This is a genomic window from Leisingera daeponensis DSM 23529 (genome assembly GCF_000473145.1).
GTDB lineage: Bacteria > Pseudomonadota > Alphaproteobacteria > Rhodobacterales > Rhodobacteraceae > Leisingera > Leisingera daeponensis.
This window is the reverse complement of record NZ_KI421500.1, coordinates 3,610,225-3,667,027: the sequence shown is the minus strand read 5'-3', so window position 1 is coordinate 3,667,027 and position 56,803 is coordinate 3,610,225. Positions and strand designations below refer to the sequence as shown.

General features: G+C 60.1%; 50 protein-coding genes, 1 tRNA gene, 2 rRNA genes and 1 pseudogene (2 of these 54 running past the window's edge). 25 read left to right on the top strand and 29 right to left on the bottom strand.

Translation table 11 applies throughout. The features are described 5' to 3' along the window. The 7 genes from DAEP_RS0118355 to DAEP_RS0118325 all read right to left on the bottom strand — a co-directional run. Positions 1-6, bottom strand: the beginning of a protein-coding gene (locus DAEP_RS0118355; protein ID WP_084204462.1) for an MATE family efflux transporter. Its footprint begins 1,365 nt before the window's first position; only the first 6 of its 1,371 coding nucleotides appear in the window; the start codon lies at positions 4-6; its stop codon lies beyond the left edge, outside the window. Positions 7-68: 62 nt separating this feature from the next. After that, positions 69-1,271: a flavin-containing monooxygenase gene (locus DAEP_RS22910; protein ID WP_036760849.1), complete on the bottom strand. Its 1,203-nt coding sequence runs from the start codon at positions 1,269-1,271 to the stop codon at positions 69-71. Between the two features lie 79 nt (positions 1,272-1,350). Then, positions 1,351-2,094, bottom strand: a complete 744-nt coding sequence (locus DAEP_RS0118345; RefSeq protein ID WP_027245696.1) for a methyltransferase family protein — start codon at positions 2,092-2,094, stop codon at positions 1,351-1,353. 77 nt (positions 2,095-2,171) lie between these two features. Further along, positions 2,172-3,710: a cytochrome-c peroxidase gene (locus DAEP_RS0118340; protein ID WP_027245695.1), complete on the bottom strand. Its 1,539-nt coding sequence runs from the start codon at positions 3,708-3,710 to the stop codon at positions 2,172-2,174. Between the two features lie 72 nt (positions 3,711-3,782). Further along, a complete protein-coding gene (locus DAEP_RS0118335; RefSeq protein ID WP_008555569.1) occupies positions 3,783-4,364 on the bottom strand; it encodes a hypothetical protein in 582 nt (193 codons plus the stop codon). Positions 4,365-4,461: 97 nt separating this feature from the next. After that, a complete protein-coding gene (locus tag DAEP_RS0118330; protein ID WP_027245694.1) occupies positions 4,462-4,677 on the bottom strand; it encodes a hypothetical protein in 216 nt (71 codons plus the stop codon). A gap of 123 nt (positions 4,678-4,800) precedes the next feature. Next, on the bottom strand, positions 4,801-5,778 hold the full coding sequence (locus tag DAEP_RS0118325; RefSeq protein WP_051337436.1) for a homocysteine S-methyltransferase family protein: 978 nt from the start codon (positions 5,776-5,778) through the stop codon (positions 4,801-4,803). Positions 5,779-5,919: 141 nt separating this feature from the next. On the opposite strand from DAEP_RS0118325, the gene DAEP_RS0118320 reads away from it, so the two are divergent. After that, entirely contained in the window at positions 5,920-6,930 is a 1,011-nt protein-coding gene (locus DAEP_RS0118320; RefSeq protein WP_008556928.1) for a GlxA family transcriptional regulator, read from the top strand. A 685-nt stretch (positions 6,931-7,615) separates the two neighbouring features. Here DAEP_RS0118320 and DAEP_RS0118315 read toward each other — a convergent pair. Beyond that, entirely contained in the window at positions 7,616-9,229 is a 1,614-nt protein-coding gene (locus tag DAEP_RS0118315; protein WP_027245692.1) for a plasmid recombination protein, read from the bottom strand. A 781-nt stretch (positions 9,230-10,010) separates the two neighbouring features. Here DAEP_RS0118315 and DAEP_RS0118310 point away from each other — a divergent pair. The 4 genes from DAEP_RS0118310 to DAEP_RS0118290 all read left to right on the top strand — a co-directional run bounded on the left by DAEP_RS0118310 (position 10,011) and on the right by DAEP_RS0118290 (position 16,032). After that, positions 10,011-10,505 (top strand): hypothetical protein, encoded by a 495-nt coding sequence (locus DAEP_RS0118310; RefSeq protein WP_084204461.1) that lies wholly within the window; start codon positions 10,011-10,013, stop codon positions 10,503-10,505. 145 nt (positions 10,506-10,650) lie between these two features. Then, positions 10,651-11,556, top strand: a complete 906-nt coding sequence (locus DAEP_RS0118305) for a hypothetical protein (RefSeq protein ID WP_027245690.1) — start codon at positions 10,651-10,653, stop codon at positions 11,554-11,556. A 94-nt stretch (positions 11,557-11,650) separates the two neighbouring features. After that, positions 11,651-13,876: an AAA family ATPase gene (locus DAEP_RS23395; RefSeq protein ID WP_051337435.1), complete on the top strand. Its 2,226-nt coding sequence runs from the start codon at positions 11,651-11,653 to the stop codon at positions 13,874-13,876. A gap of 452 nt (positions 13,877-14,328) precedes the next feature. After that, a complete protein-coding gene (locus DAEP_RS0118290) occupies positions 14,329-16,032 on the top strand; it encodes a recombinase family protein (RefSeq protein WP_027245688.1) in 1,704 nt (567 codons plus the stop codon). Between the two features lie 516 nt (positions 16,033-16,548). On the opposite strand, the gene DAEP_RS0118285 is transcribed toward DAEP_RS0118290, so the two are convergent. Next, positions 16,549-17,247: a winged helix-turn-helix transcriptional regulator gene (locus tag DAEP_RS0118285; protein ID WP_027245687.1), complete on the bottom strand. Its 699-nt coding sequence runs from the start codon at positions 17,245-17,247 to the stop codon at positions 16,549-16,551. A gap of 124 nt (positions 17,248-17,371) precedes the next feature. Between DAEP_RS0118285 and DAEP_RS0118280 the strand changes: the two genes are divergently transcribed. Both DAEP_RS0118280 and DAEP_RS0118275 read left to right on the top strand, forming a co-directional pair. Continuing rightward, complete coding sequence (locus DAEP_RS0118280; protein ID WP_027245686.1) at positions 17,372-18,172, top strand: class I SAM-dependent methyltransferase; 801 nt, start codon at positions 17,372-17,374, stop codon at positions 18,170-18,172. Between the two features lie 261 nt (positions 18,173-18,433). Continuing rightward, positions 18,434-18,694 (top strand): hypothetical protein, encoded by a 261-nt coding sequence (locus DAEP_RS0118275; protein WP_154665078.1) that lies wholly within the window; start codon positions 18,434-18,436, stop codon positions 18,692-18,694. A gap of 451 nt (positions 18,695-19,145) precedes the next feature. On the opposite strand, the gene DAEP_RS0118270 is transcribed toward DAEP_RS0118275, so the two are convergent. Next, positions 19,146-19,562 carry an RrF2 family transcriptional regulator gene (locus DAEP_RS0118270; RefSeq protein WP_027245684.1) on the bottom strand — a complete coding sequence of 139 codons (417 nt, stop codon included), beginning with the start codon at positions 19,560-19,562 and terminating at the stop codon, positions 19,146-19,148. 237 nt (positions 19,563-19,799) lie between these two features. Here DAEP_RS0118270 and DAEP_RS22900 point away from each other — a divergent pair, with 237 nt between their 5' ends. The 4 genes and pseudogenes from DAEP_RS22900 to DAEP_RS24555 all read left to right on the top strand — a co-directional run. Further along, entirely contained in the window at positions 19,800-20,840 is a 1,041-nt protein-coding gene (locus DAEP_RS22900) for an NAD(P)H-dependent flavin oxidoreductase (protein ID WP_036760847.1), read from the top strand. 53 nt (positions 20,841-20,893) lie between these two features. Next, on the top strand, positions 20,894-21,538 hold the full coding sequence (locus tag DAEP_RS0118255; protein WP_084204460.1) for a 5-formyltetrahydrofolate cyclo-ligase: 645 nt from the start codon (positions 20,894-20,896) through the stop codon (positions 21,536-21,538). 214 nt (positions 21,539-21,752) lie between these two features. Next, positions 21,753-22,055 (top strand): hypothetical protein, encoded by a 303-nt coding sequence (locus DAEP_RS0118250; RefSeq protein WP_027245680.1) that lies wholly within the window; start codon positions 21,753-21,755, stop codon positions 22,053-22,055. A 294-nt stretch (positions 22,056-22,349) separates the two neighbouring features. Next, positions 22,350-22,520, top strand: a pseudogene (locus DAEP_RS24555) (zinc ribbon domain-containing protein); the annotation flags it as partial. A gap of 257 nt (positions 22,521-22,777) precedes the next feature. Here the strand turns inward: DAEP_RS24555 and DAEP_RS22895 are convergent. The 3 genes from DAEP_RS22895 to DAEP_RS0118230 form a co-directional block, all read right to left on the bottom strand. Continuing rightward, entirely contained in the window at positions 22,778-23,833 is a 1,056-nt protein-coding gene (locus DAEP_RS22895) for an HPP family protein (protein ID WP_154665077.1), read from the bottom strand. 80 nt (positions 23,834-23,913) lie between these two features. Next, positions 23,914-24,195: a hypothetical protein gene (locus tag DAEP_RS24020; protein ID WP_154665076.1), complete on the bottom strand. Its 282-nt coding sequence runs from the start codon at positions 24,193-24,195 to the stop codon at positions 23,914-23,916. Positions 24,196-24,246: 51 nt separating this feature from the next. Continuing rightward, positions 24,247-24,684 (bottom strand): Rrf2 family transcriptional regulator, encoded by a 438-nt coding sequence (locus DAEP_RS0118230; protein WP_027245678.1) that lies wholly within the window; start codon positions 24,682-24,684, stop codon positions 24,247-24,249. 145 nt (positions 24,685-24,829) lie between these two features. Here DAEP_RS0118230 and hmpA point away from each other — a divergent pair, with 145 nt between their 5' ends. After that, positions 24,830-26,020: an NO-inducible flavohemoprotein gene (gene hmpA, locus DAEP_RS0118225; protein ID WP_027245677.1), complete on the top strand. Its 1,191-nt coding sequence runs from the start codon at positions 24,830-24,832 to the stop codon at positions 26,018-26,020. A gap of 528 nt (positions 26,021-26,548) precedes the next feature. Here hmpA and DAEP_RS22890 read toward each other — a convergent pair. From DAEP_RS22890 to DAEP_RS22885, 6 genes are all read right to left on the bottom strand, one after another. Beyond that, a complete protein-coding gene (locus DAEP_RS22890; RefSeq protein WP_051337434.1) occupies positions 26,549-28,279 on the bottom strand; it encodes a hypothetical protein in 1,731 nt (576 codons plus the stop codon). After that, the gene (locus tag DAEP_RS0118215; protein ID WP_027245676.1) at positions 28,276-29,994 is read right to left on the bottom strand and encodes a hypothetical protein; all 1,719 of its coding nucleotides are present in this window, start codon (positions 29,992-29,994) and stop codon (positions 28,276-28,278) included. The genes DAEP_RS22890 and DAEP_RS0118215 overlap by 4 nt, the downstream gene beginning before the upstream one ends. Before the next feature lie 752 nt (positions 29,995-30,746). Continuing rightward, positions 30,747-31,490, bottom strand: a complete 744-nt coding sequence (phnE, locus tag DAEP_RS0118210) for a phosphonate ABC transporter, permease protein PhnE (RefSeq protein ID WP_036760842.1) — start codon at positions 31,488-31,490, stop codon at positions 30,747-30,749. After that, the gene (locus DAEP_RS0118205; protein ID WP_027245674.1) at positions 31,490-32,260 is read right to left on the bottom strand and encodes a phosphonate ABC transporter ATP-binding protein; all 771 of its coding nucleotides are present in this window, start codon (positions 32,258-32,260) and stop codon (positions 31,490-31,492) included. Before DAEP_RS0118205 ends, phnE begins: the two co-directional genes overlap by 1 nt. Further along, positions 32,257-33,117: a phosphate/phosphite/phosphonate ABC transporter substrate-binding protein gene (locus tag DAEP_RS0118200; protein WP_027245673.1), complete on the bottom strand. Its 861-nt coding sequence runs from the start codon at positions 33,115-33,117 to the stop codon at positions 32,257-32,259. The genes DAEP_RS0118205 and DAEP_RS0118200 overlap by 4 nt, the downstream gene beginning before the upstream one ends. Then, positions 33,117-34,970 carry a cytochrome c peroxidase gene (locus tag DAEP_RS22885; RefSeq protein WP_036760840.1) on the bottom strand — a complete coding sequence of 618 codons (1,854 nt, stop codon included), beginning with the start codon at positions 34,968-34,970 and terminating at the stop codon, positions 33,117-33,119. Before DAEP_RS22885 ends, DAEP_RS0118200 begins: the two co-directional genes overlap by 1 nt. A gap of 118 nt (positions 34,971-35,088) precedes the next feature. Between DAEP_RS22885 and mntR the strand changes: the two genes are divergently transcribed. After that, a complete protein-coding gene (mntR, locus tag DAEP_RS0118190) occupies positions 35,089-35,538 on the top strand; it encodes a manganese-binding transcriptional regulator MntR (protein ID WP_036761252.1) in 450 nt (149 codons plus the stop codon). Positions 35,539-35,746: 208 nt separating this feature from the next. On the opposite strand, the gene DAEP_RS22880 is transcribed toward mntR, so the two are convergent. Beyond that, complete coding sequence (locus DAEP_RS22880; RefSeq protein WP_036760837.1) at positions 35,747-36,517, bottom strand: transglutaminase-like domain-containing protein; 771 nt, start codon at positions 36,515-36,517, stop codon at positions 35,747-35,749. 236 nt (positions 36,518-36,753) lie between these two features. Further along, entirely contained in the window at positions 36,754-37,182 is a 429-nt protein-coding gene (locus tag DAEP_RS0118175) for a MerR family transcriptional regulator (RefSeq protein WP_027245671.1), read from the bottom strand. Positions 37,183-37,433: 251 nt separating this feature from the next. On the opposite strand from DAEP_RS0118175, the gene DAEP_RS0118170 reads away from it, so the two are divergent. Genes DAEP_RS0118170 through DAEP_RS0118140 form a run of 7 tightly spaced genes read left to right on the top strand, consistent with a single transcriptional unit; the run spans position 37,434 to position 41,992 of the window. Continuing rightward, on the top strand, positions 37,434-37,967 hold the full coding sequence (locus DAEP_RS0118170; protein ID WP_161787074.1) for an SCO family protein: 534 nt from the start codon (positions 37,434-37,436) through the stop codon (positions 37,965-37,967). Further along, a complete protein-coding gene (locus DAEP_RS0118165) occupies positions 37,964-38,389 on the top strand; it encodes a disulfide bond formation protein B (RefSeq protein ID WP_027245669.1) in 426 nt (141 codons plus the stop codon). The genes DAEP_RS0118170 and DAEP_RS0118165 overlap by 4 nt, the downstream gene beginning before the upstream one ends. After that, positions 38,386-39,045 (top strand): DsbA family protein, encoded by a 660-nt coding sequence (locus DAEP_RS0118160; protein ID WP_027245668.1) that lies wholly within the window; start codon positions 38,386-38,388, stop codon positions 39,043-39,045. Before DAEP_RS0118165 ends, DAEP_RS0118160 begins: the two co-directional genes overlap by 4 nt. A 28-nt stretch (positions 39,046-39,073) precedes the next feature. After that, a complete protein-coding gene (locus DAEP_RS0118155) occupies positions 39,074-39,538 on the top strand; it encodes a copper chaperone PCu(A)C (RefSeq protein ID WP_027245667.1) in 465 nt (154 codons plus the stop codon). Further along, on the top strand, positions 39,538-40,164 hold the full coding sequence (locus DAEP_RS0118150; protein ID WP_027245666.1) for an SCO family protein: 627 nt from the start codon (positions 39,538-39,540) through the stop codon (positions 40,162-40,164). Before DAEP_RS0118155 ends, DAEP_RS0118150 begins: the two co-directional genes overlap by 1 nt. Beyond that, positions 40,161-41,534 carry a M23 family metallopeptidase gene (locus DAEP_RS0118145; protein WP_027245665.1) on the top strand — a complete coding sequence of 458 codons (1,374 nt, stop codon included), beginning with the start codon at positions 40,161-40,163 and terminating at the stop codon, positions 41,532-41,534. Before DAEP_RS0118150 ends, DAEP_RS0118145 begins: the two co-directional genes overlap by 4 nt. Positions 41,535-41,536: 2 nt before the next feature. Then, the gene (locus DAEP_RS0118140) at positions 41,537-41,992 is read left to right on the top strand and encodes a DUF411 domain-containing protein (protein ID WP_027245664.1); all 456 of its coding nucleotides are present in this window, start codon (positions 41,537-41,539) and stop codon (positions 41,990-41,992) included. 222 nt (positions 41,993-42,214) lie between these two features. Here DAEP_RS0118140 and DAEP_RS0118135 read toward each other — a convergent pair whose 3' ends face one another. The 5 genes from DAEP_RS0118135 to DAEP_RS24500 all read right to left on the bottom strand — a co-directional run bounded on the left by DAEP_RS0118135 (position 42,215) and on the right by DAEP_RS24500 (position 48,878). Beyond that, entirely contained in the window at positions 42,215-42,724 is a 510-nt protein-coding gene (locus DAEP_RS0118135) for a L,D-transpeptidase family protein (RefSeq protein ID WP_036760835.1), read from the bottom strand. Between the two features lie 62 nt (positions 42,725-42,786). Beyond that, positions 42,787-44,895 (bottom strand): heavy metal translocating P-type ATPase, encoded by a 2,109-nt coding sequence (locus DAEP_RS0118130; protein ID WP_483804845.1) that lies wholly within the window; start codon positions 44,893-44,895, stop codon positions 42,787-42,789. A gap of 734 nt (positions 44,896-45,629) precedes the next feature. Further along, positions 45,630-46,295, bottom strand: coding sequence for a L,D-transpeptidase (locus DAEP_RS22875; RefSeq protein WP_036760834.1), 666 nt, complete (start codon positions 46,293-46,295; stop codon positions 45,630-45,632). A 399-nt stretch (positions 46,296-46,694) separates the two neighbouring features. Then, the gene (locus DAEP_RS0118120; RefSeq protein WP_154665075.1) at positions 46,695-48,518 is read right to left on the bottom strand and encodes a plasmid recombination protein; all 1,824 of its coding nucleotides are present in this window, start codon (positions 48,516-48,518) and stop codon (positions 46,695-46,697) included. Positions 48,519-48,755: 237 nt separating this feature from the next. Continuing rightward, positions 48,756-48,878, bottom strand: coding sequence for a hypothetical protein (locus DAEP_RS24500; protein WP_275041408.1), 123 nt, complete (start codon positions 48,876-48,878; stop codon positions 48,756-48,758). 172 nt (positions 48,879-49,050) lie between these two features. Here DAEP_RS24500 and DAEP_RS0118110 point away from each other — a divergent pair, with 172 nt between their 5' ends. From DAEP_RS0118110 to DAEP_RS23685, 5 genes are all read left to right on the top strand, one after another. Continuing rightward, the gene (locus DAEP_RS0118110; RefSeq protein ID WP_027245659.1) at positions 49,051-49,536 is read left to right on the top strand and encodes a hypothetical protein; all 486 of its coding nucleotides are present in this window, start codon (positions 49,051-49,053) and stop codon (positions 49,534-49,536) included. A gap of 153 nt (positions 49,537-49,689) precedes the next feature. After that, positions 49,690-50,604, top strand: coding sequence for a hypothetical protein (locus DAEP_RS0118105; RefSeq protein ID WP_027245658.1), 915 nt, complete (start codon positions 49,690-49,692; stop codon positions 50,602-50,604). An 86-nt stretch (positions 50,605-50,690) separates the two neighbouring features. After that, positions 50,691-52,922, top strand: a complete 2,232-nt coding sequence (locus DAEP_RS0118100; RefSeq protein WP_084204456.1) for an AAA family ATPase — start codon at positions 50,691-50,693, stop codon at positions 52,920-52,922. 328 nt (positions 52,923-53,250) lie between these two features. Beyond that, positions 53,251-53,430 carry a hypothetical protein gene (locus DAEP_RS24015; protein WP_154665074.1) on the top strand — a complete coding sequence of 60 codons (180 nt, stop codon included), beginning with the start codon at positions 53,251-53,253 and terminating at the stop codon, positions 53,428-53,430. A 25-nt stretch (positions 53,431-53,455) separates the two neighbouring features. Further along, positions 53,456-55,144, top strand: coding sequence for a recombinase family protein (locus DAEP_RS23685; protein WP_084204491.1), 1,689 nt, complete (start codon positions 53,456-53,458; stop codon positions 55,142-55,144). On the opposite strand, the gene DAEP_RS0118085 is transcribed toward DAEP_RS23685, so the two are convergent. From DAEP_RS0118085 to DAEP_RS0118075, 3 genes are all read right to left on the bottom strand, one after another. Continuing rightward, a tRNA-Met gene (locus DAEP_RS0118085) sits at positions 55,101-55,177 on the bottom strand. The genes DAEP_RS23685 and DAEP_RS0118085 overlap by 44 nt on opposite strands. 44 nt (positions 55,178-55,221) lie before the next feature. Beyond that, positions 55,222-55,336 (bottom strand): 5S ribosomal RNA (rrf, locus tag DAEP_RS0118080). A 210-nt stretch (positions 55,337-55,546) separates the two neighbouring features. Continuing rightward, positions 55,547-56,803: ribosomal RNA gene (locus tag DAEP_RS0118075) — 23S ribosomal RNA — on the bottom strand (it continues 1,574 nt past the right edge of the window).

Below are 56,803 nucleotides of genomic sequence, written 5' to 3'. Positions count from 1 at the left end.
GGTCATGAATCTTATCCGGGGTATGGCCTGAGCAATCGTGTCGGGACTTGTTGGCAACCGCAGGGCCGTCAGCTTTCGGCAGCCTCGAGCACCACGTTGCTTTGGTCGAATGAAGAAGAACTTTGAGCTGGACGTTGCAGGTCAGAGGCAATGCCGTTGCCGATGCGCTTTGCTGCAATTCGGGCAGCCTCGAAATAGCCAGTGAACTGGGGCTTGTAGCCGGTGAACCAAAGTCCCCGGTGCTTCGGGTCGGGTTCTCCTGCGGGACGGAGGGGGGAGCCTCGGGCGTCGAGAACACCGAGATGTCCCACCAGCGGTTCGAGGCTTGAACGGTATCCCGTGGCGCAGATCACGACATCGGGTTCAAAGCTTCTTCCGCCTTCAAAGATGACTTGAGAGCCATGGAATTCACTGACCGCCGGAACGACTTTGAAACGGCCGCTCTTGATCGCTGCGACAAACCCATCGTCGATGGCAAACGCCGTGCCGTCCTGCGCCAGACGGGTGCCACCGCCAAGCGGATGGGTGGTCATGCCATAGCGACTCAGATCGCCAAAGAATAGCCGCTGGGTCAGTGAGAATGCGCGGTCAACGAGCGGTACCGGCATAGCCTCGTACAATCGCGCCGCGCGGTGCAATGGAAACCCGAACACGCGATTGGGCACTATTGCGGGGCCGTATCGGACGGAAATCATAACGTCCGTCGGCTGATGGCGCGCGAGGTGGTTCAGCACGTCGCTGCCGGAATTGCCCGCGCCCACCACGAGGACCCGCTTACCATCGAAACGGCCCACATCACCAAGGTCAGCGGCATGCAATACCAGGCCTTCGAAACCCCGCAATCCCGGCCAGTCGGGTACATGTGGAACGCTGTCGCGTCCCGTGGCGAAAATGACATGCGCGGCACCGAACACCCCTGCCGAGGTGCGAACCAGCCATCCACAGGAATCGCGCTCAATCGCCTCCACGGTGACACCGAAGCGGATAGGAACCCCGATCTGGCGCGCATAGCACTCCAGGTAGCTGACAACGCTGTCGCGCCGCAGATAGGCGCCATCGGCGCGTGGCGGGCGCATCCCCGGAAGTCGGGCGAAATGGCGATGGATGTTAAGCCGCAATGCAGGATGGCGCCTGCGCCAGGGTTCGGCAACGCGATCCTGCGCCTCGAGGATGGTGACCGCGATGCCGCGGTGCCGGAGTGTTTCTGCAGCGGCCAGACCGGACAGGCCCGCACCGACGATCAGGACGTTGTTTGGAATGGTGGTTTCCATGGTTGTTCTTTCTGTTCGACGGTCGCCAAGGGGCGACTGAGCTGTTGAAGGTTGAAGTGTTCGGGATCGCGATGGGCCGTTACGGGGCACCGTGAACAGACCCGCGTGAGCGACGGAATGGATTGGGGATCAGCATGGGTACGTCACGCTGGTAGGCCGCGTAGGCCGCACCGAATTCCCGCAGCAGCGCACGTTCCTCAAAGCGCAGACCGATGGCGATATAGACGGCCATCGCCACAACAAAGATCAAGTGGCCCAGGGTCATCACAGGGGTTGCGACCATCATGATCAGCAGCCCGAACTGCAACGGGTGACGCACGACGCGATATAGCGACGGTGTACGGAATGTCGCGGGCGGCGTCGGGGTGTCCCTTAGGTTGTGCCAAGCTTGTGACAGGCCGACGAACTCGAAGTGACCCAGCAGAAAGGTCGCCACCAGTATAATCACCGCGCCAAGCGCCGACGCGCCGTAGAAGATCCAGACCGCTGACCCTTCCACCTGCCAGATGATCGCCGGCATCGGCTGCCACTGCCAGATGATCAAGCCCAGCAGCAATGAGGATTGCAGCACGTAGGTCGCGCGTTCGGACGCGGGCGGGATGACGCGGGTCCACACCCTCTTGAAAGCGGGCCGCGCCATCACGCTGTGGACTACGCCGAATAGCAGGATCAGCGCCAGATTGATGAGGGCGGCATCCACTGCGGGACGTGACGCCGGACCGCGCAGATCCCCGACATTGTGCAGAAAGGCGGCAAGCCAGACAAAGACAACTCCAAACAGGGCGTAGCTGATGAGCGCATAGGCAAGAACAAGGGATTTCATGGTGTAACTTTCGTATTGATGCGTGTGAGAATTTTCGGGGGGCCGCATCGGCAAGCCAGGGCCGCTGTGGTATTGGGCTAATGCTGTGTATTGTCTCCCCGGCCGACGCAGCGCGGCTCCGGCAGGTCTTCCGCTTCTCCCGGCAATGCCTTTGCGCCTGCCAAGGAATGGCTGTCTCTTAAGCACGCGTCGTCACGACCGGGTTGCGGCGGCAGGCCGGACGGCACGGCTGTCGGCACAAGGTATGAGCGATCAATCGCCGTCGGGTCGGTCAGCGTTTCCAAAAACGCAAGAATGCGCGACACCTCTTCCTCTGACAGGTCCATCGGCGCGAGCGTATTGGCGCGAGCAATCTCGTTCCGCAGCCGTTCCGAGCTGTGCACCCAGATGTCTCGCAGATCATAGGTGCCGCGCTTCATCGGGCTCAGGGCTTGGTAGCTGACGCCGGCTCTGCTCCGCACCGGCTGGATCACGGTATCGAGCGCCGGAAGTTCCGCCGGGATGTAGCTCGCCAGCGATGCCACCGCATCGAGATGGTGCCGCACCATATCCTCAAGCGAGGCAAAGGCGCCGTTATGTCCCCACGGCCCTGTCAGCGCGACATTCCTCAGCGACGGAGTGCGGAAAGCGAAGAGGTCGGCCTCCTCACCGGTCACGTTGAAACGGCCCTGATCCTCGACCCGATGCGGATAGCCGGAATGGACAGCATAGCTGCCATCTGATCCCTGATCTTTGCCGGGGCCGATCTGTGGAACCGCTATTGCGTGAAACTCGTGATCCGTCAGCAAGGGGCCACTGTGACAGGAACTGCACTCCGCCTTGCCATAGAATAACTTCAGCCCGGCTTCCTCGGTTGTGGTCATCGGCCAGCCAGCAAGACGCGCATCGAAACGGCTCCAGTCAGATCGAAAGGCTACTGTTTCAAAGGCGGCAATCGCCGTGGCCGCATGGTCAAATCGGATGTCGTCGGCTGTCTCAATATCGTTAAAGACCGTTACGAACTGCTGGGCATAGCCAGGGTTTGCGGCTAGCCGGTCGGCCAGAATGCGCCAAGCCTGTCTTAAATTTCGTTCCGCGACGGCGTCGGCGATAGGGTTTTCGCCGGGCTGGCCCGCCATTTCTATCGCTGACAGGACCGGGAACATCGCTTGCGCGGTCAGGGCGTTGTCGAGCCCCTCGGGCAATTGCTCTTTGGCCGGACTTCTGAGCCGACTTGGAAATCCACCCATGTGGTCAAGCTCAAGTCGCCCGTCATGAAACATCGACGTATAGGCGCGCGCACCGATGTTATAGAGCGGTTGCGCATTGCGGGGCACCCGCCCGATCACACCATCCTGCGTGACGCGTTCGGGGCCAAAGCCGCTGCCTCCTTCGCCGATAGACAAAGAGACGCCATCGCCTGTTCCGAGCGCCGGATCGTGGCAGGTCGCACAGGCGATGTTCCGATTGCCGGACAGAATGGGATCGAAGAACAGGCTTCGGCCCAGCTCGGAAAGCTCCGGACTGGGGGCTCCGTTCCATAGAAAATCCCTGTCCTCCAGCGGATCGGGCAGATCGGCAGCATATGCACCGATACAGGTGGTCAGAAGCAAGGCGATGGTTAGCGGGGATCTCATGATCACGTCCTCGGTTGGGTGCTTTCGCCGCGCCACGGCGGCGAAAGCGAACTTCTTTGTCGCTTGACGTTCTCAGTCCTCGTGAAATTCGAACTGGTCGACAGAGAGGCTGGCATGCTCTTCAGGCTTGACGTCGATCAGAAGGCGCACGCCGTAGCCGTCAGACATGCCCAGGAGAACCTGCGTCATCTCCCCCGACATCCCTGCAAAAGCGCCAGTACCGCCGGTGATGACACGCGGGGCCTTGACATTGATGTCCACCAGTTCGGCACCCTGGTTGATCAGGATATCCCCGTTGTCGAATTCAAAAACCTGCCGGGTGATGACGACGGCACCGGTTTGCGTGCGCATGCCGTCACCCACGAAGTACCCGTCACAGGTCCAGCGGCCGATTACCTTGTCAGGAAAGGCGGGGCTGCCATCGGGCAGCGTGCCTTCGACCCCGCTGTCAAGCGTTCCGTCCTCGTAAATGTAGCCCTGCGTGATGAACGCATTGCCGTAGGCCGGCATGCCGTCATCGAAGACAGGGGCCGAAGCAAAAACGAAGCGGCTCATGTCTTCGGCCACATCGAAGGACATCGGCGTGTCGCCCGCGAAGGCATGGGTGGCCGCCGCCGCGATCAAAGCAATTGCAGAGAGAGTTGATTTGAACATGGAGTTTCCTTTTCTGGGTTGATTTGAAAAATAAAGTTCACAGTCGAAGCGCGAAGTGCGTGCCTCAAGCTGTTCGGTTGGTGGTCGGTGATCCCGACTACAAGAAACGGTGATGGATGATGGGATCGGGCGGCTCCGCGTACTGCTCGAGGCCCATGTCCCGAAGGCGGTGCCGGGGCAGTCGAGACAGCTCTCTCATCTCCTTGCGGATGCGCCGCCGCTTCGCGGCTTCTGCCATCAGGTTGAGCAGCGACGTGGCAATGCGCGAAGGGTGTCGGCGCGGAGCGCCGGCGTGGATGGAAATCATGGTCATGTTGTTCGTCCTTGTTGATAAGCGCTCAGGCGCGAGCGATGATTTTGGCATTCGGGCGCCCACACCCAGGCCAGAACGGTCGATCGAGATCCGTTCCCTGTGGACATTGACGCGACGAGGATTTCAGGCAGCGGTCGAGGGAAGCATGGCGTTTGCCATGCAACCGACATGCCGATGATCCGTGCCGCAGCACCCGCCGACGACTTTCAGCGCCGGGAGCTTTTGGGACAGAGCGGCATGGAGGGTGCCAAACTCTTCAGGGTCGCCATCGTCCAGGGTTTCTGCCGCGTCGAGTTCCGCGTGGCTCAGCCGCGATGCGTTCGCGCGGACACCGCGGATGCGGCGGCACCAGGCTTGGTTGTTGAGAACGTCGCGAAAGTGCTCAGGATGTGCGCAGTTGATCATGTAGTAGAGCGGTGCTTGCTCGGTTGCTGCATCCGCCTCGAGTACGGCACGCTCGAGCGGCGTTCCGTCCGGCAGGCGTCCGTCTGTCTCAACCGTGTAGGAGATCACGACGGGCACCCCTGCCTTGACACCCGCACGGGTGAAACCGATCGCTTCGGACAGGCTGCCGAAGGTCAGCGCGCTGACCAGATCAACCCCGCATGTCGCGAGCAACGCGATCTGCGGCGCGTGGATAGCCTCGGCGGCGGCTGCATCCAGGGTGACCGAACCGTCATAGGCGTCGCCGGCGGGTCCGATCACGCCATTGAGCAGGATCGGCGAAACTTGATCTTGCCACCGTGCTCGGATCGCCATGGCAAACCTGACGGCCTCGCGCGTGAGGTCCTGCATCTGAGGGGGCGAACGGCCAACTACCTTGGCCCAGTGTGTCCCCGATCGCCAAGTATTGGTGTCGAGAACAAAGCCGGTCCCGGCTGTCGCGGCCATCTGGAGAAAGCAGTCGAAATACCGGTTCATCGCCGCACGGGCGATGTCTTCTTCGAGCAGGACGCAGGCCGCGAAGGCCGGCAAGTCGAACCCTTCGAGGAACAGCATGGAAGTTTCGAACCCCCCATCGGTCAGGTAAATGCGCGGGTCGGCGAGGTAGCTGCGGATCACTTCAGACTGGAATGCTACGCTTTGGTTTTGAATACTCATCAGTTTATCCTTATTGACGAATGATTGGCCTGGTTGGCCGAGGTGATGGGCAATGAGATGGACCTAACCGGCGAGTCGAGATAGAAGCAAAAAAGACCAAAACGGCTCTTATCGGACAAACTTAGTGGTCAGGAGGCGCAAATGACCATCAATACTGCTGTTATCGGATCGCGCCTTGCCGGATCCTCGGTGGTGTTCTCGATCCTCGACGTGCTGGCGTCGGTCGGGCGCGACTGGGAGATGCTGCATGGCATTCCCGCGTCCAAGCCGATTTTTCAGGTCAGTCTGAGAACTCTGGATGGGGCACCATACTGGGACGTCAACGGGCGCAAGATCACGCCAGACGCGATGCTCGACGAATCACCCGTCCCGGACCTGATTATCGTGCCCGATCTGTTGTTCTCCCCGGAAACCGGACTGCCCGAAGACTTCGCCTCGATCGCCGCCTCGATCGCTGATGCCTATGCGCACGGCGCCATCGTCGCCTCGGTCTGCTCTGGAGCGGTGCTCCTTGGCATGGCTGGCCTGCTCGACGGGAAGGAGGCGACGACCCATTGGGGCTATGCCGACATGCTGGGCCGGGATTTCCCTGCGGTAAACGTCTGCCGCGAACGCATCCTCGTGCCCGCAGGCGAGGGTCACCGCGTCATCACCGCCGGCGGCATGTCGGCGTGGGAAGACCTCATGCTCTATCTGATCGGGCGTTTCGCGGGGACCGAGGAAGCGCGCAGGATCGCGAAGATTTATCTGATCGATCCGCACCTTGACGGGCAATTGATGTATGCTTCGCTGACCACCTCGCGCCAGCACCAGGACCAGTTGATCGCCGCGGCACAGGTCTGGGCGGCGCAGCACTACGACACGCCGAGCCCGGTTGCAGCCATGGCCGAACGAAGTGGCATGACCGAACGCGGCTTCCATCGCCGGTTCAAAAGGGCGACCGGTCAAGCACCTGTCGAGTACATCCAGACATTGCGGGTCGAGGAAGCCAAGCAGCTTCTGGAAACCACCGGTGCTCCGATCGACGAGATCGCCGCAGAGGTCGGCTATTCCGAACCGTCGAGCTTCCGCTCGGCATTCCGAAAGCGCGTCGGTATCTCCGCCTCGGCCTACCGAAAGAAATGGCAGGCTCTCTCACCAGTAACTCAGTGATCGTTGAAAATCTGACATTCCGGGAGTTCCTACAAGAACGCATTTCAGCGTGCGATCACTATGTTCTTATTTTAGCTTCACTATCGTGGGGCGTTTTATGTTGCGTTCTGACGAAGCTAACTGAAATGACTGCAGCGAAAGCTGCGGTTTCAGTTCCTGTGGGAATACCACCCACAAATGACCGGTATTGTGAGGTGTGCTGCGCGGCTACGATTGGTTTGCCGCGGGTGCGAAGGAATGCTGCTTCAGCAGCATGGCCAAACATCAATGTCGGGAAAGTCCGCACTGTGTGAGCTCACCGGTTCCAAGACCTCGCAGTCGCAGCTAACGGCAGGATCCGTGGGCCGCGCCGCAGCAGAAAACCTCGGCTGGCTGCGTCAACGGCCGAGTTTGCAAAGGGCGCTTCCTGCGCAAAGCGGACGCACTGAACTGCTTAGGCTGCACATGCAGCGAAAGTCTGGTTGGTCCCGCACTGTGTGAATTCACCGGGTTCAGAAGCTCGCTGTCGCAGCGAACGGCAGAAACGGCGGGCTGCGCCGCAGCATAAAACCTCGGTCGGTTGCGTCAAACGGCCGAGTTTGCAAAGGGCGCTATCTGCGCGTTGCTGGCGTCCAACATAAGCGCAGCGCCTCCCCTACTGCCATAACCTCCAGACTGAGAATTCCCAGCTGACCTTTCTCCGATGTCAAAAATCAAATCTCTGGTCTTGGGTGCCGCGTTGCAAGATCCCGGTAAGGACAGGATCTTCCCGCAAATCCAGCCGCCTTCGGCATTCCGCCACGGCCTCAGCGTCCCGGGCAATTTCCATTCGCTGTTCGTGCAATGCGTCCTCAATGATCTCTGCGATGATTTTCAGAAGGATTTCGAGCAGCGACATGGCTGGTTGTAGCCGGGCATGCATCTCCAGAGGCAGCGGGCGTTCCGCAGCATCGCGCGGGCCATGCACCAGCCTGCCCCCTCGACCTTTCTTATCGGGCGCCCATCGCAGCTGATCTCTGCGGATCAATTCCAATCCCAAGTTTAGCGCCTCAGCACGTTCCCGAACTGCGTCGATCTCCTCTTCCCGGGCACTAAGTGCTGCCTCCCGCTTGGCCAGTTGTTCTTCCCGCTGCGCGGCCTGTTCAGCCACCTTCTCTAAAGCTTCTACCCTCGCCTCAATCTCCCTTTCCCTTCTCGAGACCGTTTCTTCTCTTGCCCCGACCTCAGCCTCCTTCTTCTTCAAAGAATTTTCTTCCGCCGCGACGCGGCGTGCCTGCGCGTCCAGCGCCTGCTCCCGCACTTCCAGCTGGGTCTCGGACCGAAGGTTCGCCAGCCGCTCTTCCGCGCGGGCTTTGGCACCGGCCTTGCGCGCGGCGTATTGCTTGGTGGTCAGGCGCTCGTGGCCTGGCCCCTTCCGGAGAAGCCCGCAGGGCCTGCCAACCGCTTCGTAGTAGCGGTCTTGAAAGGCTTTCATCGCCGCCGTGAAGGCGGCCTTCTCCGGGTTCTTCCCGGATCTTTTCTTCCGTGCGGCATGCAGGTGCCGCCCATTATCTACGGACCATTCTTCGAGCTTTCTGGCATTGCCGGCCTCGACCCTGGCGCAAGCGGCCTGCCATTCGGCCAATGCCTTTTCATGCTTTGCCATATTCTTTTTCTGGGTGACCCGGTTCTTGCTCGGGCGCGGCTTCTTCGGCTTTTTGGGTTTCGGCAGCAATTCCGGTTTCGGCAATGACGAAAGCGTCTGCGGCTTGTCATGCGCGGCCCGGTATACCGCAGCCGCCGCCTTCCCCACGTGCAGCTTGTTCGCATCCAACCGGGGATCGCCCGCATTCAATGCGAGGATGTGCATGTGAACATGCGCCTCATCCAGGTGAATGACCCCAGCGAAGGCGACGCCTTCCGGCATCCGCTTCCGGAAATCCCGCACAGCCAAGTCCGCCCACCGGGCGATCTCCTTCTGGTGCCTTGCCCGATCCGCCAAGAAATCCTTGGATGCCATCGGGTGTGAATGGATCTCAGTGTACAATGTCGGCGCATCGGACCGCAGGCTGCGGCTGTAGGCTTTTCCGGATTTCGCGGTCACGGTTTCCCGGATTTCGCTGCATCGCCGATCGTGCAGCGCCTGAAGATCACTGAGGGCCATCGCCCCTTGGCTCAGAACAGGGAGCGGCGCTCGCGGGTTCACGACATGCCTGGAGAAGTCCGGGTTGCGCTGCGCTTCCTCAAACACCTGACGCGCACAGTTCCACTGATCTTTGGTTCCCTTCACCTTCCTTGGCTTGCGGGAATAAGTTTCGATATGGACGAATTGGTATGCCATTTCGCGGTACTCCTTTTTTCATTGAGTACGCGACCTCGGCGAAAACGCAAAAGCGGATCCGTCCGATAACATCCTGTAAAGTATCGGATTTCTGTTGCCATATTGTTTTTCTGAGACTTGGGGCAGTATAAGATGGTGCGCCGCACGCGCGCAAATGCTCCCCATAGGGACAGACTATAGGTAGCTGAAGCTACCTCGTCTGCCCTTTACGCCGGGGAGGCGCTCCAGCAGCCCTGCGGGTGCTTGCGCGGCCGGTGCCCGGCCTTGCATTTGAAATGTATAGATTGGCTTGTTACCGCCACCTGCCGGTGTCCGGGAAGGTTGGCCTTGGTTCTCCAGACGATCCCAAAACCTTGGGGCTTTCTTAAGACATTTCCTCGGACGCCCTCCTGACCCCGCCCTGCCGGGAGCCAAGAATGCCTTATTGTTTCTCGATAATCTGGATGAATGTAGCGCTTATCTTTTTCGAAGCAGACTATTCCTCGACATCTATGCCGCGATCATGACACCACTGCTTAAGCATCCTCCGGATCATGGCTGGCCGTGTCGGAAGGTCTTCTTCATCTCGCCTCTGAGCATCAACAACTTCGATCATCTCGCGCGGCAATCGCAGGTTCACAGCTTCCGTATCGACCGCCGGTCTTCCTCTGGTTTTTTTTGCCATGCCAGCGAATCTCGTATTGATTTTTGGTTTCTTGGTACCATATAATAGCGAGCGTAGGCAAGGGCTCCACCCCTTGCTTACGCCCTAATCACACTGATCTCGGCTGAGGAGACCAACATGACTATCGCACCTGTTATCACGCGCTCGAGCGCGGCAAAAGACCTGCGCCCAGCATTGCCCTGCCCGATTTCCGATGAGGGTACTACCCCGATTTCCCGGACATTCGCTGAGCTGAACGAAGCGGTGGGTTCCGCCATCGAGATGGAGCGCGACCTGTCGCATTCGATGAGCTGGGACCCGGCCACGTCTGGCTTTGCCGAAGCCGCCGAGAACCAATGGCAGGACTGCCTGCGGCTGGCGTCTGATGTCTTCTCAGCTCCGCCGACCTCGTCTTGCGACTTGCCGCTGCAGCGTATGGGCATGCTGATGCACTTCCTCATTGAAGCCACAAGCCCGGACGAGGCGCTGCATTTCCAGCATCTGATGTATGAGCATCGTGATCTTTTCAGCACGGCAGATCCCTGTGCCCGCCAAGCGCTGAACCGCGCAGCCCGGCAGGTTGATGCCATCGTGGAGATGGCAGTGACAGCGCCCGACTTCGCGCCGGTCTGATCCCGTTCCCTGACAAAACCTGACCTGGCACCCGCAGCGGAGTTCTCCGCCTGCGCCCGCCATGTCCTGTCCAATTCCGGATTTTCACCGGCTGGCGTTCCACGCGCCCGTCGTCGCCTGCCCGTTTACCAGACTGGAGCTTTTCATGACCCAACCCGCAATTCCAACCTTCCCGCTCACCATCCATCCCCATTGGCACGACGCCGCCGCAAGCAAAGGCTTCGACATTCTGAAGCGCATCCAGGACCGCTATCACCTTCTCCTGTCCTGCAAGGCCTGCGGGGCAACGCACGTAAGCAAACTCTTTGTGTTGATGAACAACCAGCCCTTCTGCCCGCATTGCGTCGAGGCGCGCTGGCGGGACGATGCCGCGGCAGCCGGGCTGCAATGGGCCTGCCGCGATCCGGAAGACCGGCACTACGGTTTGTACTTTGCAGACTGCGGTCACCGGCTGCGGCGGCAGCTCGAACTGATCAAGCGCGCGGCCGCGGGGATCTGCGACGTGCGCTGCGAAACCTGCCACAGCCGGAAGGAACAAAAGGAAGCCGCAGCCCAGGGCTGGACGCTGATCGGAGCTGACCCGGACGGGGACCCGAACTATCGTCTGTACCGGCATCGGGAATGCGGGCACACCCAAAGGGTGGCCCGTGCCAACATGCAGACCGGAAGGTTTGGCTGCGGCGGGTGCGGAGAGAACTGGCCCGCCGCACCGAGCCACCTCTACGCCATGCAGTTCGAGCTTCCGAATGGCGCGCAGCTGGTGAAGCTGGGCTTTTCCCGCAACCCGGATTCCAGGCTGCGCCACCAGCTGCTGAAGCACCGCAGCGTGGAAGCACAGATCCTGAAGACTGTCCCGATGGCGACCGGGCAGCTTGCCTTGCAGACAGAGAAGCGGCTGCATACCAGGCTCAAGACCGCCTTCCCGGACAGCATCGCGCCGCCCGATCTTTACGCCGGATCCATCAATGTCAGGAGCGAGATCTATTTCGCGGACGTGACCGCGGAGATCGTCCGGATGCTGGACGAGATCGCCACTGACGGCGCCGCCTGACTCTCATCCATCCGCCCTCTCAGCGCCGCCCCATCCAACCCGGAGTCCGGGGAGGGCGGCGCCCCTTTGCCTGCATCTTATCCGGAGACAACCGATGACACAGTTCCCGCTTCACTCTCCCCGTCCCGCCTGGGTCTCCTTTGGCAAACAGGTTTTGCGCCGGATGATCTCGGATCAAATTAACGCGGGTGGCAAACGTGACGCCGCTTTGCAAGACCATCCAAAATCCAGACTGCTGGACACGCTCAACGACCTGCCAACAGCTCAGCACCGGGACAGCGAGGAGCTCGATCAGCTCCGGGAAAACGGCATCGACGGATGGGCGCTGGACGATGAGGGACGCAGCCGCCCCGCAACCGCCCTGCCCGCCAGCCGGAGCCTGATTGCACTGCGGCTTGCGGCCACCTTCGTCTCATCCCGGAATGTCATGGACACCCTGCTTGCTCAGGGCGCCGTCACCGTGCTCTCCGGGTTCCGGACCGCGGACGCCGATCAAATTCTGACGGCCTGCCGTTGCGGTATTCTGCCCGAAGAGTGGAAGGTCACGACCCTGGGCGACGAACGGCACCACGAGCAGACACTCCGGGTGCTTCAAGTCACCACATCAACCGGGTCTTCCCGGATCGGCGACCTTTACCGCCTCGAGCGCAATCTGTGCGAAGCGCTACAACAGCTCTGCCCGCTTCTTGTCCTGCTGCCCGATGGCGAAAGCCTCCCCGACAGTCTCAGCACGGTCCTGCCCGACCCGGTGAAGTTGGAACCGCTAAGCCGCGATATCATCATGGCGCAGCTGGAGCACAGCCATAGTGCAACCGGAAAGATCGACCGCGAGGCCGTGGAACCGGTCCTCCCGGAAGACAGTGCGCTGGCCGGTCTGGGTGACCCGGAGGTTCTGCTGGCACTGCGCGTTCCGGATGCCCGCAGCGCGGCAGAGCGCCTGGCCACGGCGATTTCCCGAACCCGGATGCAGGCAAGCGGAGCCGGTGCCCTCACCCTCGAGGCCATCGGCGGCACCTCTCCTGCCCACCAGGCTGCGGCGGACCTGGTTGCGGACCTGCACAGATGGCAGCGCGGTGAGATCGAGTGGAGCGACATGTCCAGATCTCTGTTGATCCACGGAGAACCCGGAACCGGTAAAACCGTACTGGCCGCGGCCATCGCCGCATCAGCCGGGGTCCCGTTGATCCAAGGATCCTTTGGAGCCTGGCAAGCACGGGGTCACCTTGGCGATATGCTGGCGGCGATGCTAACGTGTTTCCAGGACGCCAAATCCCGGAAGCCTTGCGTGCTGTTCATCGATGAGATCGACAGTTGCGGGTCTCGCACCGACACTGGCGACCGCAATCAAGCTTATCGCCAACAAGTCATCAACGAGTTCCTGCGGCAGATCGATTTGCTGCACCGCGAAGAAGGCATTCTGCTGATCGGCGCCACCAATTTTCCCGGAAAAATCGACCCGGCTATCCTGCGTCCCGGCCGTTTCGATTTGCATCACGAGATGCCGCTACCGACCCCGCAGCAGATCCTGGTCATGCTTGAGAGAGCCTTCCCGGACTCCGGGCAAGATCTGCTCCCGCTGTCCCGGAACCTGACCGGGCAAACCCCGGCCGTGATCGACGCCCGCATCCGCGAAGCCCGGGCACGTGCGCGGCGCCAGGGGCGCAGCTTTGACCCAAGATTTCTTGAGCAGGTCCTCGGCCAGGAAGAAGGATACCGGAGCCGGTTGGATGAGCGCATCGCCGTGCATGAATGCGGCCATGTCATCACAGCCTGGCTCTACGGTGAAGAGATCAAACATGTCTGCCTCTGCCCGACCGGCGGGCTGACTGAACGTACCGCACCGCCGGGTGCCGGGCTGGAGGCGGACTTCGACAGGCAGATGACCATCCATCTGGCGGGCCGAGCTGCGGAGCGCCTAGTGTTCGGGACGATCTCCGCCGGGGCGGGCGGAGGCCCAAACTCGGATCTAGCGAAGGCCGCACGGCTGTCGCTGGCGATGGACCACGAGCTTGGGCTGGGTATCCACGGCAACGCCTGGTTCGGACCGCAGGACCCGGCCCGCCTCACGGCAAGCGAGCGCAAGCGCCTTCAAGAGCGGCTCGATCACGCCGAGGATTGCGCCCGCGCCTTGCTGTATCCGCACCGGCACCTGCTCCGGGAAATGGCTTTGGTTTTGACGCGTGAAAGGGAGTTTGACGCCAGCGCTATCCGCTCCTGGCTGAAGGACCTGCCCCGTAAGTCCGGCCCGTACAAGGATCCGGCAGGCACCGGAGATGATATTTCAAACGAAGCCACTGCATTCAGCACAGGTTCCGTATAACTCCCTGCCGGTAATAGTTTGCGGCGGGGTGGCTCCCGGAAGCAAGCCGCCCGGCGTCCCCGCTTGGCGCCGGACATGAGTCCGCCAGCGGGGTTATCCACATAAACCCGGCCAGCCGCGGCAACTGTAGCCTGTTCAAGGGGCCCGCCGCCCTCCCCCTCCCGATATGATGAAGCCAACAAGTGCCGGGAAAAACCCCGGCCAAATCAGCAGCATCAGAAGAGCGCCCCGGACCTGTTTCTGGGAGCGGCGGGAGACCTCGGCGGATGGCACGGGACCAGAAGAGCTATGTCAATTCCAGAGGGACAGCCTGTCTCTCCGGCACATCTCAGACAAACGGCCAGGCCAACTGCCCGGACCCGCTTCTGCACATCATCCAGCTCCTTGCCCGCCAGGCTGCTCAGCAAGACATCGCGGCACAGAGGAGCCAACCGCCTTCGAAGGAATAGACCATGAATGCAACACCCGGTCTCCGCGCTGCCATCTACGCCCGGTACTCCACAGACAAACAGAAAGACACATCGGTCGAGGACCAGATCCGGCTGTGCCGCCGCCTGTGTGAACAGAAGGGGTGGCTGGTAACGGAAGTTTTCACCGATCACGCGCTCAGCGGCAAGAATGCCCTGCGCCCGGGATACCAGCGCCTGATCCAGGCAGCCGAACGCGGCGGGATCGACGTTATCGCCGCCGAGAGCCAGAACCGGCTGTCGCGGGACATGGCGGATTCCGCAACCCTGCTGAAGCGCATGAACTTCTTCGGAGTCAAGATCCACACGGCTTCGGAGAATGAGCTGGATGACATGAAGGTCGGGGTCGGCGGGCTGGTGTCCACCATGTTCCTCAAGGACCTGGCCCAGAAGACACGGCGCGGGCTGGAGGGGGGTGTCACCAAGGGCAAATCCGCTGGCGGGATTTCCTACGGCTACCGGGTAAAGCGGGAGATCCTGCCCGACGGCACGCTCAGCACCGGCGACCGGGAGATCGAACAGGACGAGGCCGCCGTCATCAAACGGATCTTCCGGGATTATGCAGACGGGCTTTCCGCCCGCACGATTGCCGCTGCCCTGAACGCCGAAGGTGTAACTGCCCCGCAGAGCGGCAAAGGAACCGGCACCTGGAACCCGTCGACGATCTCCGGGAACATCAAACGCGGCACCGGCATCCTGAACAATGAGCTCTATATCGGACGGCTGGTCTGGAACCGGCTGACCTACGATACCAACCCCGACAGCGGGAAACGGCTGTCCCGCCTCAATCCGCCGGAAGACTGGATCACGGAGGATGTCCCCGGCCTGCGTATTCTGGATGATCAGCTCTGGCAGGCGGTGAAGACGCGCCAGGGGGAGGTGCGGCAAGCGATGAACCCGGCGGGTGTTCTGACGGAACGGCCGAAGCTGGAACGCGCGCGCCGCCCCGCGTATCTGCTGTCGGGTCTCCTGCGCTGCGCCTGCTGCCGCGCCAGCTACACGCTGATCAACAAGACGCGCTACGGCTGCGCTGGTGCCCGTAACAAGGGTGCTGCAGTCTGCACCAACCGCGCCACCATCGGCCGGGCAGAAGTGGAAGAGCGGGTGCTTTCCGGGCTGAAGCAGCGCCTGCTGGCACCAGACCTGCTGGCACAGTTTGCGGAGGAATACCGCAAGGCCTTCAACGATGCCGCCGCGGGCGCCTGCCAGGACCGGCAGAAAGCCGAACACGCCCTCAAGAAGGTGGAGAGCCGGATCGCCAACATCCTGACAGCCATCGAGGACGGCATGTACACCGCCTCGATGAAGGACAAGATGTCTGAGCTGGAGGGTGAGAAGGCCCGCCTGGCGGCGGTCATCGCGGACAATCCGGAGCCCCCTGCCCTGCGGCTTCACCCGAGCCTGTCGGCGCGGTACCGGGAGCTGATAGAGGACCTGGCAGTGTCCCTGAATGCGCCGGAGGTACGGCGGGAGGCGACGGCGTCGCTGCGGGCTTTGATTTCAGAGGTGCGGATGGTTCCGGACGGTGCTGCGCCGGGCGGCCATCAGCTTGAACTTGTTGGGGAATTGGCGGGGCTGATGGCTTTGGGGAGCCCTGAATCGAAAAAGCCCCCGCTGTTTGCAGGGGCTTGGTCGGAAACGATGGTTGCGGGAGCAGGATTTGGACACTGTTTCATTCAAGCCCGATAACTTACGACTGCGTCGCCAACCGCCATCCGTTGCAAGCGTAGTCTAGTTTTCTCGTACGTCCGCTGTGCGCAGATAGCGTCATTTGCAAACTCGGCCGTTTGAAGCAACCAGGTGAGGTTTTGCGCTGCGGCGCGGGCCGCCGTTCCGGTCATTCGCTGCGACTGCGAGGTATTGCAGCCGGTGAGCTCACACAGTGCGGGACAAAACCGCCGTTGCCCTTCCGGGTGTTTGCTGGCGCAGTATGCGCTCGCGGGTGCGGCGTGGTTTTCGCTGTGAAGCAGCATGTGTCGCCAAATCGGCCGTTGAAAGTCAGTCCGAGGGGCCAAATTCATTCCCACTTTCGCAGCAACGCGGATCGACCAACAAGGAGCCGGACAAAGTGAATTCGCCGCCAAAAAACCAATGGCTGCTAGCGACGCTTCGCACACGTTCATACCTCGCACAGCATCCAGTGACTTGTGCTCGAATCTCGATTTCGCCGCGCGGCATGAAAGTCTGCCCCCGCGAATGTAAAACCTATGTGTCGCCCGAAACCTCCGCTGGGGGCGTTTTTGCCATTGTGTCGAAGTTAAACCAGCTCTTAAGCCGCCGCATGAGCTTTGGCGCAGCATCGACCGTCATCCGTCCGTCATCTATGGCGGCAGCCAGGGAGACATCTCCGCGATATACCCGGATCAAATCCGCCAATGTGGCCTCCAGAAACAGGTCGGTTCCGCCTCCGGGATCAGCAACGCAGAGATCAAGGTTTCCGCCCTCGCACACAAACCAGTAGAATCTCTTGTGATCCGGCTGGTCGGACACATCGAGCCGGAGCACATGGCGCTCGGGTCCGAACGCCGCCGGGTCTACCGAGTATTCCAATCCCCAAATCAACAGCCCCAAATCAAGTTCGCCTTCGGCAAGCTCGCGCCGCGTCCATCGTTGCCCCCAGATACCAAGCGCGCCCACCAGAGGAAGAAATTCGGCGCCGGCATCTGTCAGGTGATAGGTCCAGCTCTTTCCCGTTCCGCTGCGCCGCCGCTCGACAAGGCCTTCGGCTTCCAGTTGGCGCAGTCGCTGCGTCAGGAGCGTCGCAGACATATGCGGCACGCCCCGGTGTATGTCGCTGAACCGTTGCGCGCCGGCCCCGAGGTTCCGGATGACCAGCGCTGTCCAGCGTTCGCAAAAGATCTCCGCAGCTTTGGCGATGGGGCAGAATTGACCATAACTCTTCATGGAGGCCTCCCCTGCCGTGCGCAGAATACCTTAACTTTCTCGTTCATAATACTCCAGATCGTGGAGTATCCACTGGCGAACCTGATTGGCAAACTCGAACTGAAGCTATTGAAAGGAGGCTAAGATGATGGGCGAAACCTTAAGGCCTGAAGCACGGATGTGGGGCCTGCCAGGAAGATCCTACGACGGCATTTCGTTCGGTCTGTCCGACACAATTTCACACACGGTTCAAGCCCTTTGGCCGCGACCCGGCGAACGCATACTTGATATCGGCACAGGCACGGGATGGGCCGCCAGGCTTGCTGCTTGGCGTGGGGCCAGCGTCACGGGCGTTGACATTGCGCCAGGCATGCTCGAAGCAGCCGAGGCGCTGTCGGCCGGGTTTGTTCCCCGTCCAGTTTTCCAACAGGCGGCAGCAGAGGAGCTTCCTTTCCGGGATAAAAGCTTCGACGGCGTGATCTCAACTTACGGCGTCATCTTCTCACGCGAACCATCCAGGGCCGTCGCGGAGATGGCGCGTGTGCTTCGACCTGGCGGCCGCCTTGCGCTTGCAACCTGGGCCGACGAACCTGATGGCTATATCGCCCGCTTCTTTACTCTGGTCGGTGAATGGTCAGATGGGCCCCCGCCACCTGCCTCGCCCTTCGACTGGGGGCACTCAAGCTGGTTGAACGCGATTGTCGGCGAGCGCTTCAAGATCGACATTCGCGAACAGGTGACGACACTTTATGCACCGGATGTGGCGACGGTCTGGAATGAATACGTTACTGGCTTCGGTCCCGTCGCGGCCACGTACGCCGCCCTGCCGCAGGATCAGCGCGACGGTTTCAGAGCGGCGTTCGAGGACTTCCACCGCCCTTTTGCAAGCAGCTTGGGGCTGGTGGTTCCCCGGCTGGCGCTTGTCGTCCGCGGGGTCCGGCTTTAAACTGCGATGCCGCTGCGATCAAGGCGCAGCCCGCTACAACGCAGCCCGCTACAACAAGGCCGCCGGGCGTTTCTTGGGGCTCTCCGGCACTACGTAGAGCACCTCTGGCTATGGTACCTGTAGGCATAGCTCAAACTTTTGGGGGTTCACGTTATGAATCTGCTTAGTGCTGAGGTCTGAATCAATGTCAACTTTCGGGCAAGCGGAACAAATCGGTCTTCGCATACGTTTTTTAGTTGAGCAGAACCGAAGGAGACCACAATGCAACTATCAAACTCCAGGCTGGAACAACTACATTCAGAACTATGCTCGGCGCTCACAGAACGGCAGGGTGAACAGATGCGGACACGGCAAAAAGACAGTGCGGCAGCCCAAAGACTGGACCAGATCGAAGCCGAGATTAAGAACTGGGCGGACGATGCCAGTAAGATTGCAGCCAATGACGTCGATGAGCAATCCGTCGCTGATCTAGTGGAGCGAGCCAGGCAGATAAATCTGAAACTCTGTGAGGACTATCCATAACTTGGCCAAACTTACTGCATTGAGATCCCGATCCAAATGCTTGCTGCTTTCTGACTTAGCCGCCATCGTTAGCCTGTACGGCTAGAGACCGGCTCCTTCCCCAAGCGCAGCCGGTTTCCAAACCGATCGGTCCCCGGCGCTTTGGCGGAGTGCTTGGAGTGCCGAGAGTCGGCAAATTTCTTCCAATACCGAAGTCCAGTCTTCGCATTAAGGCTCTGGACGGAGGGCGGGGGCAATCGCCTACTGACTTCGGAAAAGCGAACCAGCGGGCGTTTGCGGCGTGCGCCCTCGCGGATCGCGCCTAGTTGATAAGGTTGACAAGGGAGACCGGATCTTCCGCAGCCGTCCTCGTAGCCACAACCAGTGTGAAGGCTCTAAGCTTCTGGTGCATATCAAGGATTTGTTTCACCTGAAGGCATGAGGCGAGAACATGGCCCTCCGCCTTGCACCCTCAGGCTGCGCGTTGAGTCGGCAATGCAATATCCGCAAGTGTTGTCTGATTCAGATCCTCTAGGAACACCGCTTCAGCCTGGCGCAACCTGGCTTTTAAGCGGCAGCGGCCATCAATCGTGCAATCGCCACCGTCGACGCCGAAGCATTCAACCAGCGCCTGCCCCTGCTCGAGCAACGCAACGATTTCACCAAGCCGGATGTTTTCTGCAGGCATGCACAAGAAGGCGCCGCCACCGGCACCGCGCCTGGTTTCAACAATCCCAGCGCGCGCCAACCGTTGCATGATCTTTGTCAGGTGATTCCGCGAGAGACGGAACTCCTTAGCCAGATCGGCAGTCGAGAACCCTTGCTCTGGCTGGCTCGCCATCCTCATCAGCATTCGAAGGCCGTAATCCGTGAAAGATGTTAGGCGCATGCGGCTTCCCCTCCGTATGAATAAGCATCTACTGTACCCATTAAGGTGCGTAGGCTCAATGCCAGTAGCTGGCCAGCCAAGCCTATGCCGTCATAGCATTCGCAATAGGTGTGTGGTCACCGGCAGGGGCTCGCCGGTAAACTCCCGGCACTGCCCGTTAGAAAAGGCCAGCAACTGGGTGGAGCGCCTTCCATTGAGCGTCCTATCCACCATTGCACTAAAGGGAGCATAGTTGGAATGAGCGGCCAAAAAGGTGACAACCTGCTGCACACCTCGCTTTGCAAGTTGCTGGGATGCGACCACCCGGTCCTCCTAGCTGGCATGGGCGGAGTATCCCGCTGGGAACTGGCTGCCGCCGTCTCCCAAGCCGGCGGCTTCGGCACGCTTGGAATGGTGCGCGAATGCCCGGACCTGATCACCGAAGAAGTCACAAAACTCAGGGCCGCAACTGACCGCCCCGTTGCGGTGAATGTCATTCCGGCGGCCACCGAGCCTGGATTACTTGATGCCCAGATCAGCTGCTGCCTGGAACTCGGGGTTCCAGCCTTCACCTTCTTTTGGGATGTCGTGCCCGATGCCGTGGTCCGGGTGAAGGCGGCAGGCTGCCTCGTCTTGCACCAGGTCGGAACGGTTGAGGCTGCCCGCGCGGCGGAAGCGGCGGGCGCGGATGTGATCATCGCGCAGGGCATCGAAGCAGGTGGCCATGTCCATGGCCGTCGCCCGGTCGGCGAGCTTACTGAGGCAATCCTGGAAACTGTGTCAGTACCTGTGGTTGCCTCAGGAGGCCTTTCCACAGGCGAAGACCTAGTCCGGTTTCTGTCAATTGGCGCCTCCGGCATACAATGCGGGACCGCCTTCCTAGCCACAGATGAATCCTTTGCTCACCCCTACCACAAGGAACGCGTCGCAGCCTCCACCGGCCGCGTTACTGTCCTGACCGATGTCTTCGTCTTGAACTGGCCAATGGGGGCAGCGGTGCGTGTGCTGGAAAACAGCGTGACCAAAGCACTCAGCGGCACCTACCTGGGCCACGACCCGGATGCCCTGCCGCGCGAGGCGATCGCCTGGGACGGATCCCAGCCGCGCCTGCGGTTCAGCACGGATTCTCCTCTGCGGACAACAACTGGAGAACTTGAGGCAATGGCTCTGTTTGCAGGACAAGGCGCGGCGGCCATCAGCCGGATTGTACCGGCAGCAAGCCGTATCGGGAATATTGTCAACGAAGCAGAGCAGATCCTCGGATACTCCCTTTCGCACCGCAGCGGAGCAGGACTATGAGCCGAAGTTCTGATGGTCCGCCCGATCAGAAACGATACGCTTCCTCACCCTGCATGGCTGCGGAGGCCGGACATTACGACCCGCAGGCGGTTTCTCCGCAGCAGACTGCTGACGTTGCCCGCTGGCGCAAGGCAGAACGGAACCGGCTGCGGGCGGAGCGCTTGGCATTGCCGGTTGCTATCCGTCAGTCCGCTGGAGAAGCGCTGGCCGGACATCTGCGCGAATTGATCCGAAACCGGTTCTCCGGCGCAAACGGGTGTGTTATCTCCTTCTACTGGCCGATCAAGGGCGAACCCGATCTGCGCCTCCTAATGGCAGAGATGCACGCACAGGGCGCCGCCATTGCCCTGCCGATTGTCGAGACCAAGGCTGCGCCGCTGGTTTTCCGGCTGTGGACACCAGAGACGCAGCTGGTGCGCGGCGACTGGAATATTCCGGTTCCGCCGCCCAATTCGCCCGAGCTTATTCCCGGCATCGTCCTTACACCGCTGGTGGGCTGGGCCGCTGGAGGTTTCCGGCTGGGTTATGGCGGGGGATATTTTGACCGTACCCTCGCGGCAATGTCGCCGCGCCCCTATTCCATTGGCATTGGCTTGGAAAGCGCACAACTTCCTTCAATCTTCCCGCAACCGCACGACATTCTTTTGGAGGCTATCCTGACTGAAGCCGGCGAAAGGTACGCAAAAGAAGGTGCGTAACGAGCTCCAGCACGTCTGGCGGGCTGACTTCATTGCTATGTTATGAGCGATCTGCAGCCATCTGAGGCTTGACTTAAGTCTACAGCACTAATAGGTATTTCAAATACCAATTATGGGAATGGCGATTTCAGCTTTGGCCAAAGCAGTCCGTTAAGGACATGGCTGCATTGGTGCAGTTGCCCAACTTCCCTGCAACGATCCAAAGGAGAGCGTGATGTTTCGCACTGTTATTTTCGTCGCATGTCTCATTTCACCTGCAGCAGTGTCTGCTGCCTCGTCTTGCGAGAAGGTCAGGGAACTGGCTGATACCGTGATGTTCACTCGGCAATACATGCCAGTCGAAATGCAGAGCCAGATGATCGCCGTTGGAACCCCGGAACGCGTGCGTATCGCTCAGGAGTTAATCCAAGAGGCATACAGCTGGCCGAAAGTGCCTTCCACTCAATGGAACGCTGCCGCCGACCAATTCGCAGAGCTTGCTTCAATCGAATGCGAAAGGGCAGACCGCACTCACTGAAGGGTCGTGTCAGGTTCCTGCTTCGACAAAGCGTTCTCGGTCTGTCTTGAAGCAGCATCCGGAATGACGGGCCGTGTTTCGGCATAAGACCGCCAGGTCTGTCCGGGCCTATGCGGCGCATGTTCTCAGCCGCGACCTGGCGGGCCGGTTCGGTCTCGTGGCCATCGAGGACCTCAATATCCGGTCCATGACGCGTTCAGCGCGCGGAACGCGCGAGGCCCCGGGCGCAACGTCGCCCAGAAGTCCGGCCTGAACCGGTCCATCCTAGGCATCGGCTAGCATGCGCTGGAGCGCATGCTGAGCTATAAGCTCGAGGAAACGGGCGGGATCCTGGTCAAGGTCCCGGCCGCGTATACCAGCCAGACCTGCGCCGCCTGCGGCCATGTGGATGCGAGGGGCCGCGAAAGCCAAGCCCTCTTCGCCTGCACCGCCTGCGGCGCCGTAGCCAACGCCGACGCGAATGCGGCACGCTTTATCCTGGACCGGGCCCTGAACCCGGACCAATACCGGCGGGGGAATACCCCGTTGCTGGACGTGGAGGCTTCCGCAGCATCCGACAAAAGGACTCGGTCCGCCAATTTGCCGCAACGGGCACAAGTGGCTGGTCCGTGTCGAGCCGCCTTTAGCTTCCTTCAGCACTTACTGAAGCCGAGTGGTGAGGAGCTGCCCTACGCCGAACGTGCTGCTTGGGTGGTTCCAAGTGCCCCTATCCGGCTTCAAATTTATGCGGCCAATCGGTTTTGCGCGCCTCGCAGAAGCAGACCGATAATGTCAGTGCGCGTGAGAATGCCTACCAGGCGGCCACCCTTCGTTACCGGCACGGTTTGCACCCCATGCTGCGAAAGCCGGTTCAGGAGAGTGCCGACTGGAAGGTCATGCGGGACACCTCCGGCGGGCTGCTGCATCACATGCATCGCTTTCAGTTTGTCTTGGCGCAGCGGGCGGAACTTTCGGCCGCCGCCCCGTACCAGCGCATCGATCAGATCACTTTGCAGGATGAGTCCTACGAAATTTTCTTTGGCGTCCACAACGGGTAGGCTTTTGACAGAATGGCGGCGGAACACCTGCGCAATCTGCGATACTGGCACATCGGGCGTCACAGTGATCAGGTCCTGTGTCATGATGCTGCCGCAGGTTACACCATCAAACCGGTGCTGCGCGGCTTCCTCCTCCGCGGCGGCAAGCAGCCGCCCCAGATCTGCGGCGCCGATGTTGGCGGATTGATGGAAGCGCTCCAGCAACTCCTCCAGGTCGTCATTGCTGAGACCCAGGCGGATCTCTTGCGGCTTCTCAAGCGTCTCTACGGATTGGCGGAACGGGTACTTACGGCATGTGACCCGGTTAAACAGAACACCCGTCAAAACTAAAGCTGCCGTCAGAAGACCAACAGGCACGATCGCAAAGGCAAAACCTGCATCTGTGACCGGCACCGGGTCTAGTGCCGCCAGTAAGGCAATTGCCCCGCCCGGAGGATGCAGGGCCCGTGCGATCAACATTGCAAAGATCGCTGCGGCCACAGCCGATGCCGGCGCCCAGGGCACGGGCACGGTTTGCAAGACTGCAACCGCTGCCACGGCAGAAACAACGTTGCCGCAGAATGCCGACCAAGGTTGCGCCAGCGGGGAATTAGGGACGGCGTAGATCAAAACCGCGGAGGCGCCCAAGGGGGCGAGCAGGCGCATTGGAACCCCTGCGATTTCCGGCCAGACAAGCGCGAACAACGCGCAAACACCAATCCCGGCGGCGGCGCCCGCCGCCGCGCGCAGGGTCTCCCGCATCTGTGCTGGCGGCAGTGCCGGAGAGAGTTGGCGCAAGAGGTTTGACTTCAGCTGCATAGCTCCGCCTGCCCACAAATGAATCACACGCTGGCAAGCTGCACATAAAACAGGCATTTTGAAAATGCTTTATCGCCCGGCAACGCTGCCGTGGCGCACAGTTCGGCGCAAGAATGTTCTTCCAGCATTGCAGCATCCATGACGCTATTGCTGGAAGCCACTGTTTTCCGGAACTCCAGGCAGAAAGAAGACATAGTCAGCCTCGTTTCGTCCTTGTTTACCTGCTCAAAGGTCGGGTGTGTCTTGCAGTCGGCAGGCCGAACGGGGACGCCATCGCTAACTTCAGCCTGCTCCTTGAAGAGCATACTGCCAAAACCCCGGCACGGCCCGTATCCAGTTTAGGTTCCCTTGCCGGCTCAGGGATCATCTGCCGCCTCTGACAAAGTCAGCAACGGAACCAGACCCGACTTGTCTCTGATCAGATCGGCGACGGTGCTACGGTCGAGGATGTTCAGAAACGCATCGACCGCTTCGGCAAAGACCCCTCGGAGCCCGCATTGGGGCTGGATCACGCATTCTCCACAATTGGCAACTTCGAAGCTTTCCTCCATGCTTCGTACAACTTGCCCCACATTGATTGCACTGGCGGCCTGTCCGAGCTTGATGCCGCCGTAGCGGCCGCGAACGCTCATGACGTAGCCTTGCCGGACCAGTTCGCTGACGATCTTCATCAAAGAGCTGTGCGGCAGACGGTAGATGCGGCTCAATGTCTCAATCGAGTGCAGCTCTTCGGGCTTGGACGCCAGAAAAATAAGAATTCTCAGTGCGTAATCTGTTGTCAGGTTCAGCTTCATGCGGGGCTCCGATCACGCTTTTAATATTCATTTGGGTTGCATCTTTCAATGCTGCAATCATACATGCATCCAGCCTGAATGTTTCAGGCGGCGAAACTCACGATGCAGGCCGCAGACCTGCCAACCGACAAATCAGGAGCGTGCAATGGCACAGCAACTCAGCCAAACCACCATCGACACCGTAAAGGCGACTGTTCCGGCGCTGGCGCAGCATGGGCGCGAGATCGTAGCAGAGATGTACGCCAGGCTGCTGGCCGATCCGGAGATCCGCAAACTGTTCAACCAGTCGCACCAGGACGGCGACTCCCCGCAGCACGCAGCATTGACCAACGCGATTCTGGCCTATGCTCAGAACATCGAAAACCTCCCGGTAATGGCCGCAGCGGTGGAGCGTATTGCAAACAAGCATGTGGGCCTGCAAATCGAACCCCGCCATTATGATCATGTCGCCAGCGCCCTATCGGCCGCGATCAAGGCAGTTCTTAAAGATGCGGCGACCGAGGAGGTGATCCGCGCCTGGGGCGAAGCCTATTGGTTCCTGGCCAATATCCTGATTGGCCGTGAAGAAGAGCTTTATCAGGACACCGCCGCGGCCGAGGGCGGCTGGCGCGGCTGGCGGGAGTTCCGGATCGACAGACGGGTCCAAGAGAGTGCTGACGTCATGTCTTTTGTCCTGAAACCCGTCGACGGCAAGCACGTGATGAAGCACAAGCCGGGACAATATCTGTCCTTCGATCTTGATGTGCCCGGAGCAGGCAAGCTGCGCCGCAACTATTCGATTTCCTCAGGGCCATCGAATGCGTTTTATCGGATCACGGTGAAACGCGAGCAGGGAGGCCTGGCAAGCACCTGGTTCCATGAACAGGCGGTCGAAGGCACCGTGGTCACCTCTGCTGCACCGGCCGGAGAGTTTTTCCTGAAGAGTGGACAGGAGGCCGAGGTTGTACTGCTGTCGGCCGGTGTCGGGCTGACGCCGATGATTTCCATGCTTGAGGTTCTAGCCGCAAACAACCGTAGTGCGACCTTCTTGCATGCCACACAAAACAGCAGGCATCACGTCATGCCGGATATCTCCAGATCATTGTCCCGCCGGTGTGTCACATTTTTCGAGGATCCCAGTTCCAAAGACCGGGCTGAAGCGAACTTCGATGTGGAAGGCCGCATCACTCCCGAGTGGCTGGCCCGGAACACCAATACAGATCAGGCTGAATACTACATATGCGGCCCAAAGGGATTCATGGCGATGGCTGTGAATGGCCTGAAGGCAGCTGGCGTTGACGAGAACCGTATCTTCTACGAATTTTTCGGGCCAGCGCAGGAACTGGACGCGGCGTAGCAGCAAAAAAGCGGCACAAGAGGAGCGATCCCTCCGACCGGGCAATCGCATCGGGTGGACCACCCGATCGTCGATAGCCTTGTGACACGAAGCCAACCGCATCTGCTTCGCGGTTGGCCGTGGCCAAGGCGGCGAATTGCAATCAGAAGTTCAATAAACAGCTCAATATATATGGTGGCGCTGCAGACTTGCTGCAAGCTGGCTGAGCGACTGCTTTCCCCTCTGCAATGCAGCAGTGGTTTCGCAGCGGCGCAACAGGATTGCGTGTTGCGTGCGCGCGCAGAACAAACTTGGCGCTTCCGCAATGGGCTCGCAGCTGCCTTGCGGCGCTGCAGCGCCGGATCACCGTCCTAGATGGTTGCTGTCGTTGCCGCAGGTGACGGCAGGCAGCCCAAATCGGCCCCAAGCCTGGTGACCAGTCTGGCGGGCCAGCGCATGCAGGTCGGGCGGAGAACGGGCATTCGCTGCGTATGCGAAATCACAATGAGCTTTCGCCAAAGCAGCCATTTGATTGTCAAAGGTCCGATGCTAGCTTGAGAGCTCTGATCCGTTTTCTACGTCCTTGCAAGCAGAGTTTTCTACCTGAAACCACAAGTGTGGCGGCAGGGGCAAACGATGGTGTCGGCAAGCCATGAGAAATAACGGAACCAAGCCCTTCTTAACTGCCGACATCTCAAAGAACGCTCTGAAGTTCTCTGCGATGTCATCTATCTGGCTTGCTAACGAGCTGCGCTTCTCTTCCAGCTCCATCATCGGAACGGGGATTGCGATGCCCTGGCTTGTTCCTTGCCGCCAGAAAAATTCTTCCGACCCATCTCGCGGAACCCAGACTTGCTGCGTCATGTCAGGAAGCTCCTCCGCGATGGTTTTCTCCAAAGCGGCCAGCTGTTCAGTTTCTTGAATTCGCTCCAAGGAAACCTTCAGAAAAGGCACAAGAACGCTGCCCTTGGTGGATTTCTTGAAGTATTCATCGCTTAAATCGACCGGATGGCGAGCCAACTCGCGATAGTCCTGAAAATGGGTGGGCCACGATTTTCTGAGCCGATACCGGTAGTTCAGGCGCGACGCGATCTCCACCAAATAGCCAGAGATATTCGGAACATCCCCTCCCCCTTGGGCCAACAGCATGAGCAGGCCGATTTCGATATGGTGATCGTCTCTAAGAGGAGTTGTGAGTGTTGGGTTTTGATTGATCAGAGACACAGCAATGTTCTGACATTGGTCTCGTAGTCTCAGATGCTGCTCACTTTGCTTCCCATCCGATTTCACACCTATGAAGTGATGCCATAGCCCAAGGAGTGCGGAACGGCCCATCGCTTCAAAAAGTGCAAGGTTGATATCAAGCTCGGAACCCGACCGAACTGCACTAGAAATCGCGTGCTTTTTATCCGCATGCGGTCCAATTTTCTCAACTATCAGTTTTTGACCGATCGTTAGGTAGAGTGAAAGAACATGATCCACGATTTCAGAGCGTGCTTTGCGTTCCTTTTTCTTGGCACTGGCGCTCCGATTGAGCACATCCCAAGAGTACAGTAAGGCAAGTTCACTGCACCGGTAGGGCGCTTCCAAGTTTTCAGCGTCAACACCGTTGCTTACCAAAATCCAGAGACAGATAACCAGTTGGCGAAGGCGGGTTGTGCCTCGGTGGTCGTCCTCGATTTCTTCGGTCAGCTCATGTATCAGCTCTCGGAAATGCCGATATGACGTATCTGGCTCGCTTACCATTGCCACGGCCTTCTGAAAGGCCACTCGACGATCTACATCCAGAAGTTCTCTATTCAGAAACCCGGACAAAATCAGGTTCGCCAAGCGATCCCCATTCCATTCGCGGTAACGTATATTGTCCGTTGTGTTTTTTTCGACGTAGCCTCGCCAATACGACCGAATGACTTCCTTGAGCTCACCTCCCATGCAAATGCAGATCGAAATCGGGAGCTTGGAATACTGTTCGGGGACACGATTTGGGATATAGTCGTAGCGTATCTCATCCAATGAGGGCATGACATCCTGAGGCTTGCCCCCATTCCAGTCCGTTCGTCCTAAATCGCCAGATTTTATCAAGAAGAGGTGCAGCGCTTTCTCGCCATCTGCGTCCGGGTCGGGGCCGACTGCCGCAACATCAACGCCAGCCTGTTTCGTTCCACGTCCAGGATGATGAATGACCTCGTACCCGATTTCACTGAGCAGCTGAGGCAGCAGCACATCAAGCTCATCTCTTTCCTTGAGACCTTGAACATATTGCCGAACGACCAGCTTCATTGTTCAACCATCCGTTCGTTGCGAAACTGGTGTAGCAGCATGTCCAGCCCGATGGGATCAACAAAGATTCCCTTCGGTAGCTCGGAGCTTATGCTGATCTCTGAAAAGGGCATGGTCTTTTGTTCCAGTTCCTCGGCACTCGTCATGATGTTGAAGGCAGACCTGTCGCCATAAAGCAGGTGCTGTGTTGTGAATAGATCTGCGAAAATGGACCCTCGTTCCGCCTCATCACGCGTGCGTTCAGCTTCTTCCATCTTTTGGAAATTGACCACAGCACGCGCGCTTTCACTTGGCTCAAATTCGACAACTTCGCGGGCTTCCCTGCAACCATCCCAAACCGCCTGTGCGCGTTGCAAAACCTCTTCGATATCCGTGCGACTAGTTTCGTTGTCTATGGCAAAGGCCTTGAGCCAGTCCTTCAGAGCACCACTGTAGCTTAGTAGCAATGGATCGTAGAGAAGGTCGATTGCATGCTGCTTGGCTTCAGGGTGGCCACGCTCCAAAACGGCGACAGAGAAGGCCGCTGCCGTCATTGGATGGATGAACAGATAGCCAATGGCTTTTCGGCACAGAAAGATCTGCTCATTCGCGGTTTCCGGAAGCTGAATTTCATCGACAGCGAATACAGGGGCAGTTTGGTTGATTTCAGAAATGGCTCGGTTAAGGGCGGCACAGGAGAAAAAGCTGCCCGAAGACAACCAGTCCGCTGTCAACCAAGCAAGCTGTTCTGAGTTTCCATGGGTCAGTTTGTGAAAGAATGAGTCCAGCGCATCACTACCAATGGCACCTTTAGAAACGTCGATGATCGCGCGGGCGGCAGAACTCCCACTCTGAATCTCGTTTCTAGCAACTAGTTTCGACAAAGCCATGTCGATTTCATCGACGGTCCCCTTGTTTTCGGGTTTCACAGAAGCAAGTTGTCGCAGGCACTTGCGTATCTCATCTTCGCTCATCTCCTCTTGGTGCCAATTCAACAACGATGCTGCTAGATGGACGACGTGCTCATCGATTGAGGCAAAAAGTTTGTCTAGAACGGGGAGAAGCAAAGAGCGATCTACGCCTTTATCTTTCGCGACAATGTCGTAGATGGCTTTAGTGATACCACATGATGTCTTGATGTCCGCTGCCAATGCTAGCGCGATGGTTTGTTCTAAGGCGGCTAAGACTTGGTCCGAGTTCAACTGCATGCGCGAGAGTGCCAGGACACCTGCTGATTGTTCTTCGTCGCTACGATCAAGGCATGCGATCGCCTCGTCGAAATCTGCCTTGGCTTGCAACGCGAACACGAGGTGAAGGCGGGCCAGTTGGTCCCCATCTTTAGCTAGCTGAATGACTTCGTCTGATCGACGCGGGTCAACTTCACACCATTTTCTGAAGGCAGCATTCGGTTGATTGGCAGCAAGGTCAGCGCCGCCTGTTTCGACAAGAAACTGAACCAGTTCAATTAATTCGGATGGTGCAGTCTGAAGAAGGGGAATGACTTCACATAGGATCGCTTGAACCTCGAAGAATCTCGACACGTCTAAAGTTGATAGAACCTCTCGATCTTCATCAGTGAACAGCTGATTACGCTTTGACGCATTGGCCGCTATGGCAGCCATCAATTCCTCGTCCTTGTAAGCAGACAGCGTTAGCTTCGAGACGCAACCCAGAAAGCCAAGTTTCTGAATTTCCTGTTTTACGGTGTTTGGTTTAACTTGGATTATTTCACTCAATCGCCACTACCTCTTTGGTTGTGCGTCTATAACTAGGTTCTTTGGAGCGTGGTCACAACTCGGGATGTTCTGCGAATGTCTCTTTTGGTCATCGCAGCGCAGAAAAGAGCACTTAAGGTGAAGGGTAGCTATGGGCCGGTCAGGTTCCGAAGGGCGAAGACGGTTCGCAACTTTGCAGCGGCGGCTTCCTGCGCTCCGCCGTCCCCGCTGCAACCCGCAGTATCCCGCGAGGCAGCTTGGCTCAGCCGAGGGTCCGCTTCTGGGAAACTGCCCATAGAATTTCGCACCGGCAGCATCCTTGGCGCGGCACCCCTTGTCTACGGTCGCTTCGGGCTGCCTATCGTCATTCACGCCTGGCGCGGCGAACGCCCGGTCGGAGCCCATACTGCAATTTTGATTTTCTTGCTGCGCGCGCTCGCAGCGCGCAGATCCGCTGTACCGCCGGATGCCACCCGCTGCATTGCAGAGGAGAATACGGTCATTCCAGCGGGCTGCAGCAAATCTGCAGCCTGGAATTCACACACTCGGGACGAAGCCGTAGTTGGGCGTTTTTTTCTTCAAACGACAGCTTCACCTGGTAATTCTGTCCTTTGCAGGCGAATGGCTCGGCTTCAACTGATCTGCTTTATAGCCCTTCTGTTTTACCTGGCTCCAGCCTTCAGTTCAGAAGCCGCTGCCACGCGCTGTGAAGAACCGCCCGCCGCTCAGCGTTTCAGCCGCACACATCCGTCGTAAAGATTTTGAAAGTGTGCTCAGGAAAACCGCTTGTGCAAGGCGGAGTTAACCGCTTCCGACGCGAGCACAAGCACGACGATGGCCAGGGTCACCGTCGCTGCCTTGTCATACTGGAACGAACGCACATAGGTCTGGACATAGAGCCCGATGCCGCCCGCACCGACGATGCCAAGTATCAGGCTCTCGCGCAGGTTCAGTTCGAAACGGAACACGGTGTCCCGCAGGATCACCGGCGCCATCTGCGGCCAGATTGCCCACCGCAGCTGCTGCGTGCGGCTGGCGCCCGCGCTTTCCAGCGCCGCCACCGGAGCGGCGGCCACATTGTCGATCGCCTCGGCATAGAATTTCGCCAGCATGCCTGTGGCATGGAAGGTGATGGCAAGGATTCCGGGCAATGGCCCAAGCCCCACCGCACCGACCATAAGCATCGCCACTAGGATCAGCGGAATGGAGCGGATCATTGCCAGAAGCCCGCGCACCGGGCGCCAGACGGCTGCGGGCACAAGGGTCTCGGCCGCAAGAACTGCCAGCCCGGCGGACAGGATGACCGCAAAGAATGTGCCGAGGATGGCAATTCGTAGGGTCTCCGCCAGGCCTCGCATAACTTCGCGCCAAACCGACAGGTCAGGCGGGATCATCCGCCCGAGGAATTCGCCCAGGCGCGCGCCTGCGCCAGGCAGCTTTTCCAGGCCCATTTCTGCGCTTGCGACGGACCAAAGAATGGCCAGGGCAAGCACGAACCAGATCAGTGCCCGGTTCATCAGCTGACCACACGCAGCCCGGCGCCGGGAGCTGTGCCATGGTAAAGTTCGGCGATGTCGTCGCTGGTCACCTGACCTGAGGCCTTATCGAACTGCACACCGCCCGCGTGCAACCCGACGATCCGGTCAGCAAAGCGGCGCGACAAGTCTGGCTGGTGCGAACTGAAGACGACACCGATGCCGCGCTTTTCCGCCGCGCCCGAGATCAGGCCAAGGATCCGTTCCGCATGAGCGGGATCAAGGTTGCTCACCGGTTCGTCTGCAAGGATCAGCCTGGGTTCCTGCGCCAGGCAGCGCGCTATTGCCACCCGCTGCCGCTGACCCCCCGAAAGCTGGTCCGCCCGGCGCCGGGCCAGATCGGAGAGCCCGGTATCTTCGAGTGCTGCAGCGACTTTAAGGTGATCCTGCTCGCCGAACCGACCCCAAAGGGAAGGCCAGATGCGCATCCGGGAAAGCCGCCCGTTCATCACATTCTGATAGACGGTCAGCCGGTCAACCAGCGCAAACTCCTGAAAGATAAACCCAACGCCGGTGCGTTGCTCACGCGCCGGCGCGTGCGTTGCCGAAAGCGGCACCCCGAGTACTTCGGCTTCACCGCTCCAGCCGCGCAGGCGGCCGTCGAGCAGTGCGAGCAGGGTGGACTTCCCCGCGCCCGACGGGCCAAGCAGCGCCACCCGTTCACCCGCTGCAGCGCTGAGCGACACTTCGCGCAGCGCCGCGGCGCCGTCGAAGTGATGGGACACTGCATTCAGGGTGAAGGCTGCGGTCATTTCAGATACCCGTAGCGCCGTGCGGTCTCACGCACGCCCTCATAGACGCCCCGGTCCGCCGCAATGTAGCCGTCCGGCCCATAGAGATACGCCAGCAGGTAACGGTTGCCTGGCTCATTGAGCAGGAGCATGGTTTCGACGAATTTGGCCTGCACGCCCTTGTCCAGGCCGGGCCGGGCGACAACCGCATGGCTTGGGATCTGTTCGCTTTCGGCCAGGACTTTGACCTCTGCTTGCTGCTCCGGTGTCAGCAGAAGATCGGCATACTGGCTGGCGCCGGCGGCATCCACGAGGCCGTTCGCCATGGCCTGCATCGCCTGCTGATAGCCCCCGGCAAAGAACTTCCGGCCAAAGAAATTATCCGCATCGGCGGCATCGGCAATGAGCCCTTCGCGCACGAACAGGTCAAGCGGGTAGAGATAGCCCGACTCCGACACCGGATCGGCAAAGGCAATGTCGCGCCCTTTGAGGTCGGCCAGTGTTTCGATCCCGCTGTCCTTGCGAACGAAGACCCGGCCCGCATAGCTCGGCTGCCCGCGGTAGACTTCGGACAGCAGCGGCACGGCGCCAATCTGATCCTCAGCCAGAACAAAAGGCAGGGCGCCCATGAAAGATATGTCGGCATCGCCATTGCGCAGCGCCTCTACGGCGGCGGCATGGTCGAAGGTCACAAACCCCGTAACCGGCATCCCCATCCTTTCGGACAGCCAGCTCGTGACCCTCTCGATGTCGCCCAGCAGCTTTTCGGGGTTCTCTTGCGGGATGAAGGCCAGTTTCAGCCCCTCACCCGCCGATGCCAGCGCCGGCGCGGCGAGGGCTGCGGCAGATACTGCCAGAAAATTGCGGCGCGACAGCATCAGAACATCCTCTCGTCAATATCGGCTTGCATCGCCTTGAACAGGTCCCACTGGCGGCCTGCCTCTTCCCAATCGCCCGCGGCACTGGCATCACCGACAGCCCGCAGAATAGCAGAGAACTCATAGATCTCCGGCTTGGAGCTCTGATTGACCATGACGCTTGCATCCGCCGCCAGATCGGGGGCGACCGTATCCACCAGCAGCGCGATGTTTTCGGCATCGCGCATCGGCAGCAACGTATCCAGGGTACTTGCGAAAGTGGTCAGTTCTTCCCAGGACAGGCGGAACACGCTGTCGCGGCCTTCAAACGCCTGATATGGCTCCTCGCCATCTCCAACAGCCCCGAGATAGGCGGTCAGATCGGCACGCTGCGCCGCATCCAATCCCAGATCCTTGCTGTCATCGAACCAGTCCACCACGCTGGCCAGCGTTGGCAGCGACCCGTCGTGCATATAGGGCGCGGTGAAGTTGATATTGCGCAGGGTGGGCGTTTCAAAGTGGATTGGCGTACCGCCCGGGAAGGGGGGCTCGGCGGTGCCGATGTCGTAGGTAAGACCGTCGCGGAAGTTACGCCCGGGCGTGTGGCACGAGGCGCAGGAGCGGTCACCCAGTCCGGCAAATTCTGTGTTGAACAGCTCTTCCCCGCGCTTGGCCGCGTCCGAGGCCAGATCCGTCAGCCTGCCCGCTCTGTCGATTTTCGGGTTCGGAAGAAAGTCGAATTGTTTGACATAGGCCTCCAGCGCGTCCAGCTGGAAGGGGGTCGGTTCCTCCCCGGCAAACTCGGTCACAATCACATTGCGGATGAACCGCCGCAAGCTGGGCTCGCGTCCGTCGCGCCCATAAGGCGCGGTAAAGCGGATACCCCGCATCGAAGGCGTATCCAGATGATCGTCCACCCGGTCATTGAACATCGGGTTGAAGAAGGACCCGTCCACATCCATGCCGCCCGCGTACTTCGATAATCCGGGGATGAAGAAGTCCCTATTCACATCTGAGCGGTTGTGGCAGGTGGAGCAGGCAATACCCAGTTCGCGGGCAGGGCCGCCAAAGATTTCCGGGCTGTCGAACAGCATGTCCCCATAGGCAACCAGCGGCAGGTTGGCCTCATCCTCACCCGCCTCTTCGAATTGCAGCACCAGCCGGGGCAGTTCCCGCTGATCGGCGATATTCGACCCCGGCGGCAAAGTTGCAGGCAGTGTCACCGGCGTTCCGGAGCGCACCGCGCTTTCGGGGACCGGGGTCAGCTTTTGACGTTCCGCATAAGCAGCAGGCAAATAATTCTCTGTCAGATAGGTTTCGAGCGTTGCACGTGCTGCGGCAAAGCGCTCTGCATCGGTCTCTTGTGACCCATGGCCAAGCACGCCAGCGGTGCCGAGCGAGGAGTTCAGGACGAGCCATGCCCGCCCCAGATCGCGCGCGGCTTTGGCATCCGCTGCCTTGATGCCGTCCTCGAACGCCCGGAACAGCGCTTCGGCGCTAGCAATCTCATGCGCTGCGTTGGGCTGTCCAAGCGCAGTCTCTGCCGCCGCCAGGTGACGCAGGATACCCTGAGCCACGGCAGCCGTGGCAGCCTCGAACAGCGCCTGGCGGTCTTGTGCAGCAAGCGCCGCGCTGATCGCGCCGGCCTCATCCGGGGTCACCCGCGACATGGCATCTTCAGGCAATGCGCTGCCTGGCGCCGGCGCGGTCCAGCTGTTTTCGATTTCTTCCCAGGGAACCGGGGTCAGGTTCCCCATGAACAGTGTCAGGCGGTAAGCGGCAGAGCGCGGCGCCCAAGGGGCCTGCTCGATCGCTGTGGCCCCCGCGGCCACCGGCAATAGGCCGACCAGTGCCGTTGTGATGAGGTTTTTCATGGCTGAGCCTACAAATGTTAGCTTTGGCTAAATTGTGTGGCTTCTTCTATGCCGTTGTCAACCCGCTTTGTTGCAGGCATACAGGGAGGCCAGACCGACTTGCGACTTTATGAGCGACATGACCAAAACAGATGAAAACGGCCTCAGCCGAAGCCCTGATGAACAGGCAAGCAGTTTTGAGGCCGTACGCTCGGCTCATCAAAGCGAGATGGTCGAGGATTATGTCGAACTGATTGCTGAGCTAATACACTTGAACGGCTCGGCGCGGCCTGTTGAAATCGCCGAGCGGCTTGGCGTCACCCAGCCCACGGTCTCCAAGAACCTGAACCGCCTGAAACGGGAAGGGCTGATACTGCAAGAGCCCTACCGCTCAATACGCCTGACGGAAGAGGGCCGCCAGCTGGCCGAAGCCTGCCGTAAGCGACATAGGATCGTGGTGGAATTCCTCGTGGCCATCGGCGTATCGCAAGAGGTGGCTGAATTTGATGCCGAAGGGATCGAGCACCACGTCAGCGAAGAAACCTTGGCTGTGTTCCGTGCCTTCACCCAGGATCGGGATAAGAAGTAACTTGTTGCTCGCTTGCTCGGAAAGCGTCGGCCAGCAGGCTCATAAGATACTCGGAAGTGCCCCTGTAATTCTTCAAGGTGTCCGCAATCCGAGGTTGTTAGGGCAGCTTCCTGCATTAGGACGAAGTCGCTGGCGCAGAGGTAATGAGCGGGTTTGCTCAGATCGCAAAGAAGACACGGATTCGAAGTCGATTTGAGCGGTACCGTCATCATGCGGCATCCTGATTTTCCCCGTGGCGGTGATTGGTCAAATCCAGACCAGGAATACGCGGGACGCGCCCGGACCGTATTGCGCGGACACGAGCATTCATCCAGTGGCGGATGACCTTGCGAAAGAGCCAGTCACGCAAAATTCCGAACGCCTGCCGGTGATCCCGGTAGAAATCGTCCGGCGCGTCGAATGTTCCAAAATCCCGGGCGATACCGGTTTTCTGAATGTAGGTGTCGCCGCCTGTCCAAGCGACTGGCGCTGCGCTTAAACAACTGGTTCCGGCGCCATAGCCGCATAGACTTTCGGAACCGGCAAAGGTGACCTGGAGCGTCCCTAAGAATGGCTCGTCAAGGATGAAACCCTCGAGATTGACCCAGCCTTCCTCTGTCTCGGCCTCCACCCAGGAATGCAGGATCTCGTCTGGCGCAATTGGATAGACGATCTCTGGCACCACGCCCCGCTGCAGCTCCTTGTGGATTGTGAAACCATGCAGCCGGCACCGCACACCCACTCCGCGCAAAAGCGCCATGAGCAGTGTGCCCTTGGTGTTGCACTGGCCGTAGCCGTCGGCGAGAACCTTGGAGGCAGGGATGTCGTCCGCGCGGTTGTAACCAAAGGCAATCTCATTGCGTACGAAGTCGTAGACCTCGCCAATCTGCTCATGCTGCGCCAGATCCTTCCACCCGCGGTCCGTGATGAGCCCGGCGATAGCCGTATGTTCAAAGTTCAATAGCCTCGTAGGCTGAAGAAGCGGATCTTCGGAATACACTGCATCTCTCCTCGAATCGTGTGAGAAGAGGTGTAGCTGCTACAGTGACTGTAGCTTCAAGCACTTTTCGTCGATTACCCCCTCGGTCCGCAGGCCTACTCAGATTTGGCAGTGTCAGGGAACCCCGACCTCATGTAGGCGATGATCATCCAGATTTCTTGCTCGCTGAGTTCGCCTTCGAAAGCAGGCATGTCAGTGCCGAATCGCGCGCCGCCTCGCATAAGTGAGAGCTGCACTCATGCCCCGATCTCGTCGTGCTCGGTCAGACATTCGGCATGATCGCGGAGCACCTCTAGTACCCGGCAATCCGATGTCTTGCCGCCGCTGCATTCATGCACCATGCGTTCGAGTTCGGTGCGCAGTGCTTCCAGGCGGGCAATCCGCTGATACACCTGCTTCAACTGCCGCCGGGCTATAGCATCGGCTTCGTCGCAGGACCGGTCCGGATGGTCGCTCAGATCGAGAAGTTCCCGGATTGCATCCAGAGAAAAGCCGAGCTGGCGTGCGTGACGGATGAAGGACAGCCGGTCAAGTTCGGCCTCGCCATAGCGCCGCTGACCGCCTTCTGTCCTCCCTGGCTCAGGCATCAGGCCTATCTGTTCATAATAGCGGATCGTCTGGACTTTGGTGCCAGTTTTCTTTCCCAAACTGCCAATCGTGAGCATGTGTACCCCCCCCAGGAAGCTACAGTCCTAGTAGATTTAAGTGGGTTTGGCGCGGGCCACAACTCTATTCACAGACGCGCAAAAAAGTCCCTTTCCTATAGAAAATACCAGTTGAACCTCTAGTGGCTGCAGGGTGTAGACGCGCAAAAATACGTGGAATCAGAAACGGGCTGCTTGCATTGAGACTTAAACTCCTTCGGAAAATCCTCTGGGCGCTGGCGGCTGTCGCGGCAGTTGCGCTAATTTGGCTTATGCTATGGGCGGACTATCGCGCCGATCAGGCCCGTGAGAGCCAGGCTGCCTTCCGCGCGGCCTTCGAACTCACGGACCATCAAGGGATGCCCCGAACGCAGGAAGACTTCGCCGGGCGGTGGATGCTGGTCTTTTTTGGCTTCGCAAACTGCCCTGATGTCTGCCCGACGACACTCGCTGAGGTCGCCGCCGTTATGGAAGGGCTCGGTCCGGACGCCGGGCAGGTCCAGCCGCTCTTCATCTCGATTGATCCCGAGCGCGATACACCTATGGCGCTCGCAGATTTTGTCCCGCGCTTTGAGGCCGGCATCATCGGTCTCACGGGGACCCCGGACCAGATCGACCGGACTGCGAAGAGTTTTCATATCTTTTACGAGAAAATCGAGGAGGCCGCGGCCCCCGACGGTTACACGATGGGGCATTCCACGCAGCTGTTCCTCTGCGATCCTGAAGCTGGCTATGTCGCGGCATGGCCCTATGGCACGCCGACAGAGGAAATCGTATCCGATCTGAGGGAGCAGATTTCCTCATGACATTCAGGCTCTCAACCGATGCGGCGCTGGCAGCCGCATGGATCGTCGCACTAGTTTCGTCATTTGCCGTTCTGTTTATTGGCGAGGTCTTGGGACAGACGCCCTGCATCCTTTGCTGGTTTCAACGCGCCTTCATGTTCCCGCTGACGGTTGTGCTGGGTCTCGGGCTCTGGTGGCAAGACGGGCTGGCCGGCCGCTACGGCGTCGCGCTTTCTCTGGCTGGCGGTGCCATCGCACTGTGGCATCTCGGCCTCTTCTGGGGACTCATTCCCGAACGTATCCAGCCCTGTACAGCTGCAGGACCGTCCTGCACCGACGAAGGCCAGCTTGCCCTCGGCGTACCAATCCCGCTGCTTTCGTTCCTGGCCTTTGCTCTCATCGCCGCCCTGTCAGCCGCTTCTTTAAAGGAAAAAACCGAATGAACCGCCGCTCTATGATCCTTTCCGTTCCCGTATTCGCAGTCGCGGCATTTGCGGGTGCCGCTTGGTATGCAACGCGGTCAGAGCCCGTAGGGGAGGCCACCTCAGTCACCCCGGAAATTGCCGACGCTTTGATCCGGCCCTACTCCCCGATTCTCGGCCCTGAGAACGCTCCCGTGACAATCGTGGAGTTCTTCGATCCTGCGTGCGAAGCCTGCCGCGCTTTCTACCCGGTCGTGAAGGGCATTATGTCCGAACATGGCGACGCCGTGCGCGTGGTAATCCGCTACACACCGTTTCACGGGGAAGCTTCGGAAGAAGCGATCCAGGTCCTCGAAACAGCACGTATGCAGGGGGTCTTCGAGCAGGTTCTGGAAGCGGTGCTGCGGGATCAGCCCCGCTGGGCGTCCCACGGAGCGCCCGAGCCCGGCCTCATCCTCCAGATCGCTGCGGGCGCCGGCCTTGACGCAGAGGCCGCGCAGACGCAAATGCGCGCGCCGGATATCGTGGGCATTCTCAATCAGGACCGCGCCGATGTTGAAGCCGTGGGCGTGAGCCAGACGCCGACCTTTTTCGTCAACGGCAAGCCGCTCGCCCCTTTCGGCGAGGCAGAATTGCGCGCGCTGGTCGCAGAGGAAGTCGCGGCAGCCAAGAGCTGACGGAAAATCTGAAAGGAAAGATAGCGAGATGAAACCGGTACTTCATGCTGCTCTTGCAGCACTTGCCCTGCCACTCGGCACCGCCTCTGCCGTGCTGGCCGGTTCCGGCCAAGTGAGCATCGAAAATGCCTGGTCGCGGGCATCAATCGGCACCAGCCGTCCCGGAGCTGCCTACATGGAGATTTTGAACACGGGCGATGAGACGGTCATCCTGACGGGACTCAAGACTGATATTGCCATGATGCCCGAAATCCACCGGAGTTCGACAAACGAACAAGGCGTCAGTTCAATGGCTCCCGCGGGTGACGTTTCCATTGCACCAGGTGAGACAGTCGCGCTGGAGCCCGGCGGTCTGCACGCCATGCTGATGAAACTTCAGCGTCCGATGAAGGAAGGGGAGACTTTTCTGCTGTCGCTCATCTTTTCGGACGGTGGCGGGGTATCAGTCGACGTGCCGGTACTTGGCATCGCAGCGCGCGGCCCGGAAAACTGATGCGGCGGCGTTCGGCTCTCGGATATGGCGCGGCGGCATTTGGTGCGGCCGGCCTGGCACTTTTCCTGGGCTGGTGGCGTGTGGACGGCCCCGGCGCACCAGAGCCCATGGGCCAGCGGCCCTCGCCGCTTACGGCGATGGACTTCCGCCTGACTGACCACACAGGGCAGCCTGTCGGTCCTGATACGCTGGCCGGGCGCCCGTCGATGGTATTTTTCGGCTTTACCTACTGTCCTGACGTCTGCCCCACGACGCTTTCGGACATCTCCAGTTGGCTGGACATGATGGGCGACGACGCCGAGCGGCTGAACATCATCTTCATCACAGTCGATCCCGAGCGCGACACCGTTGACGCTATGGCGGAATATGTCGGCTATTTCCATCCGGAGATCCGCGGCTGGACCGGTCCGGAAGCGCAGATCAAGCGTGCAATCGAGAGCTTCCGCGCGACCTATGAGAAGGTTGAAGGCGAGGATGGGCGATACACGATGAACCATACGGCGAGCGTCTTCCTGTTCGACGCCGAGGGGCGCTTCGTCAGCACTATCGACTACCACGAACCGAGGGAATTCGCAGTTCCGAAAATCCGGCGCGCAATGAATGAGAAACCGGAGGGAGCGACATGAGAATGAGGTGCCTGATGGCCAGGCTAGCGGTTACGGGCGGGGTTTCGGCGGCGGTCGCAGTGGTCGCCACCTCCTACTCAACGGAGCCTGTGCAGCCGACCCTTGCCGAGGCAGGCGTTTGGGAACCTGCGCCCCTCACGCCGCCCCGGTTTGTGGAAAGACCCTCTTACATACTTGCTCGCGCGCAGCCTAAAATTTCGCCGGACTTTCGTCCGCCGTTCCTCCCGGTCGTGGTAAGGAATGATGCTCCGCTGACTGCCATTGAGCCGTCACTCACCACATGGTCACGCAAAATAGCTCCGGGAGAGACACTTGATGCGGTTTTGGCCGAGGCCGGGCTTGCCGCCACCGACCGCGCTGAGATCGCTCTTGCGCTTGGCGCAGAATACGATCTCCGCCGGCTGCGCCCCGGTCACGCAATCACTGTCCTATCCACGGCAGATGGACGCCCTCGCAACGTGACCCTTGCTGTCGAAGAGGGCATACGGATCGAGGCAGTTTTCGGCGAACAGCCTGCAACCCGGGTTGTGGCTCCTGAACCTGAAATCGTGACCCTTGCTGGCGAGGCCAGGATCGACTCCTCGATCTTCGCTGCGCTGGACAATGCGGGGATGCCTGCGCGTTTCGCCGTCGATCTGGCGCAAATGCTCGGCGGCACAGTAGATTTCCGGCGCGAACTAAGCGGTGGCGAGACGCTGCGCCTTCTCTGGCGCGAGGCGCGGATCGCGAACAAGGCTATCCGCCAACCCGAAATCTCGTTTGCTGCACTGGATCTTGGAGACGCTCTCTATGAAATAGCCTGGCCAGAGGATGGGACCGGCAAGGCCACAATCTATCTCGATGGCGAGGTGCTGCGTGTCTTTTCCCAGCCCGTGGAGGGCGCGCGGCTCACTTCTGTCTTCGGCCGCCGCAAACACCCAGTCTATGGCAATGTCCGAATGCACACTGGCGTCGACTTTGCTGCAGCGCTCGGAACGCCTGTCCGCGCCACGGCGCCCGGTCGTGTTGCGTTTATTGGATGGCGCGGTGGCTATGGCCGGGTTGTCGAGATCGCCCATGGCGCAGACACACTGACCCGTTACGCTCATCTCAGCGCCGTGCCCGAAGGCTTTACCGAGGGCCAGCGCGTGTCGGCCGGGGATACCATCGGCCGGATCGGCGCGACGGGAACTGCGACCGGCCCCAATCTGCATTACGAGGTGCGCGTAGACGGCCGCCCCACTGACCCGCTCACCGATGACCGGCTCGCCGAGGCCGCCGGGCGTGCAATTCCTGACACTGCCGCGCTTACACGCCTGAAAGCGGCACGTGCCAGGCTCGAGGAGCAGCTCGCCAGCGTGATCGCCACGAACCCTAACGAAAGCCTTTGACCATGAAACGACCGATCGCCGCCCTGGCATGTGCTCTTGCTCTGCTACCCGCCGCACAGGCGCTGGCCCAAGCGACGCCCATCGATGTAAAAAAGACCAATGGCTGCGGTTGCTGCCTCGCCTGGATGAAACACCTGGAGGAAAACGGGTTTGCTCCAAGCGGACAAAACATGTTCGCAGGGCTGCTCGTGCGTTTCAAACTCGACAACGGCGTGCCGCAGCGCATGGTGTCTTGCCACACAGGTCTCACCGAAGGTTACGTAATTGAGGGACATGTGCCCGCGGCCGACATTCGCCGGCTCCTTGCCGAACGTCCCGACGCGGTGGGTCTTGCCGTGCCCGGCATGCCGCTCGGCTCACCTGGCATGGATCAGGGCAGCTGGCGCGAGGCCTACGATGTGTTCCTGATTAACAATGACGGCTCGACCGAAGTCTACGCCAATTACACCGGCAACTGATCAGCACGGTTGCACGGGGCCGGAGATCGGAACCGATTACCCCTGTTCGCTTGGCCTTCCCGGCAATCTCGCAACCAGTTCACTTGATGATCTCAGATCGGTTTCGTTTTTACGGGCCGAGTATACCGATGGCTTTGAAGTGATCGTGATGGTGTTTGCAATCGCGGCCTTCAATGCCGCACTCAAGCACCATTTTCTTGACTGCCCGCCTAGGCGCGAGATCTAGGCATATATTTCGATGGGCGTCCCGTCCCGCACCATTGCATAGACCTCTTCGATCTGGCGGTCGGAAACGGAGATGCAGCCTGCGGTCCAGTCGCGTTTGTTCATTGGGTCAATGCCCCGCCGCGGCCCGCCATGGATGAAGATGTCACCGCCCGGAGATTTGCCCTGTGCCGCTGCAAATGCGAGGTCCGCCTCGTTTGGATAAGAGATGCCGATGGAGAGATGGAACAGACTGTCAGGATTGCGCCGGTCAATGAGATAGGCTCCTTCGGGCGTTCGTCCATCTCCCTCAAATTGCTTATGGCCTTCCGGTGCAAACCCCAGCCCGACCGGATAGGTGCGCAAAACACCCTCAGCACCATCCAACACAAGCAAACGTTCTGATTTGTAGAGCCGCAAACGGGTAACCTCGGGCCCGGTATACTTGCGGAACTTGCTTGCACAGCCGGATAGGAGCGCGGCAATGCCGCCCAGTAGAATTATGCGTCTCGGAATTCTGTAGATCATCGCTGCCCGGTGCCATTTTGACGGCTTGTTGCCACAAGCCTAGTTGAATGGCCGGCACCAAATCAATGACCGTGTGCCAAAGCGCCGTGCGCCATTTGTTCGCCCACCGGCTCGCCGCCTTTCGGCGGCGACTTGTGGCGGCCGCCTGCGTTCAGCAGCCGCAGCGCATTGGCCACCACCAGAAACGAGACGCCCACGTCCGCCGCAATGGCCCCCCACATCGAGGCCATACCAAAGGCGGTCGCCACGACAAAGGCGGTTTTCGTCGCTAGCGAAAGGCCGATGTTCTGGCGGATGATGCTCATTGTGCGGCGCGAATGGGCAATCAGCCACGGCACTTTGGCGATGTCGTCGGTCATCAGCGCGATGTCCGCCGTCTCGATGGCCGCGTCCGAGCCCACGGCGCCCATGGCGATGCCGTAATGTGCCCGCGCCATGGCAGGGGCGTCGTTCACGCCGTCTCCGATCATGACAACAACCGAATGACTGTCCACCAGGTCCTCGATGGCAGCTACCTTGTCTTCGGGCAGCAGTTCGGCACGCACCTCGTCGATACCGACTTCGGCTGCTGCGGCGCGCGCCGTACGCTCGTTGTCGCCAGTCAGCATGACAATGGTGTTAACACCCTGTGCGTGCAATTTTGAGACGATGCCTTTGGCGTCGGGCCTGATCCGGTCGCGCAATTCGAGAACGCCTAATACGCCTGTCTCGTCGCCCACCGCGACCAGCGTCGCCCCGGCACCTTCGATCCGGTCCCGCAACTCACCAGGAATGGCATCGCCAAAACCTTTCTCTGCGGCGAACCGGTCAGAACCAAGCCAGACGGCCCGGTCACCCGCGCGCCCTTCAAGCCCGCGCCCCGGCACTGTGCGGGTATCCTCCGCGGCGGCTATTGAAACGGCGTCCCGCCCGGCGCGCTCGAGGATCGCGCGCTCCAGCGGATGCGAGGAGCGTGCCTCCAGCGACGACGCCAGCGCAAGCAGATCCCGCGCCTCCGCCTTTCCAAGCGGATGGATTGCTGCCACTTCCGGCCGACCCTCGGTGATCGTCCCGGTCTTGTCCAAGGCCAGCGCCGTCGTGCGGCCTGGTGCCTCGACATATGTGCCGCCCTTGATCAGCACGCCCGCACGCGCCGATGAGGCCAGCGCCGCAACGATCGAGACGGGTGTCGAAATCACCAGCGCACAGGGGCAGGCGATGACCAGAAGTACCAGAGCGTTGTAGAACCAGAAGCCCCAGGCACCGCCAATAAGTGGCGGCAGAACCGCGATGGCAATTGCCAGCGCCATGACAACCGGCGTGTAAATCCGCGCGAATTTTGCCACCCACTGTTCCACCGGTGCGCGGCGGGCGTGGGCGTCGCCGACCATGCGGGTGATTTTCGCGAGCACGGTGTCCGACGCCGCCTTCGTTGCGCGCACAGTGAGCGTGCCTTCGCCGTTGATGGTGCCGGCATAGACTTCGTCGCCCGGCTCCTTTGGCACCAGAGCACTTTCGCCGGTGATAGGGGCCTGATCAACAGCGCCTGCTCCGTCAACGACTTCACCGTCAAGCGGGATGCGGTCGCCGCCTCGCACGATGAATTTTGCATTAACCGCCACAGCGGACGCCGGAACGTCCGCTTCCGATCCATTGTCGTACAGCACCCGCGCCGTGGGTGGCGCTAGGTCCAGCAGCGCCGAAACTGCATTCCTCGCCCGGCCGACGCTCCAGCTTTCGAGATAAAGCGAAAGCGAGAAGAAGAAGGCAACCGTCGCGGCCTCGAAAAGTTCGCCAAGGCCGATGGCGCCAGCGACGGCGACGACCATCAGGAGGTTCATGTCGGGCGAAAATCGCCTAGCTGAAGACCATGCCTTGGGCGCAACGAGCCAGACGCCAAAGAGGATCGCAACCGCGAAGAGCCCGGCTTCGGCCAGCGGCATCGGCGCCTCCCCATGGCCCGAGAACAGCCCGATAGCCCCACCCATACCGGTCCCGACGACGTGGTAGAAGAACCCTGCCGCCCAGAAACCGCCGCTCAACACGGTGAAGCGCCTTTGACGTGCCAAATGCGCCACCTGATCCTCCGCTGCGTTCTCGGCGTCCCAGGGCTTTGCGCTCATCCCGGTGCTGGCGACCAACTTGGCGACCTCGGAGTCGGATAATGCTCTTGCGGTATCAAGAACCGTCATGCGTCCGTTGATCACATCGAACGCAAGATGTTCAGTTCCGCCCACATTCGGACCTACGACCCGGTTCAGGACTGCCACCTCTTCGGCGCAGTCGAGTCCGGAGACCTGGAAACTGCGCCCGTTGGCGGGGGGGCGGGCCGGCCGGAGCGATGTCCCCGCAGGTCGAGGCACCGCCGCAGCAGGCCGCTTCATGATCCTGTGTGCAGGTAATATTGTGATCGTTCTGGCGAGTTTCGAGCGGCATGGACAGACCTTCAGTTTCGAGGAGATCCTTCGAGCTTAGTCCCTACAGCAACTAGAGCTTCAAGATGTTAAGCGCGTTTCTTTAGCTACACGCGCAAATGCGCCGTCAATGCGGGGACCGACCTCTGGCTTGTGGCGAAACGTGCCGTATGCCAGATTGCCGGCGGGAAACAGAAAAACAAACGGCAGAGGTTCAGATGCAGAAACGAAATGCGGCTATTGTGGCCACAGTACTTTTCTTGGCTGGATGCTCATCCTCTACCATCGTCTCCGGAAACACCGCAACGCGGGTCGGAAACGTGCCAGACGCGGTCGTCGATCTCGCGGCTCCAGGACAAGATCTTGCGTCTGCGCGGCTTCTGCCTGAAGATGGTTGCTATTGGTATGAGCATAGCGGGCCAGTTGAAACCACATTGCTGCCGCTTAGAACAACGGCGGGAAACCCGATCTGTTCGAAACCAAACGCATAGGCTAGGTCAGCAACATCCCCCTCAACTCCGCGAAGTGATGCCGTCTTCGGCCTCATACAGATAGGCGGTCGAGCCGGCTTCCACGTTTGGGTAGAGATCGTTGATATGCGCCATCACCATGCGAACGCATCCTGAACTTGCCCTGCCCCCGATCGAACGCGGCCATGGCGTTCCATGAATACGCAGGTAGGTATCCCGGTTTCCGACGTACAAGTAGAGAGCGCGGGAACCTAGCGCGTTCTTCGGGCCTGGTTCCTGGCCGTTTGCGTACTGGGAATAGGCCTCCGGGTCGCGTTCGATCATGGATTGCGTAGGCGTCCAATGCGGCCACTCAACTTTGCGCCGGATGGTGTAAGTGCCAGGCTCGTACAAATTGCCACGGGCTATGGCCACACCATAGCGCATGGCGGTTCCGCCTTCTTCAATGTGGTATAGGTACCTCGCGATGGCATCGACATGGATGTCCCCCGGCACCAACCCGTCGTTTGCAACGACTCGGGTCGGAAGGAAACGTTGATGCAGCCCCCATGGGTTAGACGTTGCCGGATCATAGTTTGGCGGCGTAATTTGAGCGTCCCAGTTTGCCTTCTGTGTGGCGGTTGGCCAAGAACCGGCCCACACCGGTCCCGAAATTGCGGTAGAGAACAGTGCTGTCGAACTTGTGACAAAATGGCGTCTCGTGAACATATTTGAGATTTCCTCCTGTGCCGTTTGTGTACGCCGAATTACGCCACTCCGATAAGATCTACAGCAACTAGAGGGTCAAGGGGTTTCTGAGGCCAGGCGTAGATTTCTGCACCGAGCCATTTTCGCTGATTGTCTCAAACCGGTACCCGGCCAGCCCGAATACCCATGCTTGGCCCCGCGTCTTCCTTGTCCGATCTAACCGCAGCGAAAGGGCGATTGGAAATTTACGCTTGAGACTGGTCTTGAATGGCTGGTGTGGCGACATCGGCTGCAACGCAGCAATAAGCGTGCCGCACCTGCGAGCGGATGCTGCGTCAGCAAACACCCGGAAGGGCAACGGCGGCAAAGTCCGGCACAGCAAACCTTGGCTTTTCACGCAGCAAAAGTCAGCAGTCGGCCCTATTTCGGTCCGCTGTTTATACCACCGAGCGTGATCCTCGACAGCCTCGCTGCATCTTCCGGCTCCCATTTCTGACGCAGGCCGCGGACATAATCCGCGTCCTGCTTCAACTTTTGCCGTTCGTTGGCGAGCGCGCGTTTCACGGTCCGGGCCACCAGTTGAGCAATGCGCGTGACCATCCGCATTGCCGGGCGGATTTCTTTCAGCTTTTCATCCCGCGCACCCTTGGTATCCGGAGCGGCCCCGCCCCAAGTCAAGCCGGCCTGCTGATCCGCAGACGCCTCCCGCCAGAAGACCGCCCCATCAGCAACCAAATCCAATCCGGTCTCGATGGCATCCGTGATGACCTCTGCCTCCGTTGCCTTCAACCGGACCTTTTCTTCTGCCTCCTGCAGCCTCTTCTCCTCAGCCAGCCGGGCAGCCCGGGCCTCAGCAGCCGCTTTTTCTTCCTGGCCGCGGTGCTGAACCATCCGCCGCAGTTGAGCGGCCAGATCAGATTTCTCTGCCTTCGTGGCGTTCAGCACCTGCTCGGCCTGTTGCCTTTCTTGGATAACCCGCGCGCGTTTTTCCTCTTCGGCCTTCCGCGCTGCCATCTTGGCCCGGTACTTTTCCGCAGCTTCTTCTGCCCTTGCCTCATACCCCTTAACCCTCGGCTCCAATGCCCCGACCTCAGCCACAATTTTCTTTTTCAGAGCATTCGCGGCGTCAGCCGCTTTTTCCTTCTGCACAGCCTCTGCCTCCGCCATATCGCGGCGGCGGATCATCTTTGCAGTTTCCCTCGCGGTCCGCTGTTTGCGGACCCGTGCCTCTTTCACCGCGCGTTTGCGCGATTTCTTGACCGTGGCCTTGGCCAAGTCCCGGCCGTTTTCAACGGCCGCCTTTGCCTCATCCAGGGCATCGCCCAGGATGCGCTTCTTCTCTGCCTGCGCCTTTTGGCGCTCCTCGGCACGCCACTTTGACGGCGGCACATGCTGCCGCCGCTCGGGCAGAGGTTTTCCCTCTGCCCGCGCCTGGCGCCGGGCCTCGGCTCGGCGCTCCCCCCGGGTGATCCCGATTGTCTCGAAGGCCTCTCCGGCAAGATCCTGGGCATGCTCATAGCTTTTGATGAGCGGGTTCTCAGATGCCTGCAGCAGAATCTGATGCCCGCGGTTGGCGGATGGTTTCTCGGTCCAAACGGCCACGACAAAGTGGATATGGTAAGCTTCTTCATCGACGTGGGCGCTTGCATAGCGCAGCTGCCCGTTTGGAAAGTTTTCACCGAGGAACGACATGGCGGTTTTGCGGAAAGCAGAGACACGTTCCGGATCCCATTCCAACAGGCCTGCGCCACCGAACCAATCTTTGTTGACTGTGATGATGCCTTCCCGCAGCGGGCCTCTGCTGCAGGACCGCCAGGGGTCTGCAGGCCCTTCCGCCTCCAGCTTCCTGGCGTCCTTCATGCGTGATTTGGCTCTGAGGGCACGCAAATGCTCCTGGTGATTGTGACGGCGCATCTCAGCAATTTCATCACGTATCTGCTGCTGCCAGCCCGGCCCGCCGGCCAGCACCTGGTTCAGCCGGGACAGCTCCTGGTCGACATGATCCAGGTCGCCACCAGAGCGCTCGTCATGCATCTTGAACTTGCCGAGATCCCGCGGAAACAAGCCTGCAAAGCGCAGCACAACCGGTGCTTCATCAAGAATTACGGGCTGGGCTTGGGTGAACATGGGCTGTACGGTCATCTTGCTGCTCGGATCTGCTTCTCTGATCCGAGTCTCCGCGAAGACGAAGAAAATCCCGATAGGCTTATTTTTGTTTTTGTGAGGCTTGTACTCACTAGGCAAGTTGCAATCTTGGGCTGGGCCCCAGGATTTCAACTTGCCGTTCGCGAGGGGGATACCCCCTTCGATCCCCTCCTCGTCAGCTTATCCGGGCGTCACCCGGATAAGCTTCCTGCGGCCAGCAGCCTGCTGGACCCGCCCTGCCGGGGGCCGTGGATGACTTATTCTTTTTCGATAATCTTGAATGACAGCAAGCCGATCGAACCAGACACCTGGGTCATTTCCTCCAGGCGCCCGCACTTACTTTTGCAGATACCCTTGTTCTTTAAGGTGCGCGATCAGAAGCCGTTCCACATAAGAGGCTACAGACCGGTCATCCTGCGCCGCTGCCTTTTCTACGGCTTTCTTGGTTTCTTCAGTCACTCGTACAGATATCGCTGATGTTCTGGCCATGTGTTCACTTGTGTGCAGTTGACATTCAGATTCAATGGGTGCATATTGCATCTAGTTGCACACATTTGCAACAGGCCGAGGGGAAGGTGGAAGCTCCCCGCCCGGCCCTAACCAAAACCGATCTCGTGGAAGGAGACCGACTATGGCTGATACTTGCCGTATCACGCGCGAATGCGCGCTGAAAGCCCTGTGGCCCGCATCTGTCGCAGATGACAGCCCCACCTTCATCACCCGCACCTTCGACACGCTGACCAAAGCAGTGGACGAAGCCCTCGAATTGGAGCGCGATCTGTCGCACGCGCTGTCCTGGGATCCCGCATCCACCGGTATCCAAGAGGCCGCCGAAGCCAAGTGGCAGGATTGTCTTCAACTCAGCGGCGACATCCTGACGGCACAGGTGGTCAGTGCCGAAGATTTGCCAATGCAGCGCATGAGCATGCTGCTGCACTTTCTGATCGAATCTGAGAGCCTGGACGAGGCACTTCGATTCCAGCAGCTGATGCATGAGCACCGGGACCTTTTCACTACCGATGATCCCGGTGTCCGCGAAGCGCTGAACCGCGCGGCGCGGCAAGTCGACACCGTGGTGGAGATGGCAGTGACAGCTCCGGAATTCGCGCCGGTCTGATCCCCCCAATCCCCCGTGACATAACCTGACCCGGCCCGCAGCGGATCTCTCCGCCTGCGCCCGGCCGCGTCATGCCCAAATCCAGATTATCCCGGCAGGTGCCCCATATCCGGCGCCTGCCCTCTCTCCCGCTTTGCGCAAACGGAGTTCTCAATGACCCATACATCAATCGCCACGTCCGCCGCCTTCCCGCTCACCATTCACCCCCACTGGCGCGCCGCCGCCGAAGCCAAGGGCTTCGGCATCCTGCAGCGCATCAAGGACCGCTATCACCTGCTCCTATCCTGCCACACCTGCCGACGGGCACATTCCAGCAAGATCTTTGTTCTCATGAACAGCCAGCCGCAGTGCCCGCACTGCATTCAAGACCGGTGGCAGGCCGATGCCGAGGCCGCAGGTTTGAAATGGGCAGGCCGCGATCCGGAAGACCGTCACTATGCCCACTATATCGCCCCCTGCGGCCATAACTTGCGCCGGCAATTTGAGATGGTGAAGCGTGCCGCCGAAGGCGTCTGCGACGTACGCTGCGAACTCTGCCAGCAGCATAAGGAGCAAGAAGAAGCCTCCGCGCAGGGTTGGGAGCTGATTGGACCGGATCCGAACAGGAACCAGAACTACCGCCTGTACCGGCATGCGTCCTGCGGCCATGTTCAGCGGATCGCACGAGCCAACATGCAGACTGGCCGGTTTCAATGCAGCAACTGCGGCGAGGGCTGGAGCAGTGCGCCAAGCTTTCTCTACGTCATGCAGCTCAAACTCGCCAAAGGTGCCAAGCTGATCAAGCTGGGCTACAGCAGGGATCCCATTTCCCGCCTTTACCACCAACTACTGAAGACCAAGGAGACGGAGGCGCAGGTCCTGCGGACAGTTCCCATCAGCTCCGGCCACACAGCTGTGCAAATTGAGAAAGGCCTGCATGCGCGGCTGAAGGCAGAGCACCCCGACAGCGTCGCGCCGCCAGACCTTTACGCCCATGAATTGAGGGTCAAAAGCGAGGTCTACTTCGCCGATGCGACCCAGGTGATCTTCGCAATGCTCGACGCCATCCGAGCGGAAGAAGACACCTAAGCGCCCCCCTCTTCAATTTCCGAACTGTTTCACGCCCGGCTCTGCCAGGCGCCCGATCCTCTTTGCCTGTTCACTGGAGGTTTGCCATGAACCAATCCAACCACTCCCCCGCGCGCCCCGATTGGTGGCAGTTCGCTGAAGACTGCGCCCGCCGCTATCATCTCTATCACAGAGAGCTGCAGCAAACTCGGCGCAAGACACTCAAAGAAGACGCACCAGACGGCAGGGCTGGCGCCGGGGAGCCCCTTGTGCCCCCAGCACCGGATCACCCCCATTCTTTGCTGCAGCATCTGAGCGAGCAGCCGGACGCGCGGCATCTGCCGCCGGAACTCTGGGAAGCGCTGGAGCAGGAAGGTGCCGACCCATATGCCTGTGACAACACGGGCCGCTGGCTGCCGGGCACAGACCTGCCGGCAGACCAGCTGCTTCTGCTGCTGCGGATCGCCGCGGCCTTCGGCTCCCCGGCTGCAGTGGACGCGCAGCTTGCCCGTGGCGCCGTGCTGATCCTTCGCAACGTTCCTGCTTCCGGTTTTTCAAGCGTGGAAAACCTCCTTAACCACGCCCTGCTGCCGCCGGGCTGGCAGGCCTATGACGCCCGGCGGCAGGTGCAGCTGCCTCAGCGCGTGACCCTCGCTGTCCCCAGTGCCCGCGATGGTGCGATTGAACAGCAACACATTGATGAGCTGCAGGATCTGATCATCAAGGGTCTGGCGCACAGCCAGCCTTTGTGGATCTGCCTGCCGGATGAGATGGCACTGCCCGCGCCGCTGGTGGCGGAGCACTGTCATCAACTGACAGTGCCGCAAGTGGACGCGGATTTTCTGATCGCCCTGCTGCGTCAGACCCACAGCCGGACAGGCCGCATTGATGAAGCCGCCGCCCGTGCCGCGCTGCCCCGGAACGGCCAGTTGCAGGAGCTCTCCATCCCCGCACTCTCGTTCGCCCTGCGTGCGCCCACAGCGAAGAAGATGGCGCAACGCCTGTCCCAGGCGCTTGCTGCCGCTGCCGCTTCACCACCCGAAGCCCACGCGCCGAGGGAAGAGATCACAGGCATTGGCCGGTCCTATGACACCGCCCGGCAACTGGTTGCGGACCTGCGGCTCTGGGCCGAAGGCGGAGTGGCCTGGAATGAGATCCCGCACTCCTTGCTGCTTTTTGGCCTGCCAGGCACCGGCAAAAGTTATCTGGCAAGGACAATGGGCCGGAGCGCTAGGGTAAATTGCGTTGAGACCAGCTGCGCCGAATGGCAGAGCGCAGGGCATCTTGGCAACCTGCTGCTCGCGATGCGAAGAAGCTTCGATGAAGCCCGGAAGAATGCGCCCTGTATCCTTTTTTTGGATGAGATTGACGCGATCGGTTCCCGCGACAGTGCCGGCGACAACAGTGCCAGCTACAGGCGCCAGGTGGTCGCCGGGTTCCTTGAGCAGATGGACCGCATCAGCCGGGAGGAAGGGATCATGGTGGTTGGTGCCTGCAACCACCCGGAGCACCTAGACCCCGCGGTGCTGAGAGCCGGGCGGTTTGACATCAAGATCCAGATGCCGCTGCCAAGCATGGCGATGCTGCAGCACCTCCTTGCTGAGCGGCTGCAGGACGCGGTCCAAGAGGAGGATTTGCAGCAGCTGGCACGGGACTGCATTGGAAAGACCGCTGCCGACGTGGACGCGGCGGTGCGCTCTGCCCGCAGTGAGGCCCGGCACAGCGGCTGCCCGCTCGATCTGCAGCTTCTGCGCCGCCATCTCGGGGTCACGGCGCAGGAGGAGAACCAAGACCTCTTGTACCGCATCGCAGTGCATGAGTCTGGCCACGCCATCGCCGCCTGGATCTTCGGTGAGACGGTCAACCAGGTCCGGGTGGCGGCCGCAGGCGGCACAATCGAGCGGGATGTTCCCCCGAACGCGGGGCTGGACACAGATTTCGACCGTCAGCTCTACGTTCACCTGGCCGGGCGGGCAGCGGAGCGGCTCGTCTTCAATACTGTTTCTGCCGGGGCCGGCGGGGGCGCCACCTCCGACCTCGGGAAAGCAGCGCGGATGGCTCTGGCGATGGATTTTGAACTAGGTTTGGGCGCCTTCGGCAACGGCTGGTTTGGACCGCAGGATCCAGCCCAACTTGCAGAACCCGACCGCAAACGCCTCCGTGAGAAGCTCGACCACGCGGAGGACCACGCACGCGCACTGCTGTATCCCTATCAGCAGCTGCTTCAGGACATGGCTGCAGACTTGGTGCAAAAACGAGAGTTCGATGCCAAAACGGTCCGGTCCTGGCTGCGTGATGTGCCACGCAAAAATGGTCCAGAGCAGGTCCTGGACCAGTAGATGCGTTCGCCAACCAAGCCGCGCCGCCGCGAGGTTTGCACAATTCTTATGTGCAATCTCCAGCGGTGCAGGCTCCGGTTGCTCCAAAATCCGGACTATTCCCTCCTGGAAATACTTTGCCGCAAAGCCCCGCCCGGGCGGTCTATGCCCGAATCCCTCCCCAGCCCCCTCTGCAGAGGGAAAGTTCCGTAATTCGAGGCCCTTATCCACAATTTCCGTCTCCGCAGGGTTACAACCTGGGTCGCTCCAACCCAATCCGGCGCAGTAAACTGTCTCCATCAGCACACGCGGGCGGCCACCGCCCACCGGAGACAGGAGACCTCGGCCAATGGCACGGGACCGGAAGAGACATGCCGAATGCCAGCAGGCGCCGGAAACACCCGGCCGCCCGCAAAACGGCTCCTACCGGCAGGACGCCAGCACCCGCGCGTCACTTCACGAACTCCTGCGCGCCCTCGCCCGCGAGGCAGCCCGCACCGACCACCGGGACGGCAATTCTCCCGGTTAACATCAAACCACCGGAGAACACCGCCATGTCCCAGCCCAGGCTCAGAGCAGCCATCTACGCCCGCTACTCGACAGACCTGCAACGCGACGCCTCTGTCGAGGACCAGATCCGAGACTGCACCGATTACGCCAAGGCCCAGGGGCTGGAGGTCGTGGCCACCTATTCCGACCGCGCCATCTCCGGCGCCAGCCTTATGCGCAGCGGCATGCAGGCCCTGCTCCGCGATGCGCGCGGCGGCACCTTCGATGTGGTTATCTCGGAAGCCCTCGACCGTCTAAGCCGCAACCAGGCCGACATTGCTCACATCTACCAGGAATTTTGCTTCAACGGCCTCCCGATCGAGACCGTGGCGGACGGGCTGATTTCGGAGATCCATATCGGGCTGAAGGGCACGATGAATGCGCTCCAGCTCAAGGACATCGCGATGAAGACCCACCGCGGCCTCAAGGGGCGCGCTTTGGAGGGCAAATCCGCGGGCGGCAAAGCTTACGGCTACCGCATGAAGCCTCAACTCACGTCCTGCGGCGAGGTGATCCGCGGCGAGCGCGAGATCAATCCTGAAGAGGCCAAGATCGTGCGCAGGATCTTCCAGGATTATGCCAGCGGCCTGTCGCCGAAGAAGATCGCCGAAGCGCTCAACAAGGAGCGCGTGCCTGCCCCGTCCGGCCGCCACTGGGGTGCCTCCACCATTCACGGCAACCGCCAGCGCGGCACCGGCATCCTGAACAATGAGCTCTACATCGGCCGGCAGGTCTGGAACCGGCTGCGCTACGTGAAGGATCCGCAAACGGGCAAGCGCATCTCGCGGCTGAACCCGGAAAGCGAGTGGACGGTCACCAACGTTCCGCAGTTGCGGATCGTCGAACAGGATCTCTGGGATGCGGTCCGGGCCCGCCAGGGCGAACTGAAGACCACGGGCACCAATGTGCCGGTCTGGGACCGGCGCCGCCCCAAGACCTTGTTTTCCGGATTGATGGCCTGCGGCTGCTGCGGCGGCGGCTTTGCCAAGATTTCGAAGGACAGCTTCGGCTGCTCCCCGGCAAGGAACAAGGGCACCGCGGTCTGCAGCAACAAGCGCACGATCAAACAGGCCGACCTGGAAGCCCGGGTGCTGTATGCACTGGCGAACCACCTGATGGATCCGGACGCGGTGCAGGTCTTCTGCGAAGAATACACTGCCGAACGCAACCGGCTGAAGGCGGCAGCCGCCGGGAACCGCAAGGAAAAGGAACAGGCGCTCGCCCGTGCCAAGCGCGACCACCAGAAGCTGGTGGATGCGATCATTGCGGGCATTCCCGCAGACCAGGTGAAGGACCGGATGATCGAGCTCGACGCGCGCCGCCAGCAACTGGAACGGGAGCTGGAGCAGACCCCTGCCCCGGACACGGTGGTGTTTCACCCGTCAATGGCCGAAGCCTACCGGGAGCGGGTCAGGCGGCTGATCAAGGGCCTTGGTTCCGCCGCAGGCATGGAAGAGGCCAAGGAGGCGCTGCGGTCTCTGGTGGAGCGGATCGTGCTGACGCCCGCGGCGGAGGGCTCTGGCCTGGATCTGACGCTGGAGGGGGATCTGGCCGGGCTTTTGCGGCTTGCGGCGGGTGCGCAAGGCCCGGACACGAAGAAGGCCCCGGGCGGTGCGCCAGAAGCCTTTGATATGTCTTGCGAATTAGTGTTGGTTGCGGGAGCAGGATTTGAACCTGCGACCTTCAGGTTATGAGCCTGACGAGCTACCTGGCTGCTCCATCCCGCGACAGGTGTTTAATGATCGTTATGAGAGGTATTGGATTTTACTAGGTTTGGCGGTGACCTACTCTCCCAGGGCTTGAGCCCAAGTACCATCGGCGCGACAGTGCTTAACTTCCGGGTTCGGGATGGGACCGGGTGTTTCACTTGTGCTGTGGCCACCAAACCAAGAAAAATCCAATACCGACGGCCTTGGGTATGAAGGCATTCGAGGGGCAGGCAGCGCATTTGTTTATAGGATGCGCTTTCCGGCCCTGCTGCTGTGTCACCGCCTTNTGGCGGCAGGCACGGCAGCCTGCGTCGGTTACAATCAACGTTGTCCGTTTTTTTGGGATGGTTTGCTTGTTTGGCCATGTAACACTGTCTGTTACTGGATCAAATCAAGCCTATCGGGCGATTAGTACCGGTCAGCTGAACGCATTGCTGCGCTTACACCTCCGGCCTATCGGCGTGGTGGTCTTCCACGGCCCTCAGGGATACCTTGTTTTGAGGGGGGCTTCCCGCTTAGATGCCTTCAGCGGTTATCCTGTCCGATCATAGCTACCCAGCACTGCTATTGGCATAACAACTGGTCCACCAGTGGATCGTTCACCCCGGTCCTCTCGTACTAGGGGCAACTCCTCTCAAGTATCCTGCACCCACGGCAGATAGGGACCGAACTGTCTCACGACGTTCTAAACCCAGCTCACGTACCTCTTTAAACGGCGAACAGCCGTACCCTTGGGACCTGCTCCAGCCCCAGGATGAGATGAGCCGACATCGAGGTGCCAAACACTGCCGTCGATATGGACTCTTGGGCAGTATCAGCCTGTTATCCCCGGCGTACCTTTTATCCGTTGAGCGATGGCCCTTCCACGCGGGACCACCGGATCACTATGGCCGACTTTCGTCTCTGCTCGACTTGTCAGTCTTGCAGTCAGGCTGGCTTCTGCCATTGCACTCAACGAGCGATTTCCGACCGCTCTGAGCCAACCTTCGCGCGCCTCCGTTACTCTTTAGGAGGCGACCGCCCCAGTCAAACTACCCGCCACGCAGGGTCCCGGATCCGGATAACGGACCGCGGTTAGACATCAAGAGTGCGAAGGGTGGTATCTCAAGGGAGGCTCCACCGGGACTTGCGTCCCGGCTTCGATGCCTACCACCTATCCTGCACATCACAATCCTGATGCCAGTGCGAAGCTGTAGTAAAGGTGCACGGGGTCTTTCCGTCTAACCGCGGGAAGCCTGCATCTTGACAGGCAATTCAATTTCGCTGAGTCGATGTTGGAGACAGCGGGGAAGTCGTTACGCCATTCGTGCAGGTCGGAACTTACCCGACAAGGAATTTCGCTACCTTAGGACCGTTATAGTTACGGCCGCCGTTTACCTGGGCTTCAATTCGGAGCTCTCACCCCTCCTTTTAACCTTCAGGCACCGGGCAGGCGTCAGACCCTATACGTCGCCTTACGGCTTCGCAGAGCCCTGTGTTTTTAATAAACAGTCGCCACCCCCTGGTTTGTGCCCCCGGATCCAAGTTGCCTTGAACCCGGGCCTCCTTCTCGCGAACTTACGGAGGTATTTTGCCGAGTTCCTTCAACATCGTTCTCTCAAGCGCCTTGGTATGCTCTACCAGTCCACCTGTGTCGGTTTAGGG

Excerpts from the sequence above, each read along its gene's own strand:
- DAEP_RS22910 (WP_036760849.1), bottom strand. The coding sequence starts at position 1,271 with ATGGAAACCACCATTCCAAACAACGTCCTGATCGTCGGTGCGGGCCTG.
- DAEP_RS0118345 (WP_027245696.1), bottom strand. The coding sequence starts at position 2,094 with ATGAAATCCCTTGTTCTTGCCTATGCGCTCATCAGCTACGCCCTGTTT.
- DAEP_RS0118340 (WP_027245695.1), bottom strand. The coding sequence starts at position 3,710 with ATGAGATCCCCGCTAACCATCGCCTTGCTTCTGACCACCTGTATCGGT.
- DAEP_RS0118335 (WP_008555569.1), bottom strand. The coding sequence starts at position 4,364 with ATGTTCAAATCAACTCTCTCTGCAATTGCTTTGATCGCGGCGGCGGCC.
- DAEP_RS0118330 (WP_027245694.1), bottom strand. The coding sequence starts at position 4,677 with ATGACCATGATTTCCATCCACGCCGGCGCTCCGCGCCGACACCCTTCG.
- DAEP_RS0118325 (WP_051337436.1), bottom strand. The coding sequence starts at position 5,778 with ATGAGTATTCAAAACCAAAGCGTAGCATTCCAGTCTGAAGTGATCCGC.
- DAEP_RS0118320 (WP_008556928.1), top strand. The coding sequence starts at position 5,920 with ATGACCATCAATACTGCTGTTATCGGATCGCGCCTTGCCGGATCCTCG.
- DAEP_RS0118315 (WP_027245692.1), bottom strand. The coding sequence starts at position 9,229 with ATGGCATACCAATTCGTCCATATCGAAACTTATTCCCGCAAGCCAAGG.
- DAEP_RS0118310 (WP_084204461.1), top strand. The coding sequence starts at position 10,011 with ATGACTATCGCACCTGTTATCACGCGCTCGAGCGCGGCAAAAGACCTG.
- DAEP_RS0118305 (WP_027245690.1), top strand. The coding sequence starts at position 10,651 with ATGACCCAACCCGCAATTCCAACCTTCCCGCTCACCATCCATCCCCAT.
- DAEP_RS23395 (WP_051337435.1), top strand. The coding sequence starts at position 11,651 with ATGACACAGTTCCCGCTTCACTCTCCCCGTCCCGCCTGGGTCTCCTTT.
- DAEP_RS0118290 (WP_027245688.1), top strand. The coding sequence starts at position 14,329 with ATGAATGCAACACCCGGTCTCCGCGCTGCCATCTACGCCCGGTACTCC.
- DAEP_RS0118285 (WP_027245687.1), bottom strand. The coding sequence starts at position 17,247 with ATGAAGAGTTATGGTCAATTCTGCCCCATCGCCAAAGCTGCGGAGATC.
- DAEP_RS0118280 (WP_027245686.1), top strand. The coding sequence starts at position 17,372 with ATGATGGGCGAAACCTTAAGGCCTGAAGCACGGATGTGGGGCCTGCCA.
- DAEP_RS0118275 (WP_154665078.1), top strand. The coding sequence starts at position 18,434 with ATGCAACTATCAAACTCCAGGCTGGAACAACTACATTCAGAACTATGC.
- DAEP_RS0118270 (WP_027245684.1), bottom strand. The coding sequence starts at position 19,562 with ATGCGCCTAACATCTTTCACGGATTACGGCCTTCGAATGCTGATGAGG.
- DAEP_RS22900 (WP_036760847.1), top strand. The coding sequence starts at position 19,800 with ATGAGCGGCCAAAAAGGTGACAACCTGCTGCACACCTCGCTTTGCAAG.
- DAEP_RS0118255 (WP_084204460.1), top strand. The coding sequence starts at position 20,894 with ATGGCTGCGGAGGCCGGACATTACGACCCGCAGGCGGTTTCTCCGCAG.
- DAEP_RS0118250 (WP_027245680.1), top strand. The coding sequence starts at position 21,753 with ATGTTTCGCACTGTTATTTTCGTCGCATGTCTCATTTCACCTGCAGCA.
- DAEP_RS22895 (WP_154665077.1), bottom strand. The coding sequence starts at position 23,833 with ATGCGGGAGACCCTGCGCGCGGCGGCGGGCGCCGCCGCCGGGATTGGT.
- DAEP_RS24020 (WP_154665076.1), bottom strand. The coding sequence starts at position 24,195 with ATGCTCTTCAAGGAGCAGGCTGAAGTTAGCGATGGCGTCCCCGTTCGG.
- DAEP_RS0118230 (WP_027245678.1), bottom strand. The coding sequence starts at position 24,684 with ATGAAGCTGAACCTGACAACAGATTACGCACTGAGAATTCTTATTTTT.
- hmpA (WP_027245677.1), top strand. The coding sequence starts at position 24,830 with ATGGCACAGCAACTCAGCCAAACCACCATCGACACCGTAAAGGCGACT.
- DAEP_RS22890 (WP_051337434.1), bottom strand. The coding sequence starts at position 28,279 with ATGAAGCTGGTCGTTCGGCAATATGTTCAAGGTCTCAAGGAAAGAGAT.
- phnE (WP_036760842.1), bottom strand. The coding sequence starts at position 31,490 with ATGAACCGGGCACTGATCTGGTTCGTGCTTGCCCTGGCCATTCTTTGG.
- DAEP_RS0118205 (WP_027245674.1), bottom strand. The coding sequence starts at position 32,260 with ATGACCGCAGCCTTCACCCTGAATGCAGTGTCCCATCACTTCGACGGC.
- DAEP_RS0118200 (WP_027245673.1), bottom strand. The coding sequence starts at position 33,117 with ATGCTGTCGCGCCGCAATTTTCTGGCAGTATCTGCCGCAGCCCTCGCC.
- DAEP_RS22885 (WP_036760840.1), bottom strand. The coding sequence starts at position 34,970 with ATGAAAAACCTCATCACAACGGCACTGGTCGGCCTATTGCCGGTGGCC.
- mntR (WP_036761252.1), top strand. The coding sequence starts at position 35,089 with ATGACCAAAACAGATGAAAACGGCCTCAGCCGAAGCCCTGATGAACAG.
- DAEP_RS0118175 (WP_027245671.1), bottom strand. The coding sequence starts at position 37,182 with ATGCTCACGATTGGCAGTTTGGGAAAGAAAACTGGCACCAAAGTCCAG.
- DAEP_RS0118170 (WP_161787074.1), top strand. The coding sequence starts at position 37,434 with ATGCTATGGGCGGACTATCGCGCCGATCAGGCCCGTGAGAGCCAGGCT.
- DAEP_RS0118165 (WP_027245669.1), top strand. The coding sequence starts at position 37,964 with ATGACATTCAGGCTCTCAACCGATGCGGCGCTGGCAGCCGCATGGATC.
- DAEP_RS0118160 (WP_027245668.1), top strand. The coding sequence starts at position 38,386 with ATGAACCGCCGCTCTATGATCCTTTCCGTTCCCGTATTCGCAGTCGCG.
- DAEP_RS0118155 (WP_027245667.1), top strand. The coding sequence starts at position 39,074 with ATGAAACCGGTACTTCATGCTGCTCTTGCAGCACTTGCCCTGCCACTC.
- DAEP_RS0118150 (WP_027245666.1), top strand. The coding sequence starts at position 39,538 with ATGCGGCGGCGTTCGGCTCTCGGATATGGCGCGGCGGCATTTGGTGCG.
- DAEP_RS0118145 (WP_027245665.1), top strand. The coding sequence starts at position 40,161 with ATGAGAATGAGGTGCCTGATGGCCAGGCTAGCGGTTACGGGCGGGGTT.
- DAEP_RS0118140 (WP_027245664.1), top strand. The coding sequence starts at position 41,537 with ATGAAACGACCGATCGCCGCCCTGGCATGTGCTCTTGCTCTGCTACCC.
- DAEP_RS0118135 (WP_036760835.1), bottom strand. The coding sequence starts at position 42,724 with ATGATCTACAGAATTCCGAGACGCATAATTCTACTGGGCGGCATTGCC.
- DAEP_RS0118130 (WP_483804845.1), bottom strand. The coding sequence starts at position 44,895 with ATGACGGTTCTTGATACCGCAAGAGCATTATCCGACTCCGAGGTCGCC.
- DAEP_RS22875 (WP_036760834.1), bottom strand. The coding sequence starts at position 46,295 with ATGTTCACGAGACGCCATTTTGTCACAAGTTCGACAGCACTGTTCTCT.
- DAEP_RS0118110 (WP_027245659.1), top strand. The coding sequence starts at position 49,051 with ATGGCTGATACTTGCCGTATCACGCGCGAATGCGCGCTGAAAGCCCTG.
- DAEP_RS0118105 (WP_027245658.1), top strand. The coding sequence starts at position 49,690 with ATGACCCATACATCAATCGCCACGTCCGCCGCCTTCCCGCTCACCATT.
- DAEP_RS0118100 (WP_084204456.1), top strand. The coding sequence starts at position 50,691 with ATGAACCAATCCAACCACTCCCCCGCGCGCCCCGATTGGTGGCAGTTC.
- DAEP_RS24015 (WP_154665074.1), top strand. The coding sequence starts at position 53,251 with ATGGCACGGGACCGGAAGAGACATGCCGAATGCCAGCAGGCGCCGGAA.
- DAEP_RS23685 (WP_084204491.1), top strand. The coding sequence starts at position 53,456 with ATGTCCCAGCCCAGGCTCAGAGCAGCCATCTACGCCCGCTACTCGACA.